The organism is Microcoleus sp. B4-C1 (genome assembly GCF_036705285.1).
In the GTDB taxonomy this organism is placed as follows: Bacteria; Cyanobacteriota; Cyanobacteriia; order Cyanobacteriales; family Microcoleaceae; genus Microcoleus.
The window spans coordinates 6,547-64,217 of the sequence record NZ_JAUBUC010000032.1 but is presented as its reverse complement, the minus strand read 5'-3'; the positions used below and the strand labels follow the sequence as shown (position 1 = coordinate 64,217).

The following is a 57,671-nucleotide window of genomic DNA, read 5'->3' as shown; positions in this document are numbered from 1 at the left end:
CGAGGCCCGATCGCAAAATTCCGCCTCTAGCCGTTTCCAACACGGCCACTTCTACAGTCGGATCGGACAAAATCAATTGAGCACTCTGGGGCCCGGTATTGTCTCCGGTTTCGACCAAATAATCGCCGATATAAGTGCCGTCGGTAGTCGTGTATCCGGTAATCTGACCTGTCTGCTTGACAATGTGGGCTAGCAGGCGAGTGGTTGTCGTTTTGCCGTTGGTTCCCGTTACCGCTAAAATTGGCACCCGGCTGGGTTGAGGCGAGGGGAATAGCATATCGAAGACGGCGCCGGCGACGTTGCGGGGTAAACCTTGACTTGGGGCGACGTGCATTCTGAAACCCGGTGCTGCGTTGACTTCGACGATGACGCCGTTGACATCGCGCAGGGGTTGGGAAATGTCGGGAGTTACTACGTCAATGCCGGCGATGTCCAAACCGATAATTTTGGCGACTCTGGAAAACAGCCAGACGTTTTCTGGGTGGATTTCGTCGGTGCGATCGACTGCAATTCCACCGGTACTCAAGTTTGCTGTCGCGCGCAAAAATACTCTTTCGCCGGCGGGCACTACGGAGTCCATCGCGTATCCTTGTTTTTGCAGCAAATCCAGGGACAATTTGTCGATCGTGATCCGGGTGAGCACGTTGTCGTGTCCGTCTCCTCGCTGCGGGTCGCGGTTGACTTCTTCAATAAGCTGTTCTACTGTAGACTTGCCGTTGCCCACAACGTTAGCGGGGACTCGTTCTGCGACTGCTATGACTTGCCCGTTGACTACCAATACTCTGTGGTCGCGGCCGACGTAATAGCGCTCGACTATCACGCTTTTTGTTTTTGATGCCCCGCTGGCTAAGTCGTAGGCTTCTTCTGCTGCTTCCCAGGAATTGATGTCGATCGTAATGCCGCGGCCGTGGTTGCCGTCTAGGGGTTTGAGGACGATCGGATAACCGCCGACATCTTCGATCGCCCCGCGCAATTCGTCCAAATAATGAATCACCGTCCCTCTGGGAACCGGCACGCCGGCGCTGGCGAGGATATTTTTGGTACCTTCCTTGTCACAGGCAAGTTCTACCCCCAAAACTCCCGTCCGGTTGCTCAGAGTTGCCTGAATCCGCTTTTGGTGAACCCCGTAGCCGAGTTGAATCATAAACCGGGCGCTCAAAGGTATCCAAGGAATGCCGCGCGCTTCTGCTTCCTTAATCAGTGTTTCCGTGCTCGGCCCCAGGGCCGCCGACGCAGCAAACTCTTTGAGGTCTCTCAAATCTTGGACTAATTCGGCTGCTGGATAAGTGCCTGTATCGGCAATGCTTTGGCACATCCGCACGCCCGCGCGGGCTGCATAGCGACCTGCTTGTTCGTTTTGATACTCGATTACTACTTGGTAAATACCTGGGGTCGCAGTCTCGCGGGTGCGACCGAACCCGACCGGCATTCCTGCCATTTCCTGAAGTTCGAGGGCGACGTGTTCGATTACGTGTCCCATCATTGTGCCTTCTCTGACCCGTTGCAGGAATCCTCCCTGATGGCCTGGAGAACAGTGATGGTCGTTCAAACTCGGAAGTGCAGCGATCAACCCTTCGTAGAAGCCAGGAATTTCCGCTGTGGTTTTATCTGCCCACTCCTCTAAATCCAGACGCATCAGGACGAGTTTCTGGCGTCGGATGCTCCAGTAGTTGGGGCCGCGTAATGTCTGGATTTTAAGTATTTTCATGGCAGTTAGAGGGGTATGGGGCGCGAAATCTTATAGATAATTGGAGCATTTATTCAATTTCGATCTAGATTGCTCGATCGACTGTTCGCTGCGAACAGTTTGGGAGTGAATTTCCAGTTATGGGCTACCCAATTTAAAATTCATGCCCCTGCGATCGGCTAAAAACTACAGGTACATGGCTAGCAAAAACTCAAAGCCTGAAGCTAGAATTTTCTGTGGTTCGGTCTCCTGGGGTCAGACCGTGGCTGCTTCGGCATCTATTCTATTGTTGTATCGATGATTCGGCCGGAATGCCGCCTAATTTCTGCCGAATCAATGACAAGAGATGTTCTACCTTAGTTGGCTGTGCGGCATTCGGGGGGCCAGCCAGACTCGGAACACGCTCCCGATGGCATGGGTTTGCCTTGGGGCATATTGTAGCAATCTCCGTGACACAGAACGTGCAAGCGCATATTGAACAGACTTAAGGGTTCTGTCGCTCCTACCATAGATTCATTGGTATAAAAATTTTCCCTAGAATCAACAATAGTCACAGTGCCTTTACCGAGAATTTTCATAGTATCGTCTCCCTCAAACAAGGCGCAGGTGTCTTCGTCAATACCAATAGCGATGCGATCGGGATGACAAGCCACAGCCGACAGCAAGCGAGCCATGCGATTGCGGTTGTGAAAATGCTGGTCTACGATGATCTCAGGAATAATGTTAAGTCCGTTTGCCATGTCTACTAAAGAGCGGTTCGGCGGGGCGCCACTCCCACCGCCTGCAATCATGTGATATCCCATCACCGCAGCACCCGCGCTGGTGCCAGCGAGGGTAATCTTGCCTTCGAGAGTTTCTTTGCGAATTTTCTCCATCAGCGGGGTGTCCGCCAGCAGCCCACAAAGCCGCAGTTGGTCGCCCCCTGTGATGAATACGCCCGTACAGTCTTCTAAGTAATCTTTCCAGACGGGGTTTTCGCCTTGTTCGCGTTCGCGGATGTCTACTACTTTGACTGCGCTAACGCCCATTTCGTCAAATATTGTGCGGTAGCGGTTGCTAATTCCTTCGGGATCTCGCGAAGCGCACGGAACGATCGCCAGCCGAGCGTTTGCACCCCCAGCACGGCAAAAAAAGGTGTTCAGAATCTCTCGCCCGTGAACTTTGTCTTCGGCTCCCCCGATGACCATAATCGAGGTTTTTGTGCGCGGGGGAATATTGTGTTCAAGGGCTTGAGATGTCAACTGCTGCATGGTGTGTCTTCCTCTGTTGGATGTGAAATTCAATTTTGCCGTGGCTGTGGGTAGAATGGGGCTTTTTAAGAATAAATATTTTTTGGTGCCAGCGAGGTGCGATCGGCGATCGCGCGATCCCGCAGTTGTTTGGGGGCGAGTTTACTTGCAGTCGCTGTCATGAAAAACAGATTATTTTTGTACAAAACCGGCCCGCCGACAAAGGAAGAGAATTTAACTTGCCAAAATTTTCAGAAATTATAAGAAATTATAAAGAATAAAGCAATTACTGAAAACTGAACTCCCTCTAAAGGTCAAACTAGAGGTGATGTATCAATGAAATTCCAATAATTGTGCGATTTGACGTTGTTACCCTATTTCCAGAATTTTTCCGGGCTCCCCTAGAGTCGGGACTGATGGGCAAAGCCTTAGCTAAAAAGATTGCTGAGGTGAATTTTGTCAATCCCCGCGATTTTACCACAGACAAGCACCAGCGAGTCGATGATGAGCCTTACGGGGGCGGAGTGGGGATGCTGATGAAACCGGAACCGATTTTTGCTGCGGTGGAGTCGCTGCCGGTTTTGCCGAGGCGAGATGTGATTTTGCTGACTCCCCAGGGGGAACCGATGCAGCAGGCGATGTTTCGGGAGTTGGCGGCCGATCGCGATCAGTTGGTATTGATTTGCGGTCATTATGAAGGTGTGGACGATCGAGTCCTGCATTTGGTCACTCGCGAGGTGTCTTTGGGGGATTTTGTGCTCACGGGGGGCGAAATTCCGGCTTTGGCTTTGATTAATGGGGTTTTGCGACTGCTGCGGGGAACTGTGGCGAAGGAAGATTCGCTAAAGTTTGAGAGTTTTGAAGACGGACTTTTGGATTATCCGCAGTACACTCGACCGGCGGATTTTCGGGGATTGAAGGTGCCCGACGTGTTGCTGTCTGGTAATCACGCAGAAATTGCTCGCTGGCGCAAGCAACAGCAAATTGAAAGAACTCGATCCCGCCGATCGGATTTGTATGAGGTTTGGTTGCAGGAGAGGGAAGAATAGGAGAAAGGGCGATCGCACGAGTGGTCAATCGATTTTAGATTTTCGATTTTCGATTGACTTGCGCGAGATAAATGCGGGGGCTTGAGGATTTTTGATTTTCGATTTGGGATTGATTCCACGGATAAATCACGTGGCGGATACCACCTTTGAAATTCATGGTCAGAAACCGGGTTTTTTGCGGTAATACTTCGTGGTAGTCCACAGATTCGGTAAAAAACCCGGTTTCTTTGGTCTTGATGCGTAAATCTCGTATATTTAAGAGCCTAATAAATTTTGGATTCGCGTTTGTAAGTCTTTGAGTTCAGGAGATCACTCATCGAGAAGTCCCCATAATTTTCTAGCGTTTCCAGCATTAACCCTTCTCTCCCCCCTCCAGCCGCTTTAGGATTGCCATAGCTGCTAAGGAAAGCAGCAAAAAAAAATATTTAACACTCGGCTCGGCCTTAAAAAATAAATTCACTTATCTCCCTGAAAATATGAAATAATTGTCTTCTACTATACTTACCCAACCTTCCTTTTACATGAACATCCGCATCGGCAATGGCTACGACATTCACTGCTTAGTTCCCGATCGTCCTCTCATCCTAGGCGGTGTCAATATTCCTCACGAATTAGGATTACTCGGCCACAGCGACGCCGACGTACTTACTCACGCTATCATGGATGCCATGCTCGGAGCTCTCAGCTTAGGAGATATCGGGCTGTATTTCCCGCCAACTGACCCGAAATGGAAGGGTGCGGATAGTCTCGTATTGCTGGCACAAGTCAATCAGTTAATATTAGATAAAGGCTGGGAAATCGGCAATATTGATTCGGTGGTAGTGGCAGAACGTCCCAAGCTGAAACCGCATATTCAGCAAATGCGCGATCGGCTTTCTTCCATCCTCAAACTCAACCCAGACCAAATCGGCATCAAAGCCACCACCAACGAAAAGCTAGGCCCCGTTGGGAGAGAAGAAGGAATCGCAGCTTACGCTGTAGTTTTGTTAGTGCTAAAATAGAACTTTAATCTACGTTTTAGGAAGACCAAAACCATGCAAACTGAAACCTTGGATTTAGAGTTACCCATTGACGCGGATATTATCGCATTGGATAAGGACGATCGGGTAGTCGTGCTAATCGAAGTTAAAATTATTGAAGCTCAAGAACCAGCAGCAAAGCAAAGGATTGCTGACTACATGATATCTTGGATGAAAGCTGCGTTAGCGAAGATGTCCGAGCAGCGCACACTCATTCCCTATGCGATGTTTGTTGACACCGAACAAATTCTGATTTTCAAATGGGACGGAGTAAACTTATCTGAACCTGTTTGTTCTCTAAACACTGGTGAAATACTTCGTTATTATGAGCCTGAATTTGGTAAAAAATGGATATCTGAGCGTTACTTAGAGAGTCTAATCGAATCTTGGCTGCGAGACTTAGGATATAACTGGAAATCTGAGATGCCGCCAGCATCAGAAAAACTAGCAATAATTGGCTTGTTAGAAAGGCTGGCTGGTGGAACAACAAAATCAGGAGTACAACTTGGTAATTTTGTATATAGAGACAAACTTCTTGATGAGTATTGCCACAGGGCGTGACCCTCAAGCAAGTACGTTGCTGAGGCAAATGCCAGCATCTTTACAGTTGACAATACCCAGTATTTGCTACATGGAATCTTTCTCTGCTTTAGAGGACGAAGTGAAGCGACACAACTATTTCAAGCAGCAACTTGACAATCAAATCAGCGAAGCTAATCGAGATTTGACTTCGCAGCACGCTCAGTCTCTATTTTTTAACTTAGGTCAGTCTAAAATCGACCATGAAAGACGACTAGACGATATAGATTTGCGTCTGCGCCAATCTATTGAGCAGTTGTCTCAAAATGCTGAGATGATTGATTTAACAGCTAATATTATTCAAGAAAGCTTGAATGCAACTCTCATCGCTAAAGACCCAACAGATAATTTAATTCTACACTGTATTCTGAGTCATGCCCGCTTGCACCCCACAGAAACCAAAGTATTTCTAAGTGGCAACATCAAAGAATTTCGCCAACTTCCCGAAGTTCAAGATGCTTTGCAACAGGCTGGAGTGGAAAAGTATTTTTCGCGCACAGAAGACTTTCTCGGTTGGCTACAATCTCAGTCAACCAATTTTAGATTTTAGATTTTAGATTTTAGATTCATCCCACGGATGAATCCGGGGGCTTGTTAGGAATGATGCGGAGCTTTTTAAAGTCTCTACGGATGAATCCAGGGGCTTATGAGCATATTACTTTCGGTCATTGGTTATTTGTTATTGGTGATTGGTTCCTCATAGTTGCACGCAGGTGGTAAACTAAAAAATTATGAAAATTTCTATGATGCTACATTCAAGACTGCGCTGGCTGGCGATTTTACTGGCGGCAATTGCCACTATAACTCTGTCTGCGTGCACTCCAGCCCGATCGAACTTAGTAAACAGACTCATCGTTCCCACCCCCAGCGGCCCGGCCACCTTTAACTACCCGCTAAATCAATCTGCATACAGCGTTTTTGGCTATATGTACGAGGGATTAATCAACGAAAATGGCTTGACATCGCAGCTAGAACCCGGTTTAGCCGAGTCCTGGGAAGTGTCTAAAGATGGCAAAAAGATTGTCTTTACCCTGCGAGAGGGTTTGAAATGGTCGGACGGCCAACCGATGACTACTGATGACATTATCTTTAGCTATGAAAAGATTTATTTCAATGACAAAATTCCTAGCGGTTTGAAAGATACTCTGAGAGTTGGGATGAGTCGCGAATTCCCAAAAGTTAAAAAACTTGACAGCCGCCGCGTTGAATTTTCCGTTGCAGAACCCTTTGCTCCATTTATTAGATATGCTGGGGGAATCCCAATTTTACCAGCTCATATTTTACAGGAAGCTGTCGAAAATACAGATGCAGATGGTAATCCTAAATTCCTGACTACTTGGGGCACGGATACTGATCCTAAAAAAATTGTCGGAAATGGTCAATATCGAATGCTGAGCTACACTCCCAATCAGCGCGTGGTTTTGGAACGAAATCCCAATTTTTGGCGCCAAGATGCTGAGGGAAATTCTCAACCTTACATCCAGCAAATTGTTTGGCAAATTATCGAAAATACAGATAATCAACTGCTGAATTTTCGATCGGGCGATTTGGATACTCTGAACGTGGAGCCGGAAGTGTTTCCGCTGCTGAAACGGGAGGAAAAACGCGGCCAATATACGGTCTTTAACGGCGGCCCAGATACTGGCAGCGTGTTTATGTGTTTCAATCTGAATAAGGGGCGCAATGCTCAAAATCAGCCGTTTGTAGACCCAGTTAAATCTCGCTGGTTTGCGAGTAAAGAATTTAGGCAGGCGATCGCCTACGGCATCAACCGATCCGCCATGACTAACAATATCTATCGCGGACTGGGCGCGCCCCTACATTCCCCAATTCCGGCGCAAAGCCCGTTCTACCTGTCCCCAGAACAGGGATTGAAAACTTACAGTTACGATCGGCAAAAATCGAAAGAGTTACTGTTAAGTGCTGGATTCAAGTATAATAGTAACGAAGAATTGTTGGATGCTGAAGGCAACAAGGTGCGATTTACTTTGTTGATGGCGGCAGGTAAAAAAGTTCGGGAACAAATGGCAACGCAAATTAAGCAAGACTTGGGCAAACTGGGGATGCAAATTGATACGCAGTTCCTGAGTTTTAACACTTATGTGGAAAAGCTGCGATTGACGCGGAATTGGGATACTTACTTGGGCGGTTTTACGGGAGGTACTGAACCGCACAGCGGCTACAATATTTGGTCTGTTAACGGCACACTGCACAGTTTCAACCAAGGCCCGCAAGCCGGAGAACCGCCGATTCAGGGTTGGCAAGTTTACGACTGGGAGCAGAAAATCGATGACCTTTACGTGAAAGCTTCTCAGGAGCTTGATGAGGCGAAGCGCAAGGAAATTTATGGGGAGGCGCAGCGGATTATAGCGGAACAAGTGCCTTTTGTTTATATGGTAAATCCGCTGACTTTTGAGGCGGTGCGCGATCGCGTTTCGGGAATTCGCTACAGTGCCCTCGGCGGTGCTTTCTGGAATTTGTACGAGTTGAAAATAACAGAATAGTCAGTCGATTTTAGATTTTAGATTTTAGATTTTAGATTTTAGATTTCATTTAGTCTAAAGATGAATCTGGGAACTTGAACAAGAGTCTAAAATTGTGCCATCGCGATTTAAGTTGGGGGCTTGTATCCGTTTTTGGGCAGGTCATTAGTTAGCAGTCATTTGTTATTAGTTTATGGAACCTAAAATTTTACAGCAGTTACTCGAATCAGTTGCCACTGGCGATATTAGTCCGATCGCAGCTTTAGATAAATTAAAGCATTTTGACTTTGAACAAGTCGGCGATTTTGCCAAAATTGACCACCACCGCACTTTAAGAACCGGTTTTCCTGAAGTAATTTGGGGCCCAGGGAAAACGCCCGACCAAATTATTGAAATTATCGAGGCGATGCGCGGGCGAAATTCTGCGGTGATGGCGACACGAATCGAACCGGAAGTTTTCGAGCAATTGCAACAAAAAATACCCGATTTGTGCTACTACCAAAAGGCTCGAATTTGTGCAATTTCTCCTAATTCCCCAACTCCGCAGCATCCGGGTACTGTGACTATTATCAGTGCGGGAACGGCGGATTTGCCTGTAGCGGAAGAGGCGGCAATTACTGCGGAACTTTGCGGTTTTCAGGTGCGACGTTTGTGGGATGTCGGAGTTGCCGGCATTCACCGCTTGCTGAGCAATCGGCACGTGATTACTGATGCTGATGTGTTGATTGCTGTTGCGGGTATGGAAGGTGCTTTGGCGAGTGTGGTTGCGGGTTTGGCAGATTGTCCAGTGATTGCTGTGCCGACGAGTGTGGGTTACGGCGCGAGTTTTGGCGGGATTGCTCCTCTTTTAACTATGCTCAATTCTTGTGCGGCTGGTGTGGGTGTGGTGAATATTGATAACGGGTTTGGGGCGGCAATTTTAGCTTGTCAAATTCTCAGAAGTGCTGGCCGAGTGGGGAAAATGAAAGAGGAGGAGAATCGGAGAGAGGGGGAATAGTTTTGAGTTTTGAACTGAAATCCTGAATCAGGGAGGGTTCTCTTGGCATTGCCCCTACTCCAAACCGGTTTCTTTGTTCTTCATTTACCTGAAATCTGCTGTAATTTTTCGAGTGCAGTGCGAGCGCCCCCCTCGCGAAGACCGCTCGCGCTATAGTTAGAAACCCCTTCCATCAGACTCTTGAAACCGCATCTACACAAACTCTCGTCCCAGCAGAGGGCGACTAAAAAATACAGGAGGTATTATTAAAGCCGGGTTTAATATTACTTGCTAGCCAGCCAAACCGGATAAGCAGATGAATCCTCAGCTTTTAACTTTTGCGCCTGATAACTCTTGCTAGTCCAACTAGCTACTGTTTGCAGGTTTTCTGTCAAAGAACTTTCGCTGCCAAATGCTTCAAATCCCAAAGTCCACCACGCGCTGCCGTTAATGTTCAACTGAGTAAGTTCCACGGTGCAACCTTGAGGAATGGGGGCTTCTACTGGCACTGACATTACCGCACCCGACTCCGAAACGTGGTAAAGACGCTGCGCTCGCTTTTTCTTGACTCCCACCCACTTTCCTGTCGCCAAAATATCCGCCGGTATCGGCGCCATCGTGTCCGCACAAACCCACTTCAGCCACTTTTCGGCTTTGCCTTCCCAGCGGTTGCCGAAGGGCATTGTCCCCAACTCTCCCTGACGCCACTTTACCTCCAAGGTTTTCCCACGTAGCTTCACTCCTAAGTAGTCGCAGCTTGGTACTAGCAAATATATGTCTTCCCGCTCTTCGGGAGGCGAAAGATACGTGCCGAGACTCTCGCTTCCAAACCATTGATTGATTGATTTTGGCAGTGCACCGCTATAAAACCACCGCATTTCCAGACTGGCCCGCATAAATTTTTCCTCCGTTCCACAATTTTCGTCAAACCCAGACTGGATTTGCCATACACCATCGACTTTTGTGCCTCTCCACTCTATCCTCCCCCCTCTGGGGCCCAGAGTCTACCCACAGTCATACCATTGTTAGATTTTAGATTTTAGATTTTAGATTTGGGAAAGACTGACTAGATAAGGGTTTAGAGCTTGCCTACAGTTGCATTTTTTTTATAAACTGGTGTCAGATCGGGGTATTTAAAAAAAAATTCTCACAATCCTTTACATATCTTCACAAGTCTGTTACATTTAGTTACAGTACACTAAAAACCATTTAGGAAAAAAAACATGAGTAACAGAGGCTTAATGCTGGACGACCAAGGCAAAATGAACAATTTTGCGATCGAGCCGCAAGTATACGTCGATGACGAACCCCGCACCGGCTTTACCCCCTACGCAGAACGCTTAAACGGCCGCCTTGCCATGATTGGCTTTGTTTCTCTCTTGGCTTTAGAAGTTTCGACCAAGCACGGGCTGATTAGCTGGCTGACTCACCTGTAATGATTTTGTTAACAATTAAACTATCTGGCTATGGATCGCTGGCGTTACACAAACAGCGATCCATAGCTTAACTATTTTTAGGGGCAAGGTTTGGTGAGACAATTAAAATTAAATATTTTTGTTTTACCCTATCCGTAAAAAGAATGCTCAAACGAATTGCGGCAATACTTCTGGTGGTTCTCAGCCTCACTTTGACTGGTTGTGTGTCTAAAGTCACCGGACTCAAAAGCTACGTTGATACTGGCGATGGCTATCAATTTCTCTATCCTAACGGCTGGCTGCCGATCGCGGTTTCTAACGGGCCCGATGTGGTGTTCCGCGATTTGATTCAGCAAACCGAGAACGTCAGCGTTGTAATCAGTCCAGTTGCGAAGGACAAAACTCTGGCGGATTTGGGATCGCCGACGGATGTGGGATACAAGCTCAGCAAAAGTGCGATCGCCCCGGCTGATTCGGGCCGCGAAGCTGAATTAGTCAATGCAGAAGCTCGTGAATCGCGATCGAAAAACTATTACATTTTAGAATACGCCGTTAAGTTGCCAAACCAAGAACGCCACAACTTAGCGAGTGTAGCAGTCAGCCGCGGCAAACTTTTTACCCTTAACGTTTCCACTACCGAAGAACGCTGGCCAAAGGTAAAAGAAGCTTTTGAGAAAGTTGTTAAATCTTTCTCTGTTTATTAGTAGGTTAAAAAGTAGTTGGGAATGGGGAATAGGGCGCAGGTCATTGGAGATGAGGAATATTTTAGTTGATTTTTCTTTCTTCTTCCTTCTTCCTTCTTCCTTCTTCCTTCTCATCTCTTCCTTCTTCCTTCTTAACTTATGAAAATTCCAACTTTTGTATTAGCTTCAGCTTCTCCTGCCCGCCGCCGCCTGCTAGAAAATGCTGGCATTCAAGCTGTGATTTGCCCCAGCGACTTTGATGAAGGGCAAATACAAATGAAAGATGCCACTAATTTAGTGCAGGTTTTAGCAGAGGGAAAAGCTGAGGCTGTAGCTAAGTTTTTACTGGCTAATTCTCACCCCCAAATCTCCAATCCCAAAGCGTGTTTGGTGTTGGGATGTGATTCAATTTTGCTCATAGATGGCGAAATTCACGGCAAACCCAAGGATGCGGAAGAAGCAATCTCGCGCTGGCAGAAAATGCGCGGTAAGGTGGGCGAACTGTATACGGGTCATGCTTTGATTGATACTAGATTCGATGACTTGGATGAGGCAATGTCTCGATCGAGCATTCGCTGTCAAGTTACAAAAGTTCATTTTGCGGAAGTTACCTCGCGCCAAATTGCGGCTTACGTCGCTACCGGAGAGCCCTTGCAATGTGCAGGCTGTTTTGCACTGGAAGGTAAAGGTGGCTTTTTTGTGGAACAAATCGAAGGATGCCACACGAATGTGATCGGTTTGAGCTTACCTCTGCTGCGGCAAATGCTCACCGAAATGGGATATGATGTGGCCGATTTCTGGCAATCTTAAAGATTAGACACCTCCAACAAACAAATTACCCGGCTTATGCACATCGGGTTGGCGGGCGAGACGCCCACCCCACAAGAAAGTTTGTTTTGTGGGGTGGGCGTCTCGCCCGCCCTTGAGTTTATATTTTGGAGATGTCTATTGTAGGGTGCGGATTATCCAAGGCCGATCGTCCCGTCAGACACAGAGGTAAACTGAAGTTGACTCGGCGAAACATCCTTCACCAAAGCCAAGATATTGCCACTGCTAGCTTCCCGAATCACCGTCGCCTTAGTATTTAAAATTCTAAAATCAGCAGTGCGAGGAATTCCCGGAGGAAAAGGGCCACTGCTGTCATAATCTCTGGCATCACCAATTGTTAAAAACCTTTCGCTCAAAACAATATCATCTCGCATCAATCCAGACGCCAATCCAATTACATCACCTTCAGCCGGATTGTAATCGAGAATAAAATCTGCCGTCACTTCATCTACATCAAAATTGCCACTAGGAGGCGGTTGCAGCGAACCAATTTCCCCCGAAGTTGCTCCCATTTCTGTGCGGAGAACAAACAAATCTGCGCCTTCACTTCCCCAAAGTCTATCAACTCCAGCATCACCGATTATAGTATCATTTCCACTATCTCCTACTAAAGCATCATTCCCTTTACCGCCGCGAATAAAGTCATTTGCCGTGCCTCCATAAACGTGGTCATTATCTTGATCTCCGCTGACAAAATCGCTGCCACATTCTCCATAAAGAATGTCAAAATCTTGGCCGCCGCGAATAGTATCGCTGCCGCAACCTCCGATTAAAGTATCTGTGCCGCTGTTACCGTTCATCAGTTCCGCACCACCGGAACCTCTGACAAAATCGTTACCAGCTAAGGCCCGCAAACCTCCGGGAGTATTCTGCAGAATTCCATTTGCTAATTGAACTACGTCGTCATTGGGAGTTAAGTCAAAAAAGTTGGGGTCGCTGGCTGGATTTGGCAATGGCCCTGTGAGTAATTTGATGTTTGGGGGAGCAGCAATAATTGGGTCTAAATTTTCAGCTAATGCTCTAATTTCTCCGAGATTTGTTTCTAACATCCTAAGTTTCTCCTTTTTTGATTGACTTTGTTGACATTCTGATTTTAACAAAGGTTTCAATTAACAAATATTCGGGAATCTGGGGTTAAAACAATCAAATTATTGTCAAAATTGCCGTAGATCCTTATTCAATAAGCGTAGTTTATTGACACCAGGTTGCTCGTCCAAATCCGCAAATATTTTGAACTGTGTACCAATAATTCTGGGGATCGCGTAATCTATTACCCGTCAGCAGTCAGCGTGGGAAAACCCAGAGACTGCTAATTGTCATGAAACCTTGAGTTAAGTCAGGAATAATTAATATGCTAGACACTGCGATCGAATCTATTCAAGCCAGAGAAATCCTCGACTCCCGTGGGCGCCCCACCATCGAAGCGGAAGTTTACCTAGCCAACGGTGTTGTGGGGCTCGCCCAAGTCCCCAGCGGCGCGTCTACAGGCTCTTTTGAAGCCCACGAACTCCGCGACGACGACAAAAGCCGTTATGGTGGCAAAGGAGTCCTAAAAGCCGTCGCTAACGTCGAACACAAAATTGCCCCCGCTTTGGCTAATCTGGATGCGATCGACCAAGCGCTGGTAGATCAAACCATGATTGACTTGGACGGTTCCCCGAACAAATCCAACCTCGGCGCAAATGCCATTCTCGGAGTCTCCTTAGCCACAGCAAAGGCGGCCGCCGAGACTTTAGGACTCCCCCTTTACCGCTACTTGGGCGGGCCCTTGGCGAACGTTTTACCCGTGCCTTTGATGAACGTGATCAACGGGGGCTCTCACGCTAACAATAATGTGGACATTCAAGAATTTATGATTGTCCCTGTGGGTGCGCCTTCTTTTAAAGAAGCTTTACGCTGGGGTGCAGAGGTATTTGAATCCTTGAGTAAAGTCTTAAAAGCTGAAGGTTTGCTGACTGGTGTGGGTGATGAAGGTGGTTTTGCGCCTAATCTTAAATCCAATCAAGCAGCTTTGGATTTGTTGATTGCAGCTATTGAAAAAGCTGGCTACAAACCGGGTGAACAAGTTGCTTTGGCTTTGGATGTTGCTGCTAGCGAATTTTACAAAGATGGGCAGTACACTTACGATGGTGTGGCTCATTCGCCGGCAGAATTAATCGATTATTTGGATGGTTTGGTGAGTCAATATCCCATTGTTTCCATTGAAGATGGTTTGCATGAAGACGATTGGGACAGTTGGGTAGCGCTGACTGAGAAAATGGGCAGCAAAGTTCAATTGGTGGGTGACGATTTGTTTGTTACTAATCGCACGCGGCTGCAAAAAGGAATTGATTTGAAAGCTAGCAATTCGATTTTGATTAAGCTGAATCAAATTGGTTCTTTGACGGAGACTTTGGATACGATCGACCTCGGCAAACGGAACAGCTATCGAGCCGTCATCAGCCACCGTTCCGGTGAAACTGAAGATACCACCATTGCCGATTTAGCGGTAGCGACTCGCGCTGGCCAAATCAAGACTGGTTCTTTGTGTCGCAGCGAACGGGTGGCTAAATATAACCGTTTATTGCGGATTGAAGACCAATTGGGCGATCGGGCAATTTATGCTGGGTCGATCGGTTACGGGCCCAAATAACACTTGGTAATCGAAAATTTTCGTTACCGGGCTTTACCCCTTGGTGAGAACTTAACTCAAACCGATCGTCTCTCTTGTTGGTATCGAAGTCTAGATCCCCCCTAACCCCCCTTAATAAGGGGGGGACAAGAAATCTTCTCAGAGTCAACCCCTACTCCCCTTATTAAGGGGGATTTAGGGGGATCTAGACTCGACTAAAAGCGACATTTATTCCAGTTAAATCTGGATATTACCGATCCTCAATTAAGGATAGAAAGCCAACTGTGGCAAACCCAAAGTTTCTTCCCAGCCCATCATCAAGTTCATGCACTGGATGCCTTGACCGGCTTGGCCCTTAATTAAATTGTCGATCGCCGATAGCACAATCACCCTGTCAGTACGCGGATCTACTTCCACACCGATGTAACAGAGATTTGTGCCACAAGCCCATTTTGTTTGCGGATAAACTCCAGCCGGTAACACTTTTACCCAAGGAGAATTGCGGTAAAAAGCGCTGAAAATCGTGATTAAATCTTCCCGCACCAAACCCGGATCGCGCAAAGTTGCGTACACAGTCGCCAGAATTCCCCGCACCATCGGAATTAGGTGGGGAGTAAACTGAACTTTAATATCGTGTCCCGCTAAATCGCTGCAAATTTGCTCGATTTCTGGCGTGTGGCGGTGGCGCCCAACGCCGTAAGCGCCCAGAGAACCCTCTGCTTCAGCCAACAACAGATTAACTTCGGCTTTGCGGCCCCCTCCCGAAGCACCGGATTTGGCGTCGATAATTGCTGTTTCTGGCACGATGAGACCTTGTTTGAGCAAAGGTGCCAGGGCTAATAAACTAGCAGTGACGTAGCAGCCGGCACAGCCTACTAACTGAGCGTCTTTAATTCGATCGCGATACAATTCTGGCAAACCGTAAACAGCCGTTGCAGCTAAAGCAGAGTCCGATCGCTCGCCCCCGTACCAAGCTTTGTAAGTTTCCAGATTTTCAAATCTGTAGTCAGCCGACAAATCCAAGACTTTGCAGCCTTTTTCTATCAGCGTCGGTGCCATTTTGCAAGCTAAACCGTTCGGCAGCGACAGAAACACAACTTCGCATTTTGCCGCTATTTGGTCTAGGTCGATCGCCTCTACTGTCAAATCAATGCAGTTAGTCAGATGCGGGTAAAGGCTGGAATAAGGTTTTCCTGCACTGCTATCCCCGCCCAAATAAACTACTTCAGCCGCCGGGTGATCCGCCAGCAGTCGCACAAGTTGCACGCCGCCGTACCCTGAAGCGCCGATAATTCCTACAGGCACACGTCCAACATCTCCCATTTTCCTTTATCCCCTCAGCCGTTGAAGTCAAAAACGCTTGAACTTTTGCTGCATTGTAGTACCAAACGCCAACTTTGGTGGCAAAGAATTGTGTTGTTTTGTTGTGGAGGTGCATTTTTGTTAATTTTCGGCTGTTTGACCGAAAGCATCCAGGATACCCGCCACGTGATTCATTCCAACGCGCAGACTCAGGACCCAGAAATACAAAAACCTGTATCCAATACACAAGCCCCCGGATTTATCTCGCGCAAGTCAATGCTTCAATCCTTTAATCTAAAATCTAAAATCTCAAATCGCGCAATCGATTGACAACGCCCAAAACCCATACACAGCCCTGGAGAACTCAAAATTTTAGACCAAAGTTCCATCTTCCAGATTCACTGCGCTGCAAGTAAATCTAAAATCTAAAATCTAAAATCTAAAATCTAAAATCTAAAATCGACTGACCGATCGCCAAAACCCTAAAATTAACAAACTGATGTGCGATCGTGCTATAAAAAAACTTACATTAACCTATCCACAAACCGGAGATTAACATTTTTCCCTCTTGCCTCTTGCCTCTTGCTTCCTGTATCCTGCCTCTTCCCTCTTCTTTCTTCCTACCATGGGCATCCTTGTAGAAAACGTATCAAAACAGTTTGGCAGTTTCCAAGCACTCGATCGAGTCAGCTTAGAAATTGAATCGGGTTCCCTAGTCGCATTGCTGGGCCCGTCTGGTTCCGGCAAGTCTACACTGCTGCGACTGATTGCGGGTTTAGAAATGCCCGACTCCGGCAAAATCTGGCTGACAGGCCAAGATGCCACCAATACTAGCGTCCAAGACCGCAAAATTGGGTTCGTGTTTCAGCACTACGCGCTATTCAAGCACATGACAGTGCGAAAAAACATCGCTTTCGGGCTGCAAATTCAGAAAACACCGCCCGCGAAAGTCAAATCGCGGGTAGAAGAATTGTTGAATTTAGTGCAATTGGCAGGATTGGGCGATAGATACCCGTCGCAACTTTCAGGGGGCCAACGGCAGCGGGTGGCCCTCGCCAGAGCATTGGCTGTGGAACCGAAAGTGTTACTGCTAGACGAACCTTTTGGAGCTCTCGATGCCAAAGTTCGCAAAGACTTGCGTGCTTGGTTGCGGCGACTGCACGACGAAGTTCACGTTACCACAGTCTTTGTGACGCACGATCAAGAAGAAGCGATGGAAGTTGCCGATCGAATTACAGTCATGAATAAAGGTAAAATCGAACAAGTCGGCACACCCGCAGAAATTTACGACCATCCCGCTAGTGCCTTCGTAATGAGTTTTATCGGGCCAGTCAATGTATTGCCCAGTAGTTCCAGAATGTTTCAAGACAACGGCTTTGACTCAGCCAACCCAGAGATTTTCTTGCGCCCTCACGACGTAGTAATTGAAACTACAGAAAATAGTGCAACCGTGCCTGCAAGAATCAGTCGCTTGATTCATTTGGGATGGGAAATTCAGGTAGAATTAACCTTAGATGACGGTCAAGTAGTAAACGCTAATTTGACTAGAGAAAGATTCGATAGCTTGAACTTGCAGCCCCAGCAAAGAGTGTTCGTAAAGCCGAAAGATGCCAAGTCCTTTCCACTTTTTTATTCCATCTAAGGAGCGCGAATTAAATAACTTACAATTTTAATTGTTATTGTGGGATGGGCGTCGGGCCCATCCAAAAAGGACGGGCGGGACGCCCATCCCACAAACTTGTGGAAGTTATTTAATTCTCATTCCTAAGAGCAATTATGAAAACTCAAGCTAAATTTAGATTGGATACTGCCTTTCCAAGGATGTGGCGCGGTGTCTCTACAAAAAAAATCTAGGGACACGGCATCGCGCCGTGTCCCTAATCTTTTATACTGACAACTGTCCGCTGACTACTGCGTGCTGAGTTAGTCTTTAATTTTGCTGACAGCTTTTTTGACTTGTTGCTCAAAGGATGTAGCTTCTGTATTGGAAGGATTTTTCATTTTTTCAATGTCAGCGTCTCCCTGAACTTCGTTGGGTCCTTTGCTGGCTTTTTCTTGAGTTTCTTCCAAGGACATTGGTTTTTTCAGTACAGCTTCTTGAGATTCTTTTTCAATCCCTAAAAGTTGGTCTTCACCTTTGGTGGGGCTGCTAGTAACGGCAAAAGCGGGAAAAGCATTAGAAACAAACATCAAGGCACAAAAACAAACAGCTATTAAAGTGCGGACTAAACGCTTGGCAGGGAAGTTAAAGCTGATAAAAGACATACAAAATTTCTCCGTTTTTAGAAGTTTTGATCGCTAAGATTGTTAACAGGCTGAAGCTCACTCATATTCTGCACAATCTTTAACTCAATTTTGATCAAAGCAACCGTTGCTTTCTTTCAAATTGAGCTAATATATAATATTTAGCTGAAAAAGCTGGTAATTGAAATCCTTCTCAGGGAATATTTCTAGTTGACAGGAGTCGATCGCCCCAAGACATTTATGTAGAAGGCACTTGTGTAGAATCAAAAAAATTCTCTATAAGTGCCTTCGGATGCGCGTCACATAGCAGTATCAATCTCAGTAACTGGTTTTATCGTGGGGTGGAGGCGGGTGTATTTAGCCTGTTTGCAATGTGAGATGGCGCTGGAGTGAACCCGGAGAGCGGTTTGTTGAAAATGTTGCAAGATATTGAGATGCGCTCGACTATCCACTGACTAATGACTAATAACTAATGGCTGCTGCTGTCGCACGGGAACTTGAAATTTTGCTAGATAAGTTTTAATTTCTCCTACACTGAGTTGCCCGTAATGCAGCAGGGAAGCCAGCAGTGCAGCTTCTGCTTTGCCTTCAGTCACCGCTTCGTAGATGTGGTGGCAGTTGCCGGCGCCGCCGGAAGCAATGACGGGAATTTCGACCATTTCGGCAATGCTGCGAGTTAATTCCAAATCGTAACCGGCTTGAGTGCCGTCCGAGTCCATGCTTGTCACCAGAATTTCCCCCGCGCCGCGCTGTTCGGCTTCTTTGGCCCAGGCGATCGCATCTTTGCCAGTATTTTCTCGCCCTCCGCGCACGTACACGTCCCAACCAGGATGATCTGCGTCTTGCCGTTTGCGAGCGTCGATCGCCACTACAATGCACTGATTACCAAATCGATCGCTGGCTTTGTCAATTAAACTCGGATCGCGCACCGCCGCCGAATTAATACTCACCTTATCAGCGCCCGCCCTCAACAAACTTTTAATGGTGTCTAAGGATTGGATGCCGCCGCCCACCGTCAAAGGGATAAATACTCGATCGGCCGTGCGGTACACCACATCGATCATAATATTCCGGTCTTCGTGAGTCGCCGTAATGTCCAGAAACACCAACTCGTCAGCACCGGCATCGTTGTAAACCTGAGCCATTTCTACCGGATCGCCAGCATCCTTAAGGTTGACAAAATTGACACCTTTGACCACGCGACCGGCTTTCACATCCAAACAAGGCAAAATTCTTTTCGACAACATAAAATTCTCGTATTTCCAACTTATTGACCGCCGCAGCGAGGAAAAGGCTTTGTTGATATCTTCAAAAACCAGAAGTTAAGCAACAAATCTTAAAGATACCTTGTGTTTAACAATTCTCGATCGGAGCCGGAGAGCCATTTTTCAATTTTTTTATGCCCCGTTAGTCTAAATAAAATTTGGCGGGCAGTGGGAGCCGTGACATTAGGTAGAATATTGGTAGATAGTTATATTTTCAGCAAAAAAGCACCAAATTTAACTCCCCAGATAGAACTGTGGGGTGAAAAATATGACAATTTCGCTTATGATCGAACCATAACTACCTTTGCTGGCGATCGAATTGTGGTTCGGCAATCCTGTATGGTTTGGTGCATCGACGATCGACTAAACAATTTTAGATTTGAGATCGGCCGATTTGAGGTTTTTTAGCAGCAATCTCAGTCATAAGCCGCGCGGTAAAGTTAAAATTTAAAGTTTAAAACCTCAAACCGGTTGACTTGATGTCGTTTTTAGGGCTGTGGTGACTTTGCAAGCCAATCCACATTTGGTACTTCGTACAGAGAAAAGCGGCAATCGCTACTTGCCGCTCTCCGGCAGCAATTGCTGGACAGTAGGGCGGAGCGATGACAATAATTTTGTACTGACCGATCGCTGGATTTCCCGTAATCACGCGATGTTACAGCAAATGGAGACAGGAGAGTTCTACCTAATCGACTTGGGCAGCCGCAATGGTTCCTTTGTCAACGGGCGGCGGGTCAGTATTCCTGTCACTCTCAGAAATGGCGATCGGATTATTTTCGGTCAAACCGAATTGGACTTCTACAACCCAACCGCCGGCCACCGACACGATCCAATACACGAGACAGACTCTGAAGATTTTACGGCGACTTTGACGGTGCGTAGCCTGATTAGCGTCATGGTAATGGACATCCGAGACTTTACAGTTTTGACTAGGCAGCTAGACGAAACCCTCCTCTCGGAAGTCATCGGCAATTGGTTCCGCAAAGCAGGACAGATCATTCGCGAACACGGCAGTTGGGTGGACAAATACATCGGCGATGCCATCATGGCAGTCTGGTTCCACAAAACCAGCGGTGTCAGCAGCGAGGAAATGATGCGGATTTGCCAAGCTTTGAGCGAACTGCACAAGGCAACAGACGAACTCAGCAGCCGTTACCCCCTGCCTTTTCCTTTGCGAGTCGGGGCCGGCATCAATACCGGTTATGCTATGGTGGGAAATTCTGGCAGCAGCGATCGATCGGACTATACTGCCTTGGGAGATACTGTAAACGCAGCATTTCGCCTGGAATCTTGCACCAAGCAACTCGGCAAGGATATCGCTGTGGGAGAAACTACCTACAAATATCTGACTCAATTAGGGGCCCAGGGCGCTTTCGAGCAGCACACCGTTGCTTTGAAGGGTTACGACCATCCCACCGTGACTTACGGCGGTACTTATGCTGACTTGAACGCTTTTCTCAAAACGAAAGGAAAAAGTTCTTGATAGCTAGAAAAGTGGGTGCGGGGCAAAAATTAACCCCTTAAAATCGCAGTCCGAGTTTTTAATTTGGAGTGCCTTTTATAAACTTGTCTGCGATGCTTAAAACTCAGCCAATATCATATATAATCTGCGTTGTCAATACCCCAAGGGAAAGTTTATAACAGCCCTCTACCTATTGCGGATTTATCTGAAAAACTGCATAAGCAAAATGGTAGTCTCTACATAAATGCTGTGTATGAAATTGGGAGACAAAACTTCATGAAACGATTGGGTCGTCTATTGGCAGTATTGGGCTTAGTGCTGGGCTGCTTTGCATGGGCTGGAGACCAAAGCGCGATCGCGGCGTCATTAAGCCGTATCGTCTTGCCATCATCCTCGCTCCTAGCTGTTGAAGCTCCGGCTAGAACCAATCGCGCCGATGAGAAGCTTGCCACAGAATACGGCAAAAAACTTGATTTGAATAACAGCGCCGTCCGGGACTTTCGGGAATTTCGAGGGTTGTATCCCACTTTAGCTGGACTAATTATTAAGAATGCTCCTTACGAAAATGTTGAGGACGTACTCAATATTTCAGACTTGACGGATGCTCAGAAAAAAGTGCTGCAAGCTAACATGGACAAATTCACCGTAACTGATGTTGAATCAGTCTTTATTGAAGGAGACAACCGGTTGAATAATGGTCTATACGACTAGGTAGCAGCGGGTCTCATTTGAAGTCAGAAGTCATTGGGCAGAAGGCATTCGGCAGAAAGAAAAGATTTTTTTCTACAGGCTGATGGCTTCTGCCTTTAATTTCTCAAGACTTACTTTCAACCACCATTGAGCAAAAGCCTGCAAAAATTCGCTAGCTTGAAATAAGCGGGTTCCCCTTATTCATCTAAAGTCTAAAATCTAAAATCTAAAATCCCTTGAGTGACATTAGTTCAAGTCCCCAGATTCATCTGTAGACTCAATTCTCAAATCTAAAATCTAAAATCTAAAATTGACTGGCGGCAGACTTATGACTGACAAATTTGACGTATTGGTAATAGGTGCTGGCGCGGCGGGTTTGTACACAGCACTCTGCCTGCCAGAGCATTTACAGGTGGGCTTGATCAATAAAAATACCCTACCTGTTTCTGCAAGCGATTGGGCTCAAGGAGGGATTGCTGCGGCGATCGCCCCTGAAGATTCCGCAGCGCTGCACGTTCAGGATACACTGGCTGCAGGAGCCGGTCTTTGCGATTTGGAGGCGGTGAAATTTTTAGTCGAGGAAGCTGGTGCTTGCATCGACTCCCTGGTGAAAATGGGCGTTGCATTCGATCGCACCGGCCCAGATTTAGCCCTCACCCTAGAAGCCGCCCACTCCCGCCGCCGAGTTCTCCACGCCGCCGACACTACGGGCAAAGCCGTCATCAGTACGCTGACAGCAAAAGTATTAAGCCGCAAAAACATTCAACTCGTATCTCCTGCCTTTGCTTTGAGTCTGTGGCTAGACCAAACCGGGCGCTGTCAGGGGATTAGCTCGATTTGTGGCTCACAAGTCAAGTGGCTGCAAGCTAAAGCCGTGGTGCTGGCGACAGGCGGCGGCGGACAGGTTTTTGCTCAAACGACCAATCCGTCGGTAAGTACCGGGGACGGGGTGGCAATTGCGTGGCGCGCCGGGGCGCTGCTGCGAGATTTAGAATTTGTGCAGTTTCACCCGACGGCGCTGAGCACAGCGGGCGCGCCTCGGTTTCTCATTAGCGAAGCGGTGCGGGGAGAAGGAGCTCATTTGGTTGACAGTAAGGGATATCGCTTTGCTTTTGACTCTCACCCCAGCGGGGAACTCGCCCCTAGGGATGTTGTCAGTCGCGCTATTTTCCGCCACTTACAAAAAACGGGGGAACCTCATGTTTGGCTGGATTTGCGCCCGATTGCGGTCGATCGACTGCGCTACAGGTTTCCCAATATTATTCAAGTGTGTGCTGATTGGGGAATTGATATTTTTTCCGAACCGGTGCCGGTGACGCCCGCGGCCCATTACTGGATGGGAGGGATTGTGGCTGACAAGTTCAACCAAACTTCGATTCCGGGTTTGTACGCGGTGGGAGAAACTGCGAGCACGGGGGTACACGGTGCTAATCGGTTGGCGAGCAATTCGCTGCTGGAATGTCTGGTTTTTGGGGCGCAGATGGGACTTTTGCAGCTAGAAGGTGGAAAGCCCGAGGCACTCACAGATGAGTTAGATGCAGAGGAAATCTGGGATAAATCGATTTCTGAACAGGACATTGAGGCGATCGAAAGGTTGCGGGTTGAATTGCGGAATTTGGTGTGGCAGAGTGCGGGCATTTGCCGGGGACAGCGGGATTTGGAAAGTGCGATCGTCCAACTTGAGATTTGGCGGCAAGAATTTGCTTCGTTGCCTTTGAGTCAAACGCTTGATAATTTACGGCCCGGACAAATTATTGATTTTTCCCCTACTGAGACGGAGAATAGCTCGATTTTGCGAAATTGGGGAGAAGTTGGGAATTTATTGGATATCGGCTATTTAATTGTCAAAAGTGCTGCGTTTCGCACCGAAAGTCGTGGCGGTCATTACCGAGTGGACTATCCCCTCACCGATCCGGATTGGTGCAGCCATACTTTAATTAACCAATCCAATTGGTACAAATCTCCGCGAATAGAAGATTAAAATTTATTCAAAATTTGGGGTCAGCGCGTTCCCGTACCGTCACTTTCGGGGTTCCCGTTCGGGGTTGGTTCGTATTTTTGGAGATTTCCAAACCTAGAGGTTGATGTCACTGTCCCAAGTCTGGGGGTCAATGGCGTCGGGATCTTGCCCGCGCTACGGGCTTTTGTGAAATTGCTAGCTGAGTTGCTGGCAAGTCGAGCCGCATTGGCGGTGCCGACTATATTCACTTGCAGGCAGACCGCCAGGGTTGCCGTTGTTGTGAGCTGAATCAAAGTACGCATAGTATTCACCGCCTTATTCCAATCACCGCAATAGATCCACGTGTGTACCACCTATTATATCTATCAATTTCCGTATTTCCACTGATGTCTTTACATTTACTTTAATTAACTTTCGTAAGTTTACATAATTTTTTTTACATTAAGGCTTTTGGCGATTTGAATTTGGTTTCAGGTTGTGATTGATTTTAATATTTTGTAACATTCAGATGAGACGGCAAGTTGCTCTCATAAGTTTTATCTTGGGGTAAATCTATCTAATGACAGATGACAGATTAGAGACTTTAAATTTATGTGATTTGAGATGTGAGATTTCACTACTTAAAACATTTTTTTGAACGGTTTCAAAAAGCTTAGAAAGCTTACGGTTTAAGGCTCGATCAACAAGCTATTTTCCTGAAGTTAGCTGCACAGGGGACGCCTGAAATAATACAGTATATTCCATGTATATGCGGTACACACAACCTTGTCGTAAGTAAGGTGCGTCGCCACCAGTCAATCTGCAAGTTTCATTAAACATGAGCAGATCCGCACCCTACATAACAATGTACCAACAATAGAGCTTTATAATGTACTTCACGAACCACCGAATATGCTGTATCTCCCTCACTGCCCAATTAAGGTTTGAGACCTAAAATTGCTCAAATTTTGTCTGAAGTAATTGAGATTTTAGATAAAAAAATTGAATAATTATAAATGACTTATCAATATCGGGGTGGGGACTTTACCTACAGTTGTATTATGTTTTTAACTGGTCTTAATTAATAAAAGTGATATTGATTTTTCCCGCGTTCCTTAGCACGATACATCGCAACATCGGCATTCTTAACTAAAATCTCTGGCTCTTGACCGTCAATGGGATATAAACTAATGCCAATACTTGTAGTTACAGAAACTGTATGTTCTTCTAAAATAAAAGGCTGCATAATGGCGTCGCAAATTTTTTCAGCTACTTTCGCAGCTTCCTCACGGCCGGGAATTACGGGCAAAATGACTGTGAACTCGTCGCCGCCCAACCGCGAGATTGTATCGCTGCCGCGCAAGCATTTTTTGAGCCGACTGGCAACTGTTTTTAAGAGTAAATCGCCCACATTGTGTCCGAGAGTGTCGTTGATTGACTTAAATCCATCTAAATCTAAAAACAGTAAAGCTACCAATTCCTGATTGCTGGAGGCAATTTCTAGAGACTGATGCAAGCATTCGTAAAACATTTGGCGGTTGGGCAAACCGGTAAGAGAATCGTGATAAGCTTGGTGGCTGAGCTCAGCATTTTTTTGTTCGAGGGCATTTGCGCGGAGTTGGCGCTCGGTAATATCTCTGATTGCTCCGACTAAAAATAGGTTGCCTGCAGCATCTTTATGCAGGGATCTTTTAGTCGCAATTAGATGCGTAATTCCGTGAGCGTCAGTAAAATATTCTTCATTTTCTCGCGGCTGGTGAGTTTGAAATACTAATTCGTTTTCCTGCCAAAATATCTCGGCTTCGGCTTGGGGAAATAAATCGTAATCGGTTCGGCAAGTTAAAATTTCTAAAGGATAGCCAATAAACCGACAATATGCCTGATTCAAAACTACGCAGCGGTGATTTCTATCTTTGACAAAAATTGGGTCGGGAATTGTATCGATTAGCGATTGTAAAAATTCTTTAGACCGTTTTAATTCTTCTTGCAAGTGAGCCAGATAACCCACAACAGCAGCACCAGAACCCACAAGACTGACGATTGGAGGAATTAACGGTAGCCACCAACCGGCTAAAAATACCAAGTATAAACTGGCACTCAGACCTAGACAGATACTTAATAAACAGTAAGCCGATCGACCAAGCGATCGCAAATTCCAACTCACATTTGCTCCCGCCCAAGACCACAGCAAAATCCACAGCAACTCCGCAGCCTCTGGCCAGACATTGATACCCCCGCGCCCGTCGATGGCTGCACTCAAAATTTGGCTCAAGAAATGAGCCTGAAGCTCGACTCCCGGTATTTGTTGGGGAGGACTAAACCAACCGGAACTGTAAGAATTTTGGTAAAAGTCTTTGAGGCTGGGGGCATTTGAGCCGATCAAGACAATGCGCGATCGTACAAAATCAGCAGGTACGGTGCCAGATAACACATCGCTCATCGATGCAGTGCGAAAACTGCCTCGTGGGCCGCGCAGGTTGGTCAAAATTTGATAGCCACGGCTGTCCGATCGAACGTAAGCACCGTCATTCGGTTGAAAAGGCCGAAAAACCCCCTTGCCTAACTGCAAGTATGTAGGATTGACTCTTGCTGGTTGAGGCGAAATTCCTTCGCTTTTGAGGTAAAGCAAAGTCAGTCTGAGTGCGAAACTTTGATGAGTTTTGCCGTCTCCGGGCCAAGCGTAGAGCAAAGTTCGCCGCACTTTTGAGTCAGCGTCGATGACAACGTTGTTGAAACCGATTCGATCGAGCTTGTCAAGTACCGGAGGTGGGCGAACTCCCAACCTGGTTTCGTCTGGCATCAATTCAATGCCGATTAAGTTGGGAATAGTTTTAAAAGTTTTGAGCAATTCGGCGTTACCCGGTTGAGTTGGCAAATCTCGGTAAATGTCGAGGCCGATCGCCCGCGGCTGGCCAGCGTGCAATTTTTGCAGCAATTGGGCCAAGACAGCATCCGAAATTGGGTAGCCGTATTTTTGCAAGTCAGCTTCCTTAATTTCTACAATGACGATGCGCGAGTCAATGGGTTCGGCCGGTCGCCAGCGCACAAATTGGTCGAAAGCAGCCCATTCCCACACCTGAAAACATCCGAACCAGCGCATTAAAATGACCGTACTAGCAACGGCACTCGCAGTAATCAATACTCGGCGTTCTCGATCGACCCATTTTTTGATAGTTTCTAGCATATTTTGGGGATTTGGGCTTCGCCCTGTGAGCATCTAAACTACTACTACGTATAGGTTTTACATCTCCGAGTCGATTTTAGATTTTAGATTTTAGATTATCCAATTTTTTGGTTTTTCGGTGCGAGCGAGTCGATTTTAGATTTTAGATTTTAAATTTTAGATTATCCAATTTTTTGGTTTTTCGGTGCGAGCGAGTCGATTTTAGATTTTAGATTATCCAATTTTTTAGTTTTTCGGTGCGATCGGGCTGCAACAGCAGAAACCGGGTTTCGCCACCAAAATATGTCATTTCAACAATCATTCTGGAAGCAGAAACCCGGTTTCTGGCGTTTTTTTTTGTGTAAAAGTTCTAGTATTTATTCGCTGCTCTAAATACTAGAGAGCCACAAATTGTTTTAAAGTTTTTCGTTGTAACTAATTTTTACTATTTTTTTATTGATTATAGATGCGAGATTTTAGATTAATTTCGCCGCACGAGCCAACGATAAACTAAGTTAAAAACCAGGATATTTCCGGCCAATCAATCTAAAATCTGTCATCTATAATCTCCAACTTTCCTGTCAGTTTTGAAAGGTGCGGGGGCCGGTGTAACCCGATAAATCAGCGAGTTTATCCAAAGATTGTGTCCCTGCATAAAACTGACCATTAATCTCCCAAGTGGGGAAACCTTTAACATTCGCAGCCGCCGCTTGGCAAATTTGGGCGCGGGAATTTTGCCCCCTGGGATCGCATTCAAAATAATCAATTATTTTGGCTGCTTCTTTGCCGAACAGCATTTTTTGGTCGTGGCAGTGGGGACACCAGTAAGCGCCGTACTCTTTAGCGCCGATTTGTCGGAGGTGGCGGGCCAAAGCCATTTCGGCAGGGCCGGAGGTGGTAGTGACGGCAGGGGGTGCAAGTCCGGGGGTAGAGACAATAGGAGGAGGTGATTTGACGCTGTTATAAAGTCCCAAGGCGCCGATCGAACTCACCATTGCCACCAAAATGCCTGTAAACACCAACTGCCCGATATCTTCCCACTCGCGCCCGACTAGCACCAGTACAAACAGCGACAGCGCAAATAAGGCAGAAGTGACGCAGTAAATGCACAGTTCCTGAATTTCAAAAGCCATCAAATACATCAAATAGCTGCTGAAAATTACCATCGCAGCGGTGATGATAAATAGCGCTTGCCAAGTTTTGTTTTCTAGTTGAGAGTGCAGTCCTTTCTTGGTGGCGGGATTTACAGCTTTGGGAGCCAATGCCAGGATTGCTATGCTCAGGTAAGCCAGACAGCCTAACAAACTTAAAGGCACTGTACCAAAGACTGTGGCGTAGGGACTGTTAAGAACTTTGTCGCAGCCGCTGGTGGGACAAATGACCGAGCCATTGGTGAATTTAGCGATCGTGAGATAGGCCGTTTCTACGACGCCTATGGCTGCGATCGCTGCCATCACAGTCCGAGACCAGCGATGAATCCAAGGGGTTGAACGTCGGCGAATCATTTTTTGATTTGGTAATTTGGGAATTGGGAATTGTTGACTGTCGACTGATGACTGTTGACTGTTGACTGATGACTGATGACTGATGACTACTGCCAACAGTCAACAATTCCTATTTTACGTTTTACTTGTGACTTTGCCCGGTTCCGGTGTTGGCCCTCTTGAGCCATTAGCATCTCTATTTTCCTGTTCGGGCTCTTTCTGTGACAAGCTGCGACGGGCAGCTTCTACAAACTGACTGACGCGGATCGGATCGATGGGCTGCTCGATGCGGCCGTTTCGTTTCAGGGAACTCGATACGATTACGCCGTCAGCGGCCTGCATGAGGGTGGAAATGTTTTCCCACGAGGCGCCGCTGCCGATGAAAACTGGAATTCCAGCAGCAGCAGCACTCGCGAGTTCTAAGTCTTCGAGATTGGGAGGGCTACCAGTTGTCCAGCCGGAAAGGATTACGGCGTCGGCTAAAGCGCGCCCGATCGTCTCTTGGACGGCTGTGGTCAAGTTGGGGCTGCCTAGGGGTCGCCCGTGCTTGACTAACACGTCTGCTAATATTTTGACATCGCTGCCCAATTCCCGGCGGTAGCGCAGTAGCTGGTGAGCTTGGCCTTCAATTAAGCCTTGGTCTGTAGCCATAATGCCGTTGAGGACGTTGACGCGGATGAATTGAGCTCCTGTGCAGGAGGCGATGGCGATCGCGCTGTGGGCGTCGTTTCGCAGCACGTTAACGCCGATCGGCAGCGTCACGAGATTTGTTAGCCTCTCGACTACCAGAGTCATGGCACTTACCACAGCCGGATCTACGCTGTCTTTGGCAAAAGGAGCGTCGAAAAAGTTCTCGACAATGATACCGTTTGCGCCACCAGAAGCCAGCGCTGTAGCCTCTTGCTCGGCTCTTCCGATAATAGCTTTGAGGTTTCCGCCCCAGCGGGGAGAAGTTGGCAAAGGCTGTAAATGTACGACACCGATTATGGGATTCGGCGTTTTGAATATTTGTTTTAAGTCCACGGATTTTCCTGAAACCACCAAGTTCACTGACGGCTGACGGCGGATTTTGACGGTATATTCTAGAATTCTATATCGACGGGGGCGATTCGGTTGACTTAATCGGGTCGCCAAGTTGCTCAAAGCCCGCAGCCATAACAGTTTAGATTTTAGATTTTAGATTTTACAAAGGCGACCTCACCTCACTCAAAGACGGATACTTGCTTGTAGACAGGAGTCCTGGAAAGCAAAAAAGTTTAGATTTTAGGGATATTTCCCAGATTCATCTGTGGAGTCAATGCTTTAATCTTTAATCTCAAATCGACTGACTACAATCGGGGTTGAAAGCTTGACTGCAGTTGCATTCTTTTTTATACCTTGGTGTCGGCAGGGGTTTTTCCTTCTCTATCGAGGTTGACTGGTGGAAGTTGTTCTCATAATTTTGGCTGTCACCGCAGCATTGGGGGCGGCAATCGAAGTGCTGCTGCGGGTGCTGCTGGGTTTTGGTAATCCCTTGATTTATATTGCCGATGCCGAGTGCGGCTATTTGTTGGCGCCCAACCAGAAGGTGCGCCGCTTGGGCAACCGGATTGAGATTAACGAGTATTCGATGCGTAGCGGAGCGATCGCCCCCCTCCCCGATCCGTCAACTCTGCGCGTTTTGCTATTGGGAGATTCTGTCGCCAACGGCGGTTGGTGGACACATCAGACAGATACGATCTCGGAAATTATGGCTCGGAATTTGAGACTGCAAGTACAGAATCTGGCGAGCGATGCACAATTAGGTTCACAAGTCAACTATTTAAATTTTGAAGTTCTCAATGCCTCAGCCAATTCTTGGGGGCCGAGGAATCAACTTGCTTACGCCAAGCGGTTCGGTGTTTTTGGGGCAAAGGCTTTGGTTTTACTGCTCAATACGGACGATTTGTTTGCATCGGCTCCTTGTGATCTGGTTGTGGGGCGCGATCGATCTTACCCGGATCGCAAACCCCGATCGGCTACGTTAGAGTTATTGAGCCGCTACCTGCTACCTGCAGTGCCGACTCCTCAATTGGCCGCACCCGGAGCCACAAGCGGCGATGTAGTAGGCTGCAACTTAGAGGCTATTAGCCAAATCCAGAAAATAGCTGTATCCGCCAACATCGAGTTTTTGCTAGCCGTCACGCCCAAGCGGGGCGAACTCGGCGGCCCGGGCCCTCGCGACTGGGAAGTCAAGGCTAGAGCGCGTCTCGCCGAACTCGTAGAAACAGAGAAAATTACTTACATAGATTTTCTTCCCATTTTCAATTGTGCGGCCGAATTTCCAACTTTGTATCGAGACAGCATTCACCTGAGTCCTCAAGGAAATCAGCTAGTTAGCAAAACCATCAGTCGTCAAATAGTCGCTCTTTTTTGGCTTGACACTCTCCGGCCTTAAGGCACGGGGATTCTTAAGACATTTCAGTCTTAATATCCCTATAGCTAGGGTTCCCAGGCTGACTACTCTGGGCACAAAAGAGTGCGTAGTCATATCTCCTCAAAAATGTTTTGGGCGTAGACTTTCCCCCAGTCCGGGGGTAGGTTTTTACATCTTGTCTGATTTGGTTATTCTACCATCTTCATTTGTTAAGATGGATTTGTTATTTTACTTAACAATGGAAAAAAGCCGTCCTACAAGGACAGGGTTTTCAACCCAATTTTCTGATAAATCCTAACCTCACCTCAAGACGGACAATTGCCCCCGACTCGTGTTGTGGAGAGCAAAAAAATTTAAACCTTAGTTCAAGCCCCCAGATTCATCTGCAGAGTCAATCTAAAGTCTAAAATCCTTCGACGCTCGCGCGAATCGAGTGAGCGCGGCTCGATGCTCGCGCTCGCCGAAATGCTCGCGCCCCCGTCTCAAATGTCAAATCGGCTGACATCGAATCCGGTTGCATGGGAACAGTTATTCTCTTCAACAAACAACAAACCCAAACTGTAAAAGCACCCGGAAACGACAAGATTTGTCTCGTTCTAACTAACTTGCAAAGTAGACTCTAGCTCTTTCGGATACCAAGCTTGACCGTCGAGAGCCATTTGCTCGATCGAACTCGCAAGCCGCAGAGCTTTGAGAGCTTGTTCTCCTCCCACAGAAGGCTGATTTCCACCCCGCACGCAATTAATAAAATGCTCCAATTCTGCGTGGAGCGGTTCAATATTGCTGGTGTAAACTTTCTCGATCAACCCATCTTGACGGTAAAGCACCTGACCGTAATCCGTCACGTAATTGGCGGTTGTTTGTCGGTGAATCAAGATTTCGTTGTTGAGAAAATCTGCCTCTGTCAGAGAATTTTTGCAGTGAGCCACGATTGAACGGAGTTTGCGGTGCGTCACCTTACTGGCAGTCAGGGTGGCGACAATGCCGTTAGCAAAGTTCAACGTCGCTGTCACGTAGTCTAAATAACCTGAATCTGATGCCCTGCTGCCGCTGGCCGTCAGCTTCACTACTTGGGAATCTGCCAATTCCAGGAGCAAGTCGATGTCGTGGATCATTAAATCCAAAACTACCGATACGTCGTTAGCCCGCTGGGAATAGGGACTCATCCGGTGAGCTTCCAATGCCAGTAACTCTTCAGTTTTCAGCACTTTGCCGAGTTCCTGAAAAGCTGGATTGAAGCGCTCGATGTGACCCACTTGTAAAATCCGGTGGGCCTCAGCAGCCGCGTTGACCAAAGATTCGGCTTCGGCAATGCTAGCCGCGATCGGCTTTTCAATTAAAACGTGAACACCCGCTTGGAGACAAGACATCCCCACAGGGTGATGCAGGCGAGTTGGAACGGCGACGCAAACTGCATCTACGTGGGCGAGCAAATCTCGGTAGTCTTCAAAGAAGCGAACCCGGTATTTGCTTGCTACATCTATTCCCCGCTCTACATTTATGTCGGCAACACCGACGAGTTCGATATCTTTTAGCAAGCTCAGAACTCGCGTGTGATGCTGGCCCATATTGCCAACCCCAATCACCCCAATGCGGAGGGGTTCGGGTTGACTTCGCTGGGCGAAAACGTTTGCGTATCCCAATGACATCCTATCTAGCACTCCTGGATTCTCCTCCACCACCACAGGAATCAAGCCCCTTGGCTTCCCTCAGCTACTCACAGCCATCCAGATAGTACCACAGTCAAACTATTTGTGAAGAATTTCTAAGTTCAGTTGCGATTATCGCATCAGGCAATTAAGCAGAAGCGAATCATACACAAGGGCAGAATACTGGGGTAAAATATCTGGAAATTGCGTATTGACAAAATTTATAAAATGTGTATAGCTAGCGGGACGATCGTCGGCAGCATAGCAACAACAACACAAACCCGTCGGAATATTTGGCGATTACGATCAAACATTTTTCTGGTTTGTGTTCAAAAGTAATAGTGAAAGTCAGAAATTATACAAATACAACAGATGACGCATCCGTATTAGTTCGGTTATTTACATTCCGCAATCTTTGAATTCAAAAAAATTTACTTTAAGAATGGGGATAATTACGGGCGATCGCTCACTCAAATCAACTAGACTTACGTAAAGCTTAATAAAAAACAATGTGTCAAAAACAAAGGCTCAGATTAGGAAGTGCGATCGCTAGCACAATTTTAAGTTTGTTTTCAGCGGTGTCATTAGCAGGAGTAGACAAAGCACAAGCCGCCGTACTCACCTACAATATCAATTTTGACGGTCAAGGTAGCGGTTTTTTAAAGGTGGATAACTCCTTGCTTACAGGAATAGACATTGAAGGAATTTCCGAGGGGACAGTTTCCGAGGGAAGAATGTACGGTTTTACTTTTCCCGAGTTGGGAAGCACAAAAGAATATGATAATTTGGCAGGGGTTCGAGCTGTATTTCGTGAAGGGCAGTTTCTCGGAGTGCAAGCCAGCGGCGGCGACGGTGCGATAAGAGACTATATCAGTCCTCCAGACGAACCAGGAGGGCCTTTTTTCTTGAGGGTTGAGGGCAGCGCATATTGGTCTATCGGAGTTACCTCTGGCTCGTGGAGTAGGGAGGTAGTACACAGACAGGTGAACTATCAATCATATATAGACGATGGATCGATCGTCACCGACAGCTATGTTATATACTCTAGATATATCTCCCCCAATGCCGAGGTTTCTTACACTTTAGTGAATACCGAACCCGAACCTGTTCCCGAACCTCTCACTGCTGGGGGGACAGCTTTAGCATTGGCAGGTTTAAGCTGGTTAAAACAAAAGAAAAAAATGGCAGCTTGAGGTGCGATCGCACATCAACAATTAAGCACTCAGAAGTCACTTTTCCAAGAATATTCGAGTTGCAAAATTTTGCTCTCGATTCGGAGACAGAGCTCTGGCTTTCAAAATCGCAGCTACCAAAAACGCATAGGACAAAACTCCCACCAAGGCCAGCAAAAGTACGCTGGCGGCTCCCGACGCATTCCACAAAGCGTGAAGTGCGGAAGCACTGAAATAACCTACGCCCAAAATTTGCCACCGCTTCCTGGGTTTGAGGGCGCTCAAACCGATAAAATATCCCAAATAGCCGCTGTAAGCCATATGTCCGGCGGCGGAACCCAAAATCCGGGGAATTAGCAACTGCAATCCTACTAATTGTCCGGCGTCGGGCCCTGCTTGCAGAGTGACATTTTGGATGACATTGGGAACGTACTGTCCCAGAGTTTCTAACAGTGTAAAGCCGACTGCTGAGGCACTTCCTAACAGAATGCCGTCTAAAGGTTCCCAAACGCCGATGCGATCGCGCCACGGATTTTTCAGCCAATTTCCCAGCAACATTGCTCCCAAAACGGGCAGGGCTTTCAGCAATTCTTCCATTAGACCCGCCCCGAAAAACATTCTGGTCAAAAAAGGCAAAAAACTGATTGTTTCGCCTTCGATTGGCAGACGGCCGGGCAAAATTTCTCTAAATACTAATATAAATCCAATTAATAAGGGGCTGATCACAATCAGGACTGTAGCTAAAGCCGAACCAAGCAATACCCACCAAGGCTTGTGTTTGCCACACAGTTGATAGATAAAGTAGTAAGCCGCACCGGCGAGGTAAGCTGACAGCAGCAAGTTGAATGCTGCGGAATTGCCAACGGCGACAAACATCGACACGACAACAATAACTGTGGCGATACCTGGATATAAGTAAGCTTTTTGGCTTAATTGTTTGCCCGTGGAGGCGATCGGGAATAATTGAGTTAAAGTGAGAGCGTCTTTTTCGATACCAGCAAAATTGCCCGTTTGTGGTGAGCTTAATCCGGGTTGATTTTGGTAAGGGGTTACGGGAGATTCAAATATAAATTCAGGGCCGTCCAGGCCGAGACTGATGCGATCGCCTGTTTCTAAAGTTTGGCAACCAGAGAGCTTTTTTCCGTTGATATAAGTTCCGTTAGCGCTGTTAAGGTCGCAAATTTCCCATCTTGTCAAAGTACCCTGGGTTAGGGGACGGATCATGGCGTGGCGACGGGAAACCATGCCGTGGGCGATCGACTCTAAAGTTATTTGACAATTGCGATCGCGTCCGATAACCAATTCCCCTTCTTCAGAAAGTTGGTACTTGGATACTGGGGTTCCCACAGCGTCTTGGGCTGGCACTTGTCGCAGAAATCCGATTTCATTAGTCATGAGTTATGAGTCATTAGTCATTAGTCATTAGTCATTAATCATGAGCTCGCGAGCTGTTAGCTGATGTTATTTTTGAGCAGTCTTTATTCCACAGTTATTGGTTGTTAGCTGCTGACTAATTACTAATTACTAATTACTAATAACTGCTGACTAATGACTAATGACTAATAACTCTGCTTAGAGATTTGCCCTGGCATCCTGAACGGCTGCATAGAAAAATATGCCAGTTAGCGGTACGCTCAGGGCGAGGATGATGCCCGTGACTAAATTGCCAAGCTGAGCTTCTCCCGATGAGAGCTCAAAAATTGAGCCGACTGCCGCGATCGCAGTGATGCACGAAAGAGCTAATAGTAAACCACTTTTCGGAGTTCCTGCCATCATACTGATTTTACTGCCTTTGGCGAAAATTTCTGCTTGACTAATGCTTCATTCAGTGCCAGCTTGTTTTCTACTCTGTCTACAAACAGCACTCCGTTGAGGTGATCCATTTCGTGCTGAATTGCCCTCGACAGTAAGTCTGTTGCTATCAGGGTTTGTGGGCGGCCGTATTCGTCGCGGTAGGAGACTTCAATGACTTCTGGGCGTTTGACTTCTAAATAAACTCCCGGAATGCTCAAACACCCTTCTTGCAAGATGCAGATATCGCCGCTGCTACTTTTGATGGTGGGGTTGATCAAAACCATTGGGGGTGTGGCAGGGTTTTCCGGGTCGCAGTCGAGCACGATTACTTGTTTGTGGACTCCGACTTGGGGGGCGGCCAAACCGATACCATCCGCACTGTACATGGTTTGCAGCATTTCTCGGACTAGCTGCCGAATTTCTGCATCGACGCTTTTGACGCGCTTGGCTGGCTGCCGCAGGACGCGATCGCCTAATGTGTGTATTGTTAGGGGTGGTTTTTCTAACTTTTTCTTTTCAATCAAGACCTGAACCGTCATAGAACCTCGCGGGATGTTTGGAAACCCCCAACGAAAGCTGTTGGGGAATGAAATTGGAACCAATACTATTATTTTCAATATTAATCTAATTTTAACTCCTTGCTGGGAAGTCCCCCGCTATAACTTTACCCAGTTTAGGGGCGGGATGAAAGGCAGGGAGATTGTAGGTACGGAAATCTCCAAATCTTTATTTTTGTAGATATTTTACTGGAATGTGTATAATACAGTAAGGAGGTAATGAGATGCTGCATACTGCCATCAAGGTTCGACTTTATCCAACATTAGAGCAACAAGCTCTACTGTCTCAGCACTTTGGCTGTGCCAGATGGTGGTGGAACTATGGTCTAAATAAGTCAATTGAGACTTATAAAGAAACGGGTAAAAGCCTTGGTCAGTCAGCACTCAATGCCTTTTTACCAAAACTCAAGAAAGCCGAAGAAACACTTTGGTTGTCTGAATGTTACAGCCAAGTTTTGCAAGCAACAACGCTCCACCTCACAACCGCCTATAAAAACTTTTTTGCAGGTCGTGGTAGGTTCCCGCGCTACAAGTCAAAGCATGATAAGCAATCGATTCAGTATCCTCAAAATGTCAAGGTACTTGATGGGTTTGTTCAGTTTCCTGGCAAGGTCGGCAAAGTTAAAGCCAAGTTGCACAGGAACATAGAAGGAAAAATCAAAACCGTTACGGTTAGTTTAAATCCTTCTGGGAAATACTTTGCCTCAATATTGACGGAGAGTGAAGGCGACAATCCGACTGTTTCAACGGTCGGCAAAGTAATTGGAATTGACTTGGGATTGACTCATTTTGCTATTACGAGCAATGGCTGCAAAGTCTCTAAGTATGATCGCCCTAAGCATCTAGCCAAACACGAGAAAAACCTCAAACGCAAGCAACAAAAGCTAGCTAAAAAACAGAAAGGAAGTAATTCAAGGAACCAAGCTAAAAAGACGGTAGCTAAAGTGTACGAACGGGTAACTAAATCCCGTCAGGATTTTCTACATAAGCTTTCGCGAAAGCTCGTCAATGAAAACCAAGTTGTCGTAGTAGAGAATCTTAATGTCAAAGGCATGGTACGCAATCACAATTTAGCTAAAGCCATATCTGATGTGGGATGGGGAATCTTTATCAATTTCCTAGCTTACAAGCTAGAGAAAAAAGGTGGCAAGTTGGTTGAGACTGACCGCTGGTTCCCCAGCTCCAAGCTCTGCTCTAATTGCTATTACCAGATTGATAAGTTACCGCTTGATGTTAGGGAGTGGACTTGTCCTAATTGCGGTACTCGTCATGACCGTGATGGTAACGCCGCAACAAACATTAGAGCGGAAGGCATCAGGATATTACAGACGGATGGAGCAGCCGTTTTTGCTAACGGAGGGGAAGTAAGACCAAAGATTGGACGCAAGTCTGTTCTGAGGCATTCCTCTGTGATGTTAGAAGCCCACACTATAATCGTTTCGATTTAGTGTGGGTAGTTCACGTAGCCATGACTGGAAACGCACCAAACCAACGGCCGGTTATTTCTCTGGGACTTTCGCCTGTTGTAGTGGCGGTAGAGCTTTTAGGTGCGATCGCGCTTTTGCTGGCTGTTTTGCTCATCGTCAAGTTTTGGGCGGTTTTGCCCGATCGAATTCCGATTCATTTCGGCTTGGGGGGGCTGGCTGATGCTTGGGGCGACAAGGTAACGATTTGGATCGTGCCGGCTGTGGCTGCCATTATTTTTGCGGTTTTAACTGCAATATCGCGCTATCCGCATACTTTTAATTATCCGGTACGGATTACTTCTGAGAACGCTCACCGCCAATATCTGTTGGCGCGAGGCCTTTTGGTTTGGCTGAAGGCGGAGATTTGCTGGCTGTTGGCGTTTGTGGTGCGGCAGCAAATTCTTGTCGCTTTGGGCAATGCTCAAAGGTTTAGTATCGAGTTATTTTTAGGGTTAGTTGTTTTGATTTTTTCGACGGTAGGCGTGTATTTGCTCAAGGCTTATTCTGCTCGCTAGATGTAGGGCAAAACACTTGTATTTACCCAAAAACCATGTTGTTTTGTCATTTTTTTACCGATATTAATAATATCTAATATATCAAAAACAAAGAAAATTACTTGGTAATGAGGAATTTATTACTCAATTTTTTATCAAAATTTTAGTCCTAAATACAAACATTTTTGATTGTGGCTAATTGACCGAAAGCATCCAGGATACAAGCCCCCGGATTCATCCCTGGAGAAATAAAAAACCTGTAGCCGATAAACTTCCCTCCCCGAATTTATCCGTAGGTAAATACTTCAATACTTCAATTCTTAAATTCTAAAATCTAAAATCTAAAATCGATACTTCAATTCTTCAATTCTTCAATTCTTCAATTCTAAAATCTAAAATCTAAAATCTAAAATCTAAAATCGATTGACTGGACATGATAGGAATCACAGGCGAGAGGTTTGTGCTACGGTAAACGCATCTCAACTAACCCATCAGATATGTTTGCTGATTGTTCATCGGCAATACTCGCAACCGTCGATTTTTCAAATCTGGTTCTAAGCCTAGTTCTTCCATTGGAATCACCCCCAACAAAACAGCCGAAACGCCTTCGGGCAATTCTAAACAATCAAATCTGCCTTCTCTCCCCTCTACAATAATTTGAGCACCTGCAAAAATTCGGCCTTTTTTGATGCCAGCCGATGTTTCTACCTCTCTTTCTCCTACTTGTTTTAAACCTAGTTGGCTAATAATGGGAGCTGGCAAGGAAAGCAGAGTTGATCCAGTATCGACAACAACGTTATCGAGGGTAACAGAGCGAACTTCCTCAGCAGCAATGAATCCCCGTTCAGCCATAACTAGATCGATGCGATTCGTGACGGCGATTGTTGTAACAACTTGACCCCTTTGTTTTTCTGGCAGATTGGGGAGTACCAGGGCCATAGTATGTTTCCTCTTTGAGCGTAATTAGTGGAGATTTATATTGTAATATTATCTAGAATCCTGCTTGGTTAGTTAAAATCGTTTTATTGACCAGCCACAGTTAGAATTTGCCTCAACGCATGACACCAGAACCAAACTCTTCTCAACCCAATCGCCCTGAATCTAACGTGACTGTAGAAAGTCAGAACGGTGCGAGCCCTAATGTGCCACCAGAATCAGGGATAATCGTCGCTACTACTGAACCGGAAAAACCGCAGCAGCAGCCTCCAACCCGCAAGGTTTTATTGCAGCCAAACCAGGAACAAACGACTCCTGAGAAGTCGGGGTCAGTGCTGACGCTGGGGTTGATCGCAGCGATGATTTTTGGGCTCGCCAATGACAACATTTGGCTGGGCTTAATTGGTGCCGTGGGTGCGATCGGCATATCGCTGCGGCTGATGTGGCCGAGTTGGGGCAAAATCTGGGCGCAGGTAATTCCGCCGACTTGGCGCACGCTGATCGTCGCCTGCTTCGGGCTTTTAGCTGGGATTGTTGGCTTGCTGATGCTCAGCGGTACTAATACTGAACCGGGAAGCCGCAACATCCAAATCAACTGGGAGGCAATCGGGGCTCTCGGCGAGTTGATCGGCGCTTTGGGCCAAATTTTGATCGCAATTTTGGGCGTTTATGTGGCTTGGCGGCAGTACGTGATCTCGAAAGATTTGACTATTCAGCAAAATCGAATTACGCAGCAGCAAACGATCGATGCTTATTTTCAAGGGGTTTCCGACTTAGCCCTTGACGAACAAGGGTTTTTGGAGGACTGGCCGCAGGAAAGGGCGATCGCAGAAGGCCGCACCGCTGCGATTATGAGCAGTGTAGATGCTGAAGGTAAAGCTAAAATTTTGCGGTTTTTGTCGCAGTCGAGATTGGTTACTCCGCTGAAGCGCGATCGGCTTTTAGGCCGCCCCATCCTTGACGGCGACGGCGGCTACGCTGAAGATAGAGATCACGGTATCCGCGTTATCGACCTCAATGTAATGTTAGCGGGTGCTAACCTGGCTGGCACCGATTTGCGGTGGACGGATTTGAGCGAAGCCAACCTCGTCCGCGCCAATCTCAGCAAGTGCGATTTAGTGAAAGCCAACCTCTCGCGCGCTGTCTTGTACGACGCCAATCTCGCTCGCGCCGACATGAGAGCCGCCGCATTATTCTACGGCTCGGCACAAACTGCATCCCCCCGCAGCCGTACCGAATTTCCCAACTATCAAACGGGCGAACATACCGGCGCTGTGGTTGAACGTGCTGATTTCACCGCTGTCAAGCGGCTGTCGGACGAGCAGCGCTATTACTGCTGCGCTTGGTGCGGATCGAAGTCGAGAGAGACTATTCCCGGTGGCTGCGAAGGGATTCCCAATAAACTCGGACGTTAAAATTAGCAGTACGGCTGTACTTACGTATATATTTGGCGATCGCTCGGCAGCGGACTATACTTTAATTTTAAATCTACAGTCTTGCGCTGTTTTAGCCATGACAAATACTGATTTAGGGCTAGAAGTAATTCCGCGCCGGCAGCGCTCCAAAAGCCGGGAGGGGGTAATTTTTGTCGCTGCTATATGCTTCCTGATGGGACGGTAAATGGCACATATAAATCGCTAATTTAGGCTACAGCTATGCAGATGATGGGCATCAGCATTCTGTGGCTTTTTATCCGCTGTTTCCTTTGCTGATGGGCGACTTCACGACTCTGGGAATGAAAGTAAAATTAGCAGGGATACTCATTAATAGTTGGGCATTTTTGCTTGCATTATTGGTGGTTGCAAGCTGTTAGTAAAGTTGCTCTGATTTGGGCGGTAGCTATTTGTTGTGGTATGGGCGAAAAAGGCTGAGCATTACAGTCGTCTATTTCGGCTTTTGCTCTTTAGCGCTACTGCTCAACTCCAGTGTTATGCAATCGCTTCATCGCTACGCTTACGGCATTGTATCGCTCTCCATCGGACTCGGTTTAGTGTTGAGTAGTCACCCTCGTTGGGGATATGCTGTTATGACAGTATTGGCTACATTCCTGCTGTACATGGCTGTTAAATTTACTGCGTGTAGGTAGCTTAAGATAGTTTTCCATATTTTTTGCACAAACTTAATTTACTCTATTTCCCAAGCTGCCTGAAAAAAGTCTCTTTCGCATAGCATAGCGTAGCGATAGGTTGCTTCAACTTCTGGCCCAGCCTCTGCGTAGCGATCGACCAAACTTTCCAGCCGTTTTGCTAAAATCTCAAAATCCGAGCTGCTATAGGTGGAAATCCAGTCGCTAAAGGCGTGTTCCGGTATATTAGGTTTAGCTAGCTGCTGTCCCAAAAAAGCATACAACCGCAAGCAAGGAGTCATGGCGGCTACTGTCAAACCTACACCACTCCCCCAGGCTGTCGCTAATAAAAAATCTGTGTAGCGGCGGGTAGCGATTCCCGGTTTTGCCTCTTGCAAGTTTACACCCCATTTGGCTGCATATCCTTGATGCAAACGAAGTTCTTCTAAAACGCCACTACCGAGATTGTGGAGAATTTCAAACCCCTCCCAGTCGGGTGCTTTTGCCGCAGCGATACTATAAGCACGAGCGAAGGCTCCCAGAAAAAATGCGTCTTGTGCAACGTAATATGCAAAACTATTTTGGGGGAGGCTGCCGTCAGCAATCCCTCTGACAAAGGGATGTTGCAGACAAGCTTCGCTTAAGTCTTGATTTGCTTGCCAAAGATAATTGGAATTTGTCATGCAATTTTGAATCGATGGGTTATGATTGTAATTTTTATAGTCTGACTAAACATCTATGATAACAGATGTTTGAGCTTGGCGTGTGTCATTCTTATGGTATCTTTTATTTTTCGTATTTAAGAAAATAGATAAGTTTTGGTATGCGGCTATTTTGGGGGCTGCTGTTGTCTGGCTCAAAGAGCGAAATTACGTGCCGAACCTCTCTTGTGAAGCAGCCCGCGTGTTTGGGTAAAAAGAAACTTTTGATTTAACGGTTGAAAAGCCGATTTTTAAACAGAAACTGCAATGAACGATACACCTAAGTATTCCTTGGTAATTCCTATCTATAACGAAGAAGAAAATCTCGCGGAATTGTATCGGCGAATTAGTGCCGTGATGGATCGAATGGACGGCCCAGTAGAATTAATTTTAATCAATGATGGCAGTCGCGATCGCTCTCTCGAACTTTTGCGAGAATTGCACGAAAAAGACGCGCGAATTTGTTACCTCAGTTTGGCCCGTAATTTCGGTCATCAAATAGCTGTAACTGCTGGTTTAAACTTTTCTAGCGGTCAAGTCGTAGTCATCATGGACGGCGATTTACAAGACCCGCCAGAGCTAATTATAGATATGGTAGAACAGTGGCAGCAGGGCTATCAAGTTGTTTACGCTCAACGCACTCAACGCCGTCAAGAAGGTTGGTTTAAGCGGTTGCCGGCTTATATGTATTATCGCATTTTGCGCCATCTTGCTGATGTTGATATTCCGATAGATACCGGAGATTTTTGTTTGATGGATAGGTGCGTGGTGGATGTACTCAACGCCATGCCAGAACGCAATCGTTACATTCGGGGACTGCGGGCTTGGATTGGTTTTAAACAAACGGCGGTTAAGTTTGAACGCGATCCGCGTTTTGCTGGCGAGGTTAAGTATACCTTCAGAAAATCTTTAAGTTTGGCGATGAATGGTTTAGTATCTTTTTCAAAAGTTCCCCTCAGACTTTCGATTTATATGGGGTTATTTGCTGCATTTATATCTGTGTTAATGGCTTTTTTAATTTTGTATTGGCGGCTTTTTTATCCAAGTTCTGCCTTAACGGGTTTGACAATTGTGATGATGGCTGTTTTCTTTTTGGGTGCGGTGCAGTTGGTGAGTATTGGGATTTTGGGTCAGTATATAGGGCGTATTTACGAGGAGGTGAAGGGCCGCCCGCTTTATACGCTGGCAGAAGTTGCTGGTTTTGGCGATCGACACCGATCGCCAAAATAATTTTAGCAAACATCGGTTAACTCATCGTGCCTAAATTATCTAATTTATGAGATAATTTAAGCAGGGTAAGAGCATCTCAATCAAGCTTGACAAAAGGAGTTGAGAACAGTCATCATATAATCATTATTCATAGAAGCCTGTTTGATTTTTTGACGAAGACTACGCGGCAATGTTTTCTCCTGATTAAGAGCGTTAAGTGCCATCCGTCTCAAGATGGTCAAATTACTCTTGACTATAACCTTAACGAATCCGACATTGATCCTCATGGAACGTGACATCTAAAGTGCAATGAACTTGGTTTTCAATAGTCCAATGTTGACGAATGGCACGACCAAGAAGTTGAGCATCCGCAGGCAGAGAAGTTAGATAAAATTGGACTTCATGAGTCGTTTTGTTCCAAAGATGGCGGATTCTTTCAATAATGACGATGGTTTGCAGTCCCGACCACTGGTCTTGTTGATAAAGACCACCGAAAGCCTCTAAAGGAACAGCCCAAACATAACGTTTTTCAGTGCGATGGTGTCCCTTTTCAATCTGTTGGTTATAACTAACTTTAATGCCTTCAAACTTATTAGCTCTTCTGGTATCAAACCCTTCTTTAACCTGAGAATGTAAAGTGGGGTGATTAGCTTTAAGAGATACAATATAATCAGCTTTTTTGTGGCGAATTTGTTTCACAATCTCGGTTTGAGTTCCCATCGCATCAATGTTAACGTGAGCCCCGGTCAGGTCTAATAACTCTAAGAGTGCCGGAATTGCCGTAATCTCGTTGGAATGATCCTCAACTTTAACTTGCCCTAAAACTAAACGCTGTTCACTTGCCCAAGCCGTGACCAAATGCAAAGCTTTTACGCCTTGATTACGGTTGACGCACCCTACTGGCCTCGTTAGTGGTTTAAATACTCCACAGCTTACCATTGGGTAATTCGAGAAATTCCTCTAACCATTACTGTTTAGCGATGCCATAATTTTCCATGTCTTCCCAACCTTCGGCACCGCCAATGACTGCTAAAATAGAGATTACTAAAATATCTTTTAATGAGTGTTTTTGGGTTCTTTGAACTCTGGGGTCCGGGATTTCTGCTACATAATTCAATAAATTGGCTTGGATGTCGCCCAGAGGTGTTAAATGTCGTTTTTCTGCTCTTTTGGCTTGAGATTTTACAGCGAGTTTCAATATAGGTGCAAAACCCTTTGTCATTGTCTTTGACTCCGTTTCAACTTGATTGACTTTGTTAAGATTCAAACTTGATTATAGGTTTGAGTTCGGTGCACAGATATAGAGCCTATTGGCGGCTTTTTGTCAAGTACAATTTATACCAAATTAGATGAGCTTACCCTGCTTTTATCGATAATTGAGAGACTCTCTTCTGACGCACCCTAGGGCCCTACGACTGACATACCCTACGACTAATTTCTAATTGCTAGTTTTAATTTTTTTCAGGGGATAGCTATCTGCTGGCGAAGCCGACCATTCCCACATTGAACCTGCATAATTCTTAGCATTAAATCCCACATTTGTCAAGACACAAGTCAACCATGCAGAGCGAATTCCCCCGCTACAATAACTCACAATTTGAGTTGACTGTGAAACTCCTTTCTGCTGCAAAATAGCAACAATTTCCCCGCGATCCAGCAGTTGTCCCTGTTTGTCCATTAACTGTTTGTAATAGAGGTGAACCGCACCGGGAATGTGGCCGCCCCGCTTTTCTCCGTAAGGCGTTTTACCTGCATATTCTCGCGGCTCTCTGGCGTCAATAATAACTAAATTATCATCTTTTAAAATAGCTTTCAATTCATCCTGTTTAATTTCCCAATTCGAGCGACGAGATATTACAAAATCTCCTGTTTTCGATGGATTGTTTGCAGCTTTTACTCGATTAATTCCAGCTTTCATTAAAGCTCGATATCCTCCATCGACAAAAACTGCTTTTTCGTGTCCCAAACTCCGCAACATCCAAACAATTCGCCCGTCTTCGCCCCACCCTTTCACCGCATCGGCAACGACTATGACAGGTTTGTCTTGACAAATACCAATTGCTTGCAGTTTTTGAGTTAAAACTGTGTTATTTTCGATAATTTTTCCCTTGTGGGGAAAGTCCGATCGCGAAAATTCCTGCCAAGTTACGGGAATAGCTGGTGGGAGACGGCAAAACCACTTTAAAATGGGTGCGCGAGCATCTAGTAAAGTAGCTTTTTTTTCCAGCAGTTGCTTAGCTAAAGCTGCATTTACTATCCAGTTATTTGCTAAATTACCCAGTAAATTAGACATAATTTATTGAGTAACTTTTGCTGTATTAGCACCGCAGGCTAAAACCCCTTTAGTATTAGTTGGATTAGCTGGTTTAGTCTTGCCAGGAGCAGCATTTATACACAAGATTGTTTGGGTTTTGTTTGCCACCAAAAACACTCCCCCCACAAAACTTTTGAGATTAGCTTGCTTCGATACTCCGTAGTTAAATACAGCACCTTTTTTCACCATACCGATCGAGTAGCTGTAATTGGCTGAGTTAGGTTTAACTTGGAGACCGAGATAAACCAATAGATTGGAAACAGAACTTGTAAATCCTGCTTTTTCTGCATAGTAAACTTGCTGGGCTTTATTCATCGAACCCACAAAGTTTTTCGCTTGTAATTCCTTAGCTTTAAGCGTTTGTGACACTTGAGCTTCGGAGACGGGACTGAAAACAACTGGCAGAGTTAGAGCTGCGATCGCAACTTTGAGCTGCCAGTTGCGGCTGCTATAAATCCTGCTTAATTTCACAGATACCCGGTGGAATGAGCAGTTGAGAAACATATAATTAAACTAATTGTTTTGCCTGAAACTGTTTCAACGCCCCAGGAGCAACCGTACCGTGTTCTGTGATTATTCCCGATATTAACTCCGCCGGAGTTACGTCAAAAGCGGGATTGTAAAATTCAACTCCCACAGGACAAATTCGCGTAGTTCCAACTTGATACATTTCAACTGGATCGCGTTCTTCAATGGGGATTTGGCTGCCGTCGGAAAGTTCAAAATCTATGGTAGATAGAGGCGCGGCGACAAAAAACGGGACATTGTGAGCTTTGGCAACAATTGCTAAACTGTAAGTGCCAATTTTATTGGCGGCGTCGCCGTTAGCCGCGATTCTGTCTGCACCGACAACTACTGCGTGAATCATTCCGAGTTTCATGCAGTGGGCGGCCATATTGTCAGCTATTAATGTGACAGGAATTCCTTCTTGCACGCATTCCCAAGTGGTCAGTTTTGCACCTTGGAGACGGGGCCGAGTTTCGTCTGCAAAAACTCTTCCAAGTCTTCCTTCTCGCCAAGCAGAACGAAATACACCTAAAGCAGTACCGTAGCCTGCTGTTGCTAATGCACCGGCATTGCAGTGAGTTAGTAAGTTCAATTTTTCGGGTGTAGCGGGCAGAACTTCTAAACCTTTGTCGCCGATATCTTTACAAGTTTGCAAGTCTTCTGCTTGAATGGTTTTGGCCATTTCTAACAAAGTTTTTTGCACTTGTTCGACGGAACCGCTAGTTCTCTCGGCAGTTTTGAGCATTCGCGATATTGCCCAAAACAAATTAACCGCAGTGGGACGAGTCGATCGCAATAACTCGCCAACTTGTTCTAGTTTAGTAAAAAACTCGGTACGATCGCCCGTTTCGATTTCTCGCGCCCCCAAATACATCCCGTAGGCTGCGGCTACCCCGATCGCCGGAGCTCCTCGGACTATCATAGTTTTAATCGCCTCAGCCATATCTTCGCAGCGGCTAATTTCGACTACACCGTATTCTTTCGGCAATCGGTTTTGGTCAATTAGCAGAACTCGGTCTTCCATCCAGGTGACAGGGGAAACAGGGGAGTTTTGAGGGGTCATCTATTTCAATGATGTGAGGGACAAGTTTCATGATGCCATGAAGGCGACTATTTCCGCCACTTCGATCGACAAAACCCGCCTAATTAAGCGGGTTTTGTAGTTTCCCTAAATATTTTCACTCTTGGGTAATGATTAAACAATCACTCTCCACTTTAGACAGCATATCTGGAAACGCTGAGGTGTAATTGCCATCTTTGTCTACAACCCTGCGAAGTATATATCCGCTCTCAGCAGGTTTGCCGAAAAACGAGTTTGTGCGATGCCAGATATCTCCATTCGGAGTGTTTGGATCTCGATCGATCAAAAAATCTACCAGCCACGGCGGTACACACCATCCAAACACTATCGGCGTAATGTGTCCGTGCTGCAAAGTTGCATCAGAGAATCGGAACAAGTAGCTGAAGCGAGAAAATTTAACTAAATAAATTAACATCCGTCCCGCCATTGATGAATGAAATGTCCAGATAACAGGGTCAAAAACACGCAGCAATAACGTCCGTTCGTCAGCATTCCAGTCTGAACTGTACATCGTCAGACAATCGTCTGGTAAAACATTCCCGTCCATAAAAAAGATACCTTGCAGGACTTCAGGTAACTCCGCTGGATGTTCTACTTTCATCCAATTCGCGATGTCTTTTAGTTGCTTTTGTTCGATTAACATGGTATTATTTATCCTCAAAATAGTCGTGTTTTGGTTTCGTATTAGATACCCCCTTGATTTCTGAGTCGATCGATCGGACTTCGTTTGTGTGGCGTGCGGTTTCAACTCACATCTTGCATCATTGCCAATAAGGCTTTTATGTGCGGGTTCTCCTGCCCAACCCCTACTCCCCACAAGCAATTAATTCTTTGTGGAACAGGCCGGACAGCCTGTTCTTGACAATGGTGCAATATCTCAGTCTCAACCGCTATCTGATGCGAGCTTTTGGATTAATTACCGCCGCAAATTCGGCTCAGAAGCTCGTCGCACTTTGCCTACCGTACTCACGACATCCACCAGCATCTTGAGTGCTATGTCTTTAGCTGGGCAAATCCGTCCCGCACTCCGATCGCCCACGGAATGAAAACCCATATGAAAAGGGCACAGATTCTCCCGCTTAGCGTTGAATTCGTATACCGTAGATCCCCAGAAACCCTCGTCTAGCAGCCCCAAACTGAGCGGTATCAGTACCTTGGTTCCGGCGGGGAAGGTGCGCTCTTTGCCCGCTACCGTTGCGGTGAAGGGCTCTGTCGCGACTCGGTGGGTGGCGCTGACGGGGGCCCAGAGGCGGGCGCATTCGAGGAGGAAAAGCTCGATCGACTGGCGATCGTCCAAATCGAGCCGATCCCAAAAATCAGTCGGGTTAATTTCGGCCGTCTGCTGTCCTTTATAGGCGGGGAGAGGGCGGTATCCCATTGCTGTGTAGCCTAGGTGCAGGGGGCCTTGCAGTCCCGCTATCCCCATAATCGATGTCATCAGCTTTGCCAATTCCCGCTTAGTCATGCCGTTGTTTTCCGAGCTCTCCTCGAAGTTGGCTAAGGCTGGCGAATTTTCATAGATAGTCGCTGCACGCTCGATTAGAGTGGACAAATTACCGTGTCCAAACAGGTTCAGGCTTTCCAATAGGCTACCGATGACGGCGAAGTAGTGCAGCGGGCTTTGGCGGGTGTAATGCAATTCGGTGAGAAGTTCGATCGACTCTGAATCGTCTGGATTAATCCCAAAGATGACGTAGTGCAGGTATCGGACTAAAAATCCCATCCAACCGCGCTTGACATCGGTAAAAAACGCTCCCCCCGCACCGTGCGACATCTCGGCATAATCTGCGGCTAGCCGATCGAGTAACCGTCGGGCGATTTCGTCTCCTTGGCGATCCGTTGTCGCACTGTTGAAGAGATATTTCTGCATACAGCTTCTGAATGCCGCGTGGTTGCTGCTACCGTCTGTTTCGCGATCGGACAAAGACAGTAGAAAAAGGTTTCTGCCGCCGACATCTTGGTTGGGCGCGCGATCGGGATCGAGTACAGAAGTACCAAGCCGCCATCCGCGCGCCTGGGGCGATGTGAGTGCTTTTTCTAGGGTGTCAAACTCTCCCATCACGACTTGCCCCGCGCAGCAAAAGTTCGCTCCGAAAGCCAGCCGTTTTAGTGGCAAATAGGTGGGTTCGTTGGCAATCAAACCCTCAATCAGGGCGATCGGCGGTAACATCGTTTTGCTGAGACTTTCTTCCGGGTTTTGCAAAGCCCAAGCCTGAAACTCATTCAGTGCCGGGTTCATCAGCGATGAGAAAATAGTATCTAAATTTAGGTTCATCATAATTCCTCCGAGAATCACTCGCCATAACGCGCTTTGCAGTTAGCAGCAAGAGGGTATTGAGCGGCAATTGAGCGGGATTCAATACCCCCCAAAATTACCAAAATCAGTACGTATAGCTCTAGCCATGTTTATTTGCGAACGCAGTGGCAATATAGATATAGTTGTACTGAATATGTCTGCGCCCAAATCTAGCCTTGTCCCGGAGATTGAGTGGAATTTTTAACAATTTCTGGTAAGTATATCTACTTTCTGCCTCTCAAGCTTCTCAAGTATTAGCCCCAATCTCTGAGAGTCGCACCTAACCGTAGATATTTACAGGAACTCGCCCCTACAAAATACTATGGTTTTGTTTGTGCTGATATATTTAGATATAATATTTTAGGCTTCTGTATGCTGCTGAATTTAATTGAATAAATTCAGAGAATTACAGCATATTTGGTGGTTGATGAAGTACAGTAGCCGCTATATTTATGTTGTGTGATTTTAATATGGAATGATAATTAAATAACTTCCACTCTTGAAAGTGGGATGGGCGTCCCGCCCGTCCAAAAAGGACGGGCGGGACGCCCATCCCACAATAACAATTAAAATTGTAAGTTATTTAATTCGCTATCCTATGTAGGGTGCGGATCTGCGACCTTTTAAATAGAACTTGCAGATTGACGAGTGGCGACGCACCTTACTTACTACAAGATTGTGTGTACTACATATACATGGAATATGCTGTAATTACTGACTATTATTAAATAATAGAGCTAAAAACCCCAAATTCCCAAGCCCCAATCTTTCAATTCTTAAATGGTTCAATTCTTCAATCAATTGAAATTCCCAATCCACAATTATTCAATTATTCAGTTCTTTAATCTTTAATCTAAAATAAAATGAAATCCCCAATCCCAAATTCTTCAATTCTTTAATCTCAAATCCCAAATCTAAAATCTCAAATCTCAAATCTAAAATCGAATGACGCCCGCTAAAGTTTCCCAGCAGTACAAAAGCACTTTACAGGAAACCCGCAGGCGTCAAAATCAAGCAAACTTAAATCTTAGAAAAGACCCAGTGTGAAAGATTTGTCGATCGGGAAAATAGCACCAATACCCAACCACAGAGTGAACGCAGTTCCCAAGAGGAAAACAGTAGTAGCAACAGGGCGGCGGAACGGATTTTGAAACTTGTTAACGCTCTCGATGAACGGAATCAAAATCAAGCCAACGGGAACACCAGCCATGCAAGCAATACCCAACAATTTGTTAGGCAAAACGCGCAGGAGTTGGAACACAGGCCACAAATACCATTCCGGCAGAATTTCCAGCGGAGTAGCAAAAGGATTAGCAGGTTCGCCAACCAAAGCCGGGTCTAGTACAGCCAAACCCACGCACAGAGAAATCGTTCCCATGATGACTATAGGGAAAACGTAGAGCAAGTCATTAGGCCAAGCTGGTTCGCCGTAATAGTTGTGACCCATGCCCTTAGCGAGCTTAGCGCGGAGCGCGGGATCGCTCAAATCTGGTTTTTTGATAATAGACATAGTGAGAGTGTTCTCCTTTTAGTTTTACCCGGGCCTGCCATTCCGCTGTATTCGTTAGTCTCAATCAGCGGGGCGATCGCAGGAAGTATTGGCCGTAAATAAATATCTTGACATCCTCACCGACTATCAGGTGCGGTGATTCCTAAACCTCACAATTTAGGTTTCTGCTTCTTTGCAACTGCCTCCACCCTCAAGGAGTATTGGTCTTACGTTCGCTCCACAGACTATCCCCGCAAGCCCTGCGGTTCTTATGTGTCGAAAACCCCAAAAGGAATTCTTATGTATTGTTTTGATTCTAGGGATGTTTGCCATTGCCCTATCCTCTTTTCCCGGTCTACCGATTTGTCTTCGCCGCCAGTCAAACTGGACTTCGCCCGCCCGAGCTGTCTGAATCCATCGACGGACAGTGGGTCAGTGACCATCTAGATGCTAATACAAAGCCGTCCTAGAAGGACGGGGTTTCGTGCCCAATTTTTTGATGAGTGATGAATTCGGAATTTTCAATTCACAATTCAGTGGGGGGGGCAAAAGAATACCGCCCCCACAACTCAAAATTTACAACGGGCCAGAGATACCTTGCTTGCGAATCATCAAGAAGTGAGCCAGCATGAAGACTACAATCAGCCAAGGCAACACAAACGTGTGCAAGCTATAGTAGCGAGTCAAAGTGCCTTGACCGACGCTGACACCGCCACGCAGCAGTTCAACCATCAAAGAGCCGACAAACGGGATGGCTTCGGGGACGCCCGAAACGATTTTAACCGCCCAGTAACCGATTTGATCCCAAGGCAGCGAATAGCCGGTCACGCCGAAAGAAACAGTGATGACTGCCAAGATTACTCCTGTCACCCAGGTTAACTCGCGGGGCTTTTTGAAGCCGCCGGTCAGGTAAACCCGGAAGGTGTGCAAAATCATCATCAGTACCATCATGCTGGCAGACCAGCGGTGGATGGAGCGGATCAGCCAGCCGAAGTTGACTTCATTCATCAGGTATTGCACTGAAGAAAAAGCTTCTGCTACCGTCGGACGGTAATAGAAAGTCATGGCGAAGCCAGTAGCAAACTGGATCAGAAAGCAAACTAAAGTAATTCCGCCCAAGCAGTAGAAAATATTGACGTGGGGGGGTACATACTTTGTAGTGATGTCATCGGCGAGCGCCTGAATTTCCAGGCGTTCCTCAAACCACTGGTAGGTTTTTGAGTCGGTGATTTGTTTAGAAAACATGGAGCCAGAATTCCTAAAAGAATATTGCTGTGGTTGAGGTTCAGGGCAGCAGCCACAAGGTTTTTTGTCGCCCCGCGCCGAGCAGCTTGCTTTTACTAGCAAATGCCTGAGGCTATTTTGTGAAATACCCAAACTAAACGGAATACCGTTATAGTTCGGGCTTCGTGTCTCGTTTGCCGTTGCTCTGTTGGGTATCCCATTACTGGGTATTCGTCACTGAAGACGATCCGAGTCTGACACAGCATCTCTGGGCTTTTACACCCTTTATCCCTTCCTAGGGAACCCACGCAGAAACCCTGTTTCCCAAGGCAAAAAACTATTTCGTACAACAAACATGGATTATATTTCACAACAGGGCGTACCTTGTCAACCAGCGGTCTGTTCTTTCCCCCTTTCTCTCGCAGTTGTCCAAGGCCAAGCATATTACTGCTACTGTAGCCTGTTGTTTGCAGTCGAGTGGGTGGGTCGCAACCACTTATATCTTACACGTTTCTTTGCTAGAGAAACAGTAAATTGTCGCTCTTTTTCATAGACCTTGCTTGGCTTATATCCCGACGCCCAATTGAGTACAATTACAGCGTGGGATTTACGCCAAATTAGTTAAATTTGGAGCTAACGAAAGGAACTCTCTTGTGCGATCGCCTGCAAGCCCTGGGAAACTAAGCGGTGGCTTGTCCCTACTCGCTGGCGTTGCCCGATCGAATTCCAGACTGTGATAAAAAATGTAACATAATTGCCGTGCAATTTTCACGCGGGCGATCGCTTTTTGGACACTTAAAAGGCTTTTTTCGGAATCTCAACATCCGCCCAAGCTACTATGCGGGGAAGGCTGAGCTACAGAAAGCAGTCCGAGCCGGAAACAGGTTTGCCGGGAGATCCCAAATTTCATCTCGATCGTAAAACTTTACCTTTTGGCCCCAAACGCCCTCATGGTCGATCGAGTAACCCGAACAGGTTCGATCGTCCAACCGAATCTTGTTTTGTAGTCAGGACTTCAGTCTTTACTAACAAAATCTGCTGGCTGCAACCTGCCTACTTCCGTAAAAAAATCGGTGATTGCCCCCATCCGTAAGTTTTATCACAATTGAAAAGGAAGCAAACGTTCCACAAAAACTGGCAGTATGGGCGAGAAAGGAGTGGGACGCGGCGGTATCGGAAAGCGAATTCCCGGCAGAGATGGCAAGGATGGAAAGTCTCGCGATGGCGGTGTAAACCCAGTCGAAACGCTCGCGCAATCTGAGAGATTCACATCAGTAACATTTTTAACGTCGGCGATTAAATCCGATCCGACAAATATCCGAGTTCCCCGTGTCATACCGTCATCATAAGATTCAAATCGATAAAAGAAGAAGCGAGGAATATTACGATCTTGTACGAACCCAACGACTTGAATTTTGTCGCCTTCGCCCCGGTTAAAATCCTCAATAACGGCATGGGCATTGTCACCGCTATAGAATAGGTAAGGGCTGGCATTTGACGAACCGAGAACAAATAAGTCGGCTCCATCTTGCCCGATCAAATAATCAATTTGTGCTACTGTTGAGGAAAAGCCGTAACCCACTAATGTGTCATTGCCCGGCCCGCCAATCAGGGTGTCGCTGCCTTCATTTCCCTCAAGCAAATCGTCTCCTGAATTGCCGTTAAGGTAGTCATTATCTAAGTCACCTCTTAAAGTGTCGTTCCCACTGTCTCCCAACAGGAGATCGTTATCTTTGCCACCCATTAACAAGTCGTTGTTGAAGCTACCAAACAAGAGATCGTCTCCATCTCCTCCGAGCACCGTATCATTGCCTTGACCGCCGATAAGACAGTCATTGCCAGACCCTCCCAAGATACTATCATTATCGTCTTCTCCTCTGATTAAATCCGCGCCTTCGCCACCCTCAAGAAGATCATTCCCGGCACCTCCTTCAATTTTGTCATTGCCTTCGCCACCGCTGAGACTGTCGTTACCAGAGTAGCCCAAAAGGCGATCGCTACCGACTCCACCTGCGAGACAATCATTTCCTTCTCCGCCATCTAAAGTGTCATTACCATTCAAACCAAATAGAGTATCATTGCCTCCCAGCCCGCACAGCGAATCATCGCCAATTTCACCTGCTAGAAAATTATCGAGATTGTCACCGCATATAACTACCATAATTTTGTCCTCCTGAAAACTATTTCACAATTACAGTCAATCAATTTTAGATTTTAGATTTTAGATTTTTACCCTCCCCGCAATTTCAAATTTTGAATTTTGGATTTTGTAAAGACTTTAGTTCTGATTGACCTTTTGTAGTAAGGAATGCAAATCTTGATTGACCCAAATATGTAAGAAAAAACTGAAGTCTTAAGCTGTTGCGCGTTTAAATTGCATATTCGGGACGGGCTAGAAGCCCATCCCACAATAATTTGAGTGGTTTTTGACACACAATTTAAATGGAGAAAAGCTTACTAGAAAAGGAATTTTAGGGACACAGGATTTGCCTGTGTCCCTAATGTTTTAAGTGAAATCGGCGATGGTAATTTGGTTAGCTGTCACGCCATTGATAGCAGCTAAAATTTCGCCAGTTGCTGTCAAGGTGATTAAAATTGCACTGTTGCTAGGGACAATAGAAAGTTGCGAGAAGGTTAAATTGTCGGCAAGTGCGAGGAAGTCGATACCGGCTTCAAAATCGAAAATGATATCGCTGCCAGAATTGGCTGAAATTAAGAAGCGATCGCTCCCATTTCCTCCTATCAAGCTGTCATCCCCGTTGTCACCGCTGAGAAAGTCGGATCCGTTACCGCCCAGCAGAATATCGTTAGCTTGACCGCCGTAAAGACTGTCATTGCCTTCACCTCCACTCAAGCTATCTTGACCGCGATTTCCAAATAGGATATCTTCCCCATTACTGCCGAACAAAATATCGCTTTCTTTGCCGCCGTAAACAGTGTCATCGCCGTCGCTACCGTCGAGAGAATCATTGCCTTGATTGCCCTGTATCCAGTCGTTGCCACCCAAACCGCTGAGAGTATCATTGCCGCGTTTGCCGGCCATTGTATCGCTGCCACTGTCGCCGTCGAGGCTGTCGTCGCCGTCAGTGCCGATGAGATTGGAGTTAGCTGCGATCGCATCTATTTCTCCTTGAATCACCGCAACGGCAGGTGTATCGGGCAATGTCGTTTGTTGAATTTTGGTATCTAAGGCAGTACCAGTATTTTCGGCAACAACTTGGGCGATCGATTTCGTACCTGTACCGACTGCTTTTAAGTCTTTAGAGGTTTCACCTAGGGCTACTTTTTGGACGCGGGCAACTTCCCGGTTAACTGAAGCTGTTGCTGTGCTGGATACAACTTGGTCAACGCGCTGATTTGCTGCGGCCATTACCTTAGCTGCATCCGGGGCAATTTGCAACAATTGCTGAGTGTTTAAATCCGAGTCAAATTGTTGGGCTGCGGTGGCGGCGCGATCGACAATTGTTGCTAACTGGTTGGGATCGCTGAGATTGAAAGTTGTCCCCGATTGAATTTGTTGAACGATCGCACTTACAACTGCTTTTACGCTGTCGGTATTGTCCAGAATCGACCCACCGTCTATTAAAGCAGCAGTTTGGGTAATGACGTTTTGTACCTTGACCATTGCAGTCAAAGTTTCTACCCCACCCGCGATCGCGTTTTCGGTAGCTGCGATCGGATCTAAACCCGTTATGTCAACATTAGCGGGAATAGAAAGAGAAGATTTGACGAGAGATTCGGCGCGATCGCTGTCAATTCCTTTGTCAATTAAATCCGCTACTAAAGTGGTTAACAAAGTGACAACCGTAGCGTAAGGCGGGGCAGTGACAGGCGTTTCCAAAGGCAAACCAGTTGCCGTATCAATGCCGCCGAAAGCAACAATATTGCCTTCCTCTGGATCGAGTTCGCCATTTTGATTTTTGTCAAAAATGGTGGAGTCGAGATCGAGATCGAATTCCCCGTTATCCGCAGTAGTGGCAGAAGGTTCGCTAGCATCGAGGACACCGTTTTTGTTGGCATCGAAAAAGACCGTAGCACCAGCAATATAACCGTCAATCACAAAACCGCCGAGGCCACCACTCTTGAACCGAATTACCTCGCTAACACTCGCGCCAGATTCATCAGTTCCAGTTAATTTCAGCCAATAATTGAACGATCTTGGACGAGTTGGGCCTAAATTAATCGTGCGAGTTGCCGAATTAAAAGTTAGCCAGGAAGGTAAAGGAATTTCCGGGAAAGTTGAACCGGCAATTGGTTGGCGGTAGGAACCGCCATTGCGATCGGTTCTCCAGGTAAATGCAGATGAACTTAAAGCGCTAGAATTTGCCAGGGCGATCGAATAATTAATGCTGTCGCCCGGATCGGGGTCAGTATAGGTATTGGCTGCTAAATTAAAAGCATTACCGCTTTGAGAAAAACCTAGCGCTGCACTTTGAGAAAACAGAGAACGATTGACAACTGGCGGGTTGTTGCCGACAATACCTTGAGCCAAAGCCAGCATATCAACGCGCTTGAAGTTTAAGCCAGTATTGATCACGTTATCGTCTTCGTCGTCGCCGTCATTAATCGTGACGCCGCTTGACAGCAAGAAATTCACAAACTCAGTTGGTGTCAGCCGGCGGCCCAAATCTCGCTGGGCTAACTGTTGCGCTAACACTGCTATTCCAGCAACATGAGGTGCAGCTTGACTGGTACCGGAATAGCTAGTCAAAGGGGCGTCCGGGCCAGCACCGGTAATTAAAGTACCGGGAGCAAAAACGGTTGTTAAAGTGGAGTGGCGCTGAGAATATGGTGTAATGCGATCAGCATCGGTGGTATAGGCGATCGCGCCAGATCCGTGTGTCCGATAACCCCGGTTCGCATCGTACACCGCACCAATTGAGAGTGAGTTAGGATCGGCTGCGGGGTAGCCAACACCCTGAACGCTGTTATAGCCCAATGGCCCGAAATCGTTCCCCGATGCGGAAACAACAATTACATTCCGTGCTGCTAACTCTGCTAGTTCATCGCTAATGCCCCTCGTTTGGAGGCTGTTGTAATTGCGGCCATCACTGAGTGACATATTCACACTGGCGATATTGTACGCCGCTGCATTTTCTACCACCCACTGCAAAGCTTGTTCTATATTCGCGAAAGTGCCGCTGCCCGTATCATCCAAAACTTTGAGATGAATGATGTTAGCACGGGGTGCCATCCCTGTGTGGACTCCATTTTGGGAAGTAGCAATACTAGAGACGTTTGAACCGTGTCCGTCAACGTCGTCAGCTTCGTCATCGCCATAGGCGTAATCGTAATTGTAGACAATGCGATCGGCAATGCCGTCTGAATCACTATCAGAACCAAAAAATGGGTCGTCTAGATCGATGCCAGTATCCAAAATTACTGTTGCAAAACCATTGCCGTCTATTCCGGCAAAACGCGGTGCTGCGCGGAAATCATCGATGTTAATCAGCGGGGCAGATATGTCAGTGGCGGGGGCGAATGTTCCGTCTATAACTGATATCAACTCTCCAGCTTTGTAAACTCGGTCATCTGAACCTGTAGTGGTGATGCCTGGAAGACGGGGTTTAGCAGAGAGATCGAGATTGTAAGGAGTTTCTCCACCGTTGGCTAAGGAGACTCGGACGTAATAAGTACCGTGTTCTAAAGTGCGGTTGATTGACTCGGATGCGGTGCCCAAATTGTTGGAAGTGGCGATCGTATTTCCGCCACTGTCGAGCAACTCAACTTTAGCATCTGCATTCAGTCCGCTCAGCGACAAGTTGAAGTCATTCCTAGCACCTAAACTGAATTTGTAGTAATCATCAATCTTGCTGCTGCTGATAGCATCCTTATAGCTTCCGGTACTGGAACCTACAGTGATTTTTCTGACTAAATTATCAGCAGGTATCGCCGGCGGCATGATGATTTGCACTGGTGTTGGTGTCGGCGGCAAAACTGTAAGCGTTGGTGTTGGTGTCGGCGGAAAAACTGTAGGCGTTGGTGTTGGTGTCGGTGTAATTGGCGATGTTGGTGTTGGTGTAATTGGTGGTGTTGGCGTCGGTGTTGGTGTTGGTGTAATTGGTGGTGTTGGCGTCGGTGTTGGCGTCGGTGTAATTGTTGGCGTTGGTGTTGGCGTCGGTGTTGGTGTTGGCGAGGTTGGCGTCGGTGTTGGTGTTGGCGAGGTTGGCGTCGGTGTTGGTGTTGGCGAGGTTGGCGTCGGTGTTGGTGTTGG

The 57,671-nt window shown here is 46.6% G+C and carries 49 protein-coding genes and 1 pseudogene (1 of these 50 running past the window's edge); 22 read left to right on the top strand and 28 right to left on the bottom strand.

Translation table 11 applies throughout. From position 1 onward, the window contains the following. Positions 1–1,708, bottom strand: the 5' portion of a protein-coding gene (gene cphA / locus QUB26_RS14935; protein ID WP_333318605.1) for a cyanophycin synthetase. It extends 1,013 nt beyond the left edge of the window; the window shows 1,708 of its 2,721 coding nt (coding positions 1–1,708); it begins with the start codon at positions 1,706–1,708; the stop codon falls past the left edge of the window. A gap of 335 nt (positions 1,709–2,043) precedes the next feature. Continuing rightward, a complete protein-coding gene (locus QUB26_RS14930) occupies positions 2,044–2,937 on the bottom strand; it encodes a cyanophycinase (RefSeq protein WP_333057489.1) in 894 nt (297 codons plus the stop codon). Positions 2,938–3,269: 332 nt separating this feature from the next. Between QUB26_RS14930 and trmD the strand changes: the two genes are divergently transcribed. From trmD to larB, 6 genes are all read left to right on the top strand, one after another. After that, positions 3,270–3,965 carry a tRNA (guanosine(37)-N1)-methyltransferase TrmD gene (trmD, locus tag QUB26_RS14925; RefSeq protein WP_333318602.1) on the top strand — a complete coding sequence of 232 codons (696 nt, stop codon included), beginning with the start codon at positions 3,270–3,272 and terminating at the stop codon, positions 3,963–3,965. 521 nt (positions 3,966–4,486) lie between these two features. Continuing rightward, on the top strand, positions 4,487–4,966 hold the full coding sequence (gene ispF / locus QUB26_RS14920; RefSeq protein ID WP_333318617.1) for a 2-C-methyl-D-erythritol 2,4-cyclodiphosphate synthase: 480 nt from the start codon (positions 4,487–4,489) through the stop codon (positions 4,964–4,966). 33 nt (positions 4,967–4,999) lie between these two features. Next, positions 5,000–5,545: a hypothetical protein gene (locus tag QUB26_RS14915; RefSeq protein ID WP_333292814.1), complete on the top strand. Its 546-nt coding sequence runs from the start codon at positions 5,000–5,002 to the stop codon at positions 5,543–5,545. Further along, positions 5,523–6,113, top strand: a complete 591-nt coding sequence (locus tag QUB26_RS14910) for a PIN domain-containing protein (RefSeq protein WP_333292816.1) — start codon at positions 5,523–5,525, stop codon at positions 6,111–6,113. The genes QUB26_RS14915 and QUB26_RS14910 overlap by 23 nt, the downstream gene beginning before the upstream one ends. 193 nt (positions 6,114–6,306) lie before the next feature. Next, positions 6,307–8,067, top strand: coding sequence for an ABC transporter substrate-binding protein (locus tag QUB26_RS14905; RefSeq protein ID WP_333318615.1), 1,761 nt, complete (start codon positions 6,307–6,309; stop codon positions 8,065–8,067). Positions 8,068–8,239: 172 nt separating this feature from the next. Then, on the top strand, positions 8,240–9,043 hold the full coding sequence (gene larB / locus QUB26_RS14900) for a nickel pincer cofactor biosynthesis protein LarB (protein ID WP_333243796.1): 804 nt from the start codon (positions 8,240–8,242) through the stop codon (positions 9,041–9,043). A gap of 263 nt (positions 9,044–9,306) precedes the next feature. Here larB and QUB26_RS14895 read toward each other — a convergent pair whose 3' ends face one another. Then, positions 9,307–9,918 carry a hypothetical protein gene (locus QUB26_RS14895; protein ID WP_333057483.1) on the bottom strand — a complete coding sequence of 204 codons (612 nt, stop codon included), beginning with the start codon at positions 9,916–9,918 and terminating at the stop codon, positions 9,307–9,309. Positions 9,919–10,245: 327 nt separating this feature from the next. On the opposite strand from QUB26_RS14895, the gene QUB26_RS14890 reads away from it, so the two are divergent. The 3 genes from QUB26_RS14890 to QUB26_RS14880 all read left to right on the top strand — a co-directional run bounded on the left by QUB26_RS14890 (position 10,246) and on the right by QUB26_RS14880 (position 11,930). Continuing rightward, positions 10,246–10,458, top strand: coding sequence for a high light inducible protein (locus tag QUB26_RS14890; RefSeq protein WP_190659021.1), 213 nt, complete (start codon positions 10,246–10,248; stop codon positions 10,456–10,458). Positions 10,459–10,601: 143 nt separating this feature from the next. Then, entirely contained in the window at positions 10,602–11,141 is a 540-nt protein-coding gene (gene psbP / locus QUB26_RS14885; RefSeq protein WP_333057481.1) for a photosystem II reaction center PsbP, read from the top strand. 138 nt (positions 11,142–11,279) lie between these two features. Continuing rightward, positions 11,280–11,930, top strand: coding sequence for a nucleoside triphosphate pyrophosphatase (locus QUB26_RS14880; protein WP_333318600.1), 651 nt, complete (start codon positions 11,280–11,282; stop codon positions 11,928–11,930). A gap of 152 nt (positions 11,931–12,082) precedes the next feature. Here QUB26_RS14880 and QUB26_RS14875 read toward each other — a convergent pair whose 3' ends face one another. Then, the gene (locus QUB26_RS14875; RefSeq protein WP_333318598.1) at positions 12,083–12,997 is read right to left on the bottom strand and encodes a calcium-binding protein; all 915 of its coding nucleotides are present in this window, start codon (positions 12,995–12,997) and stop codon (positions 12,083–12,085) included. Positions 12,998–13,299: 302 nt separating this feature from the next. Here QUB26_RS14875 and eno point away from each other — a divergent pair, with 302 nt between their 5' ends. Beyond that, positions 13,300–14,580, top strand: coding sequence for a phosphopyruvate hydratase (eno, locus tag QUB26_RS14870; protein WP_445299410.1), 1,281 nt, complete (start codon positions 13,300–13,302; stop codon positions 14,578–14,580). A gap of 243 nt (positions 14,581–14,823) precedes the next feature. Here eno and argC read toward each other — a convergent pair whose 3' ends face one another. Beyond that, positions 14,824–15,882, bottom strand: a complete 1,059-nt coding sequence (argC, locus tag QUB26_RS14865) for an N-acetyl-gamma-glutamyl-phosphate reductase (protein WP_333057475.1) — start codon at positions 15,880–15,882, stop codon at positions 14,824–14,826. Between the two features lie 604 nt (positions 15,883–16,486). Between argC and QUB26_RS14860 the strand changes: the two genes are divergently transcribed. Next, positions 16,487–17,503 (top strand): sulfate/molybdate ABC transporter ATP-binding protein, encoded by a 1,017-nt coding sequence (locus QUB26_RS14860; RefSeq protein ID WP_333292822.1) that lies wholly within the window; start codon positions 16,487–16,489, stop codon positions 17,501–17,503. 281 nt (positions 17,504–17,784) lie between these two features. Here QUB26_RS14860 and QUB26_RS14855 read toward each other — a convergent pair whose 3' ends face one another. Both QUB26_RS14855 and hisF read right to left on the bottom strand, forming a co-directional pair. Continuing rightward, positions 17,785–18,126 (bottom strand): low temperature-induced protein, encoded by a 342-nt coding sequence (locus QUB26_RS14855; protein ID WP_333079325.1) that lies wholly within the window; start codon positions 18,124–18,126, stop codon positions 17,785–17,787. Between the two features lie 434 nt (positions 18,127–18,560). Next, positions 18,561–19,352, bottom strand: coding sequence for an imidazole glycerol phosphate synthase subunit HisF (gene hisF, locus QUB26_RS14850; RefSeq protein WP_333244576.1), 792 nt, complete (start codon positions 19,350–19,352; stop codon positions 18,561–18,563). Positions 19,353–19,547: 195 nt separating this feature from the next. On the opposite strand from hisF, the gene QUB26_RS14845 reads away from it, so the two are divergent. The 4 genes from QUB26_RS14845 (at position 19,548) to nadB (ending at position 23,503) form a co-directional block, all read left to right on the top strand. Next, complete coding sequence (locus tag QUB26_RS14845; RefSeq protein WP_333244573.1) at positions 19,548–19,778, top strand: hypothetical protein; 231 nt, start codon at positions 19,548–19,550, stop codon at positions 19,776–19,778. A gap of 88 nt (positions 19,779–19,866) precedes the next feature. Continuing rightward, positions 19,867–20,853: an adenylate/guanylate cyclase domain-containing protein gene (locus tag QUB26_RS14840; RefSeq protein ID WP_333243783.1), complete on the top strand. Its 987-nt coding sequence runs from the start codon at positions 19,867–19,869 to the stop codon at positions 20,851–20,853. Between the two features lie 255 nt (positions 20,854–21,108). Beyond that, entirely contained in the window at positions 21,109–21,543 is a 435-nt protein-coding gene (psbU, locus tag QUB26_RS14835) for a photosystem II complex extrinsic protein PsbU (RefSeq protein WP_333244570.1), read from the top strand. Between the two features lie 307 nt (positions 21,544–21,850). Then, a complete protein-coding gene (nadB, locus tag QUB26_RS14830; protein WP_333244567.1) occupies positions 21,851–23,503 on the top strand; it encodes an L-aspartate oxidase in 1,653 nt (550 codons plus the stop codon). Positions 23,504–23,523: 20 nt separating this feature from the next. Here the strand turns inward: nadB and QUB26_RS14825 are convergent, their stop codons facing one another. From QUB26_RS14825 to btpA, 4 genes are all read right to left on the bottom strand, one after another. After that, positions 23,524–23,784: a hypothetical protein gene (locus QUB26_RS14825; protein WP_333244564.1), complete on the bottom strand. Its 261-nt coding sequence runs from the start codon at positions 23,782–23,784 to the stop codon at positions 23,524–23,526. A 758-nt stretch (positions 23,785–24,542) separates the two neighbouring features. Beyond that, a complete protein-coding gene (locus QUB26_RS14820; RefSeq protein WP_333318595.1) occupies positions 24,543–26,678 on the bottom strand; it encodes a CHASE2 domain-containing protein in 2,136 nt (711 codons plus the stop codon). A gap of 527 nt (positions 26,679–27,205) precedes the next feature. After that, on the bottom strand, positions 27,206–28,129 hold the full coding sequence (locus QUB26_RS14815; RefSeq protein ID WP_333057495.1) for a vitamin K epoxide reductase family protein: 924 nt from the start codon (positions 28,127–28,129) through the stop codon (positions 27,206–27,208). A 114-nt stretch (positions 28,130–28,243) separates the two neighbouring features. Continuing rightward, complete coding sequence (gene btpA, locus QUB26_RS14810; RefSeq protein WP_333057464.1) at positions 28,244–29,131, bottom strand: photosystem I biogenesis protein BtpA; 888 nt, start codon at positions 29,129–29,131, stop codon at positions 28,244–28,246. Between the two features lie 397 nt (positions 29,132–29,528). Between btpA and QUB26_RS14805 the strand changes: the two genes are divergently transcribed. Beyond that, a complete protein-coding gene (locus tag QUB26_RS14805) occupies positions 29,529–30,524 on the top strand; it encodes a GDSL-type esterase/lipase family protein (RefSeq protein WP_333244558.1) in 996 nt (331 codons plus the stop codon). Between the two features lie 575 nt (positions 30,525–31,099). Here QUB26_RS14805 and QUB26_RS14800 read toward each other — a convergent pair. Beyond that, positions 31,100–32,152, bottom strand: coding sequence for a Gfo/Idh/MocA family protein (locus QUB26_RS14800; protein WP_015178266.1), 1,053 nt, complete (start codon positions 32,150–32,152; stop codon positions 31,100–31,102). 509 nt (positions 32,153–32,661) lie between these two features. Between QUB26_RS14800 and QUB26_RS14795 the strand changes: the two genes are divergently transcribed. Beyond that, a complete protein-coding gene (locus tag QUB26_RS14795; RefSeq protein ID WP_333318593.1) occupies positions 32,662–33,345 on the top strand; it encodes a PEP-CTERM sorting domain-containing protein in 684 nt (227 codons plus the stop codon). 36 nt (positions 33,346–33,381) lie between these two features. Here the strand turns inward: QUB26_RS14795 and QUB26_RS14790 are convergent, their stop codons facing one another. The 3 genes from QUB26_RS14790 to def form a co-directional block, all read right to left on the bottom strand. After that, entirely contained in the window at positions 33,382–34,719 is a 1,338-nt protein-coding gene (locus tag QUB26_RS14790; protein WP_333318591.1) for a PrsW family glutamic-type intramembrane protease, read from the bottom strand. Positions 34,720–34,896: 177 nt separating this feature from the next. Continuing rightward, positions 34,897–35,097, bottom strand: a complete 201-nt coding sequence (locus QUB26_RS14785) for a hypothetical protein (protein WP_199292547.1) — start codon at positions 35,095–35,097, stop codon at positions 34,897–34,899. Beyond that, positions 35,097–35,657 (bottom strand): peptide deformylase, encoded by a 561-nt coding sequence (gene def / locus QUB26_RS14780; RefSeq protein ID WP_333057458.1) that lies wholly within the window; start codon positions 35,655–35,657, stop codon positions 35,097–35,099. Before def ends, QUB26_RS14785 begins: the two co-directional genes overlap by 1 nt. A gap of 242 nt (positions 35,658–35,899) precedes the next feature. On the opposite strand from def, the gene QUB26_RS14775 reads away from it, so the two are divergent. Beyond that, on the top strand, positions 35,900–37,123 hold the full coding sequence (locus QUB26_RS14775; RefSeq protein WP_333318589.1) for an RNA-guided endonuclease TnpB family protein: 1,224 nt from the start codon (positions 35,900–35,902) through the stop codon (positions 37,121–37,123). A gap of 20 nt (positions 37,124–37,143) precedes the next feature. Further along, positions 37,144–37,656, top strand: coding sequence for a DUF1648 domain-containing protein (locus tag QUB26_RS14770; RefSeq protein ID WP_333318587.1), 513 nt, complete (start codon positions 37,144–37,146; stop codon positions 37,654–37,656). A 462-nt stretch (positions 37,657–38,118) separates the two neighbouring features. On the opposite strand, the gene QUB26_RS14765 is transcribed toward QUB26_RS14770, so the two are convergent. After that, positions 38,119–38,574, bottom strand: a complete 456-nt coding sequence (locus QUB26_RS14765; RefSeq protein ID WP_333318585.1) for an aspartyl protease — start codon at positions 38,572–38,574, stop codon at positions 38,119–38,121. Between the two features lie 119 nt (positions 38,575–38,693). Between QUB26_RS14765 and QUB26_RS14760 the strand changes: the two genes are divergently transcribed. Next, positions 38,694–39,986, top strand: coding sequence for a pentapeptide repeat-containing protein (locus QUB26_RS14760; RefSeq protein WP_333243997.1), 1,293 nt, complete (start codon positions 38,694–38,696; stop codon positions 39,984–39,986). Positions 39,987–40,501: 515 nt separating this feature from the next. After that, positions 40,502–40,657, top strand: a complete 156-nt coding sequence (locus QUB26_RS14755; RefSeq protein ID WP_333318583.1) for a hypothetical protein — start codon at positions 40,502–40,504, stop codon at positions 40,655–40,657. Positions 40,658–40,695: 38 nt separating this feature from the next. Here QUB26_RS14755 and QUB26_RS14750 read toward each other — a convergent pair whose 3' ends face one another. After that, entirely contained in the window at positions 40,696–41,319 is a 624-nt protein-coding gene (locus tag QUB26_RS14750; RefSeq protein ID WP_333244001.1) for a TenA family protein, read from the bottom strand. 285 nt (positions 41,320–41,604) lie between these two features. Here QUB26_RS14750 and QUB26_RS14745 point away from each other — a divergent pair, with 285 nt between their 5' ends. After that, the gene (locus QUB26_RS14745; protein WP_333244007.1) at positions 41,605–42,567 is read left to right on the top strand and encodes a glycosyltransferase family 2 protein; all 963 of its coding nucleotides are present in this window, start codon (positions 41,605–41,607) and stop codon (positions 42,565–42,567) included. Positions 42,568–42,647: 80 nt separating this feature from the next. On the opposite strand, the pseudogene QUB26_RS14740 reads toward QUB26_RS14745, so the two are convergent. The 11 genes and pseudogenes from QUB26_RS14740 to QUB26_RS14690 form a co-directional block, all read right to left on the bottom strand. Next, positions 42,648–43,687 (bottom strand): annotated as a pseudogene (locus QUB26_RS14740) (ISAs1 family transposase). 297 nt (positions 43,688–43,984) lie between these two features. Then, positions 43,985–44,839 carry a rhodanese-like domain-containing protein gene (locus QUB26_RS14735; protein ID WP_333244010.1) on the bottom strand — a complete coding sequence of 285 codons (855 nt, stop codon included), beginning with the start codon at positions 44,837–44,839 and terminating at the stop codon, positions 43,985–43,987. Positions 44,840–44,842: 3 nt separating this feature from the next. Next, positions 44,843–45,364 (bottom strand): type IV pilin-like G/H family protein, encoded by a 522-nt coding sequence (locus QUB26_RS14730; RefSeq protein ID WP_333318581.1) that lies wholly within the window; start codon positions 45,362–45,364, stop codon positions 44,843–44,845. 4 nt (positions 45,365–45,368) lie between these two features. Continuing rightward, positions 45,369–46,430, bottom strand: coding sequence for an S-methyl-5-thioribose-1-phosphate isomerase (gene mtnA, locus QUB26_RS14725; protein ID WP_333244016.1), 1,062 nt, complete (start codon positions 46,428–46,430; stop codon positions 45,369–45,371). Between the two features lie 115 nt (positions 46,431–46,545). After that, the gene (locus QUB26_RS14720; RefSeq protein ID WP_333318579.1) at positions 46,546–47,091 is read right to left on the bottom strand and encodes a hypothetical protein; all 546 of its coding nucleotides are present in this window, start codon (positions 47,089–47,091) and stop codon (positions 46,546–46,548) included. A 273-nt stretch (positions 47,092–47,364) separates the two neighbouring features. Further along, positions 47,365–48,726 carry a cytochrome 450 gene (locus QUB26_RS14715; protein WP_333318577.1) on the bottom strand — a complete coding sequence of 454 codons (1,362 nt, stop codon included), beginning with the start codon at positions 48,724–48,726 and terminating at the stop codon, positions 47,365–47,367. 1,045 nt (positions 48,727–49,771) lie between these two features. Continuing rightward, positions 49,772–50,254, bottom strand: a complete 483-nt coding sequence (gene petD / locus QUB26_RS14710) for a cytochrome b6-f complex subunit IV (RefSeq protein ID WP_333205287.1) — start codon at positions 50,252–50,254, stop codon at positions 49,772–49,774. A gap of 555 nt (positions 50,255–50,809) precedes the next feature. Beyond that, entirely contained in the window at positions 50,810–51,478 is a 669-nt protein-coding gene (gene petB / locus QUB26_RS14705) for a cytochrome b6 (protein WP_172190423.1), read from the bottom strand. 1,078 nt (positions 51,479–52,556) lie between these two features. Further along, positions 52,557–53,618, bottom strand: a complete 1,062-nt coding sequence (locus QUB26_RS14700) for a calcium-binding protein (protein ID WP_333244026.1) — start codon at positions 53,616–53,618, stop codon at positions 52,557–52,559. Between the two features lie 345 nt (positions 53,619–53,963). Further along, complete coding sequence (locus QUB26_RS14695; RefSeq protein WP_333254312.1) at positions 53,964–57,359, bottom strand: S8 family serine peptidase; 3,396 nt, start codon at positions 57,357–57,359, stop codon at positions 53,964–53,966. Continuing rightward, a partial coding sequence (locus QUB26_RS14690) for a hypothetical protein (RefSeq protein WP_333254310.1) occupies positions 57,337–57,671 on the bottom strand: 335 nt, incomplete at its 5' end. The genes QUB26_RS14695 and QUB26_RS14690, both read right to left, overlap by 23 nt.

Coding starts and splice junctions, on each gene's coding strand:
- QUB26_RS14910 (WP_333292816.1), top strand. CDS start 5,523: ATGAGTATTGCCACAGGGCGTGACCCTCAAGCAAGTACGTTGCTGAGG.
- QUB26_RS14930 (WP_333057489.1), bottom strand. CDS start 2,937: ATGCAGCAGTTGACATCTCAAGCCCTTGAACACAATATTCCCCCGCGC.
- QUB26_RS14765 (WP_333318585.1), bottom strand. CDS start 38,574: ATGGCCCTGGTACTCCCCAATCTGCCAGAAAAACAAAGGGGTCAAGTT.
- QUB26_RS14755 (WP_333318583.1), top strand. CDS start 40,502: ATGCAATCGCTTCATCGCTACGCTTACGGCATTGTATCGCTCTCCATC.
- petD (WP_333205287.1), bottom strand. CDS start 50,254: ATGTCTATTATCAAAAAACCAGATTTGAGCGATCCCGCGCTCCGCGCT.
- QUB26_RS14820 (WP_333318595.1), bottom strand. CDS start 26,678: ATGCTCACAGGGCGAAGCCCAAATCCCCAAAATATGCTAGAAACTATC.
- QUB26_RS14720 (WP_333318579.1), bottom strand. CDS start 47,091: ATGTTAATCGAACAAAAGCAACTAAAAGACATCGCGAATTGGATGAAA.
- QUB26_RS14730 (WP_333318581.1), bottom strand. CDS start 45,364: ATGTTTCTCAACTGCTCATTCCACCGGGTATCTGTGAAATTAAGCAGG.
- argC (WP_333057475.1), bottom strand. CDS start 15,882: ATGGGAGATGTTGGACGTGTGCCTGTAGGAATTATCGGCGCTTCAGGG.
- psbP (WP_333057481.1), top strand. CDS start 10,602: ATGCTCAAACGAATTGCGGCAATACTTCTGGTGGTTCTCAGCCTCACT.
- ispF (WP_333318617.1), top strand. CDS start 4,487: ATGAACATCCGCATCGGCAATGGCTACGACATTCACTGCTTAGTTCCC.
- QUB26_RS14715 (WP_333318577.1), bottom strand. CDS start 48,726: ATGATGAACCTAAATTTAGATACTATTTTCTCATCGCTGATGAACCCG.
- QUB26_RS14860 (WP_333292822.1), top strand. CDS start 16,487: ATGGGCATCCTTGTAGAAAACGTATCAAAACAGTTTGGCAGTTTCCAA.
- QUB26_RS14745 (WP_333244007.1), top strand. CDS start 41,605: ATGAACGATACACCTAAGTATTCCTTGGTAATTCCTATCTATAACGAA.
- QUB26_RS14775 (WP_333318589.1), top strand. CDS start 35,900: ATGCTGCATACTGCCATCAAGGTTCGACTTTATCCAACATTAGAGCAA.
- QUB26_RS14795 (WP_333318593.1), top strand. CDS start 32,662: ATGTGTCAAAAACAAAGGCTCAGATTAGGAAGTGCGATCGCTAGCACA.
- QUB26_RS14895 (WP_333057483.1), bottom strand. CDS start 9,918: ATGCGGGCCAGTCTGGAAATGCGGTGGTTTTATAGCGGTGCACTGCCA.
- QUB26_RS14855 (WP_333079325.1), bottom strand. CDS start 18,126: ATGTCTTTTATCAGCTTTAACTTCCCTGCCAAGCGTTTAGTCCGCACT.
- QUB26_RS14890 (WP_190659021.1), top strand. CDS start 10,246: ATGAGTAACAGAGGCTTAATGCTGGACGACCAAGGCAAAATGAACAAT.
- QUB26_RS14700 (WP_333244026.1), bottom strand. CDS start 53,618: ATGGTAGTTATATGCGGTGACAATCTCGATAATTTTCTAGCAGGTGAA.
- QUB26_RS14760 (WP_333243997.1), top strand. CDS start 38,694: ATGACACCAGAACCAAACTCTTCTCAACCCAATCGCCCTGAATCTAAC.
- mtnA (WP_333244016.1), bottom strand. CDS start 46,430: ATGACCCCTCAAAACTCCCCTGTTTCCCCTGTCACCTGGATGGAAGAC.
- QUB26_RS14750 (WP_333244001.1), bottom strand. CDS start 41,319: ATGACAAATTCCAATTATCTTTGGCAAGCAAATCAAGACTTAAGCGAA.
- hisF (WP_333244576.1), bottom strand. CDS start 19,352: ATGTTGTCGAAAAGAATTTTGCCTTGTTTGGATGTGAAAGCCGGTCGC.
- QUB26_RS14825 (WP_333244564.1), bottom strand. CDS start 23,784: ATGCGTACTTTGATTCAGCTCACAACAACGGCAACCCTGGCGGTCTGC.
- eno (WP_445299410.1), top strand. CDS start 13,300: ATGCTAGACACTGCGATCGAATCTATTCAAGCCAGAGAAATCCTCGAC.
- QUB26_RS14875 (WP_333318598.1), bottom strand. CDS start 12,997: ATGTTAGAAACAAATCTCGGAGAAATTAGAGCATTAGCTGAAAATTTA.
- larB (WP_333243796.1), top strand. CDS start 8,240: ATGGAACCTAAAATTTTACAGCAGTTACTCGAATCAGTTGCCACTGGC.
- QUB26_RS14735 (WP_333244010.1), bottom strand. CDS start 44,839: ATGTCTAATTTACTGGGTAATTTAGCAAATAACTGGATAGTAAATGCA.
- psbU (WP_333244570.1), top strand. CDS start 21,109: ATGAAACGATTGGGTCGTCTATTGGCAGTATTGGGCTTAGTGCTGGGC.
- QUB26_RS14815 (WP_333057495.1), bottom strand. CDS start 28,129: ATGATTCGCCGACGTTCAACCCCTTGGATTCATCGCTGGTCTCGGACT.
- QUB26_RS14915 (WP_333292814.1), top strand. CDS start 5,000: ATGCAAACTGAAACCTTGGATTTAGAGTTACCCATTGACGCGGATATT.
- QUB26_RS14785 (WP_199292547.1), bottom strand. CDS start 35,097: ATGGCAGGAACTCCGAAAAGTGGTTTACTATTAGCTCTTTCGTGCATC.
- QUB26_RS14905 (WP_333318615.1), top strand. CDS start 6,307: ATGATGCTACATTCAAGACTGCGCTGGCTGGCGATTTTACTGGCGGCA.
- QUB26_RS14790 (WP_333318591.1), bottom strand. CDS start 34,719: ATGACTAATGAAATCGGATTTCTGCGACAAGTGCCAGCCCAAGACGCT.
- QUB26_RS14770 (WP_333318587.1), top strand. CDS start 37,144: ATGACTGGAAACGCACCAAACCAACGGCCGGTTATTTCTCTGGGACTT.
- QUB26_RS14880 (WP_333318600.1), top strand. CDS start 11,280: ATGAAAATTCCAACTTTTGTATTAGCTTCAGCTTCTCCTGCCCGCCGC.
- def (WP_333057458.1), bottom strand. CDS start 35,657: ATGACGGTTCAGGTCTTGATTGAAAAGAAAAAGTTAGAAAAACCACCC.
- nadB (WP_333244567.1), top strand. CDS start 21,851: ATGACTGACAAATTTGACGTATTGGTAATAGGTGCTGGCGCGGCGGGT.
- petB (WP_172190423.1), bottom strand. CDS start 51,478: ATGTTTTCTAAACAAATCACCGACTCAAAAACCTACCAGTGGTTTGAG.
- QUB26_RS14800 (WP_015178266.1), bottom strand. CDS start 32,152: ATGTCATTGGGATACGCAAACGTTTTCGCCCAGCGAAGTCAACCCGAA.
- QUB26_RS14695 (WP_333254312.1), bottom strand. CDS start 57,359: ATGCCGCCGGCGATACCTGCTGATAATTTAGTCAGAAAAATCACTGTA.